The organism is Aurantimonas litoralis (assembly GCF_026153195.1).
Lineage (GTDB): Bacteria > Pseudomonadota > Alphaproteobacteria > Rhizobiales > Rhizobiaceae > Aurantimonas > Aurantimonas coralicida.
This window is the reverse complement of sequence record NZ_JAPFBM010000006.1, coordinates 106979-159153: the sequence shown is the minus strand read 5'-3', so window position 1 is coordinate 159153 and position 52175 is coordinate 106979. Positions and strand designations below refer to the sequence as shown.

The following is a 52175-nucleotide window of genomic DNA, read 5'->3' as shown; positions in this document are numbered from 1 at the left end:
GGCATCGCCATGAATGGCGAGACCTTCCTGTCCAGCCTCGACGGCGCGTTCGAGGAACGCCTGCGCGAGATCGACGAGCGCTCCAACGGCTTCGTCGGCCGCCTCTCCGACGTTGGCAACGACATCACCGCCCGCCTCTCCGCATCCGGCGACGCGGTCACCGGTCTCCTCAAGGCACGCGGCGAAGCGGTTGCCGGCGAGAGCGAGAAGTTCCTCGCCGACCTGACCGGCGTTCTCGACGATCGCGCCATCGGCATCGCCATGAATGGCGAGACCTTCCTGTCCAGCCTCGACGGCGCGTTCGAGGAACGCCTGCGCGAGATCGACGAACGCTCCAACGGCTTCGTCGGCCGCCTCTCCGACGTCGGTAACGACATCACCGCCCGCCTCTCCGCATCGGGCGATGCGGTCACCGGCCTCCTCAAGGCGCAGGGCGACGCGGTCGCCGGCGAGAGCGAGAAGTTCCTCGCAGACCTCACCGGCGTTCTCGACGACCGCGCCATCGGCATCGCCATGAACGGCGAGACCTTCCTGTCCAGCCTCGACGGCGCGTTCGAGGAACGCCTGCGCGAGATCGACGAGCGCTCGAACGGCTTCGTCGGCCGTCTGTCCGACGTCGGCAACGACATCACCGCCCGCCTGTCCGCATCGGGCGATGCGGTCACCGGCCTGCTCAAGGCGCGCGGCGAAGTGGTCGCCGGCGAGAGCGAGAAGTTCCTTGCCGACCTCACCAGCGTTCTCGACGACCGTTCGCTCGGTCTCGCGATGGACAGCCAGACCTTCCTGGCGAGCCTCGACGAGGCGTTCGAGACCCGCATGCGCGAGATCGGCGAGAAGAACGGTCTCTTCCTGTCCAGCCTGACCGAGGACATCGACAGCCGCCGCAACCGGCTCGAAGAGGAATCCGGCCGCTTCCTGCAGACGTTGGAATCGAGCCTCGGCGAGCGCACCGAACAGGCCGCGCGGATGCTGTCCGACACGTCCAGCCGCACCCTCGGCGATCTCGACAGCCGCCTGGCGGCGATCGATCACACGCTGACCGAGACCGGCGGTTCGCTGGTTGCCACCATCGAGGCGCGGGCCGAGGCCGTCGACCGGTCGACCGACCGCGTTTCGCAGGTGCTGGCCGAACGCTCGCAGGAGTTTGCCGGCGCCCTTGCCGAGCGCTCGCGGGAGATCATGGACGCCTTCGAGCGCGGCCATACCGAACTGACGATGCGCGCCGGCGATGCCGTGACGCTCAGCCAGTCGGCACTGGAGGAACGCACCGGCCAGCTCCGCACCCTCTTCGACGAGCGGATTGCGGGCCTCAACGCCATCATGGACGAACGCGCCGGCATGCTTGCGGGTACGCTCGACGATCGCCTTCTCGCCTTCGATCTCGCCAGCGACAGCCGCGTCGAGAACATCCAGGCGCGGGCCGGCGAAATGGATGCCGCGCTCGAGCGGACCGCCGCGCGCCTCGAGGAGCTGCTCGGGCAGCGCCGCGAGGAAATCGAGGCCATGGTCGAACGCAGCGCCGAAGGCCTGCGGGCCGCCCTCGACGGGCGCGTCGGCGCCATCGAGAAAAGCATTGCCGACCACAGCGAGGACATCGAAGCCGCCTTCGCCTTCTCCCAGCAGAGCCTCATCGGCAGCCTGGACGATCGCGGAGCCTCGCTCACCCAGGCCATCGAGGCGACCGTCGCCAAGATGGAAAGCCTCGTCGGCAGCGCCCAGGGCGCCATGGCCGAGGGCGTCGACGAGAAGACCCGCGAAATGGCCCGTCTTCTCGACGAGCGCCGCGAGGCCATCGAAAGCCTCGTCGCCGACAGCCGTGACGGCCTGGTCAACGGGCTTGACCAGCGGATCGACGCTATCGCCAGCCTTCTGGCCGACCGGGTCGGCCGCTTCCACCAGTCGCTGCAGTCGGAATCCGTCCGCTTCATCAGCGGGCTGGAGGAACAGGGCGGCCGCCTGATCGGCGACATCGACGCCCGGACCGGTAATTTGACCGCCGGCCTCGCCGATCGCATCGCCGCCAACCAGACCCAGATGGCAAGCGCGCAGGATGCACTGCTCGCCGGTCTCGACGACCGTCACGCCGCCATCCGCACCACGCTCGACGAGCGCACCAGCGTCCTGCGCTCACTGTCGGAAGAAACCCACGGCGCCCTTCTCTCGGCGCTCGACGAGCGCATCGCGGGTATCACCGGCGGGTTCGACGACGCCGTCCGCCAGGTGGCGGACGACCTGTCCGAGCGGGTTCAGGCCCTGCGCAACGTGGTCGAGGAATCGCGCACCGCGATCGTCGGCGACGTCGACAGCCAGACCGAGCGCCTGCGCCAGGAAATGGCCGATCGGACCCAGTCCTTCGGCGACGACATCGCCATCAATGCCGGCGCGCAGCTCGTCGCGATCGAGAATGCCCTGTCCATGGTCGTGGAAGGGCTCGAAGAGCGCACCAGCCATCTGCGCAGCGCGGCCGAATCCGTCGAGGCGTCGCTGGGCCAGAGCCTGGACGGCCGCTTCGACCGGATCCGCACCGTCATGGAGCAAGGCCGCGACAGCCTGATCGGCGAACTCGACGGCCGCACCTCCACGCTGAACGAGGAAGTCAACGAGCGCGTCATGCGCGTCACCGAGGGCCTCGATGCCCGCACCGCCGCCATGCGCGGATTGCTGGAGGAAGCCCGCACCGTCCTCATCGACGGGCTCGACGAGCGGATGGCCGCCATCCACGGCATGGTCGACGGCTCGCAGAACTCGATCCTCGACGGCCTCGACGAACGCACCGCGCGGATCAGCCAGGAATTCGAAGCCGGCCGCACGTCGATCGCCGCGGCGATCGAAGAGCGCGTCAACGGCATGACCGAAGCGCTGTTCGAAGCCGACATGCGGCTGTCGGCGGCCCTCGAAGAGCGGCGCGACAGCCTCGCCTCGATCGTCGAGGAGGCCGCACGCTCGGCTTCGGCGACCCTGGGCGACCGGGCCGACGACGTGCGCCGGGCCATCGAGCAGAGCGTCGGCGACGTCTCGACCTCGCTGGAAGCGCGCCGCGACGACCTGCTCAGCGCGCTCGAATCGGGTTCCAGCAACCTGACCGGCGCCATCGACCAGCGCTCCGACGCCATCTCGTCGGCACTGGAGCGCGGCCTCGGCAATGTCGAGCGCACCCTCAACACCTCGACGGCCAAGATCGCCGACTCGCTGCGTCACGCGATCGCCGAGGCGACAACGGCCATGAGTCTCGAAGCCAGGCAGGCCCGCGAAGGCCTCGAAGGCGAAACCGCGAAGATCGCCGAGAGCGTCTCCGGCATCGACCGTCTGTTCCAGGCCTCCGGCGAGGAAGCACGTCTGCGCATTGCCGGCGAGGCCGATCGTCTGGCCGAGCGGCTGGCATCCCTCGCCGACGATCTGGCGGGCCGCGCGGCCGAAGCCAGCACCACGCTGGTCGGCGAAGGTGGCCGGATCGCCGAGAACATCAGCGGCGCCGCCGAGGTCATCCGCTCCCTGTCGGAGCAGTCGCGTTCGCGCTTCGCCACCGAGGCCGAGGAACTGGCGCGCTCGATCACCGAGATCTCGGGCACCCTGCGCAGCGAGACCGAAGAGGTCCGCGAGAGCCTGGCCGGGCAGCGCGTTGCGCTGGCCGACAGCCTCTCCGGCATCACCACCACCATCGCCAGCGAGTTCGAGCGCAACACCCGCGACTTCGCCGCCCAGTTCGGCGAGGCCAGCGAGCAGATCCGCTCGGCCGGCGACGAAAGCCGCCAGCGCTTCGTCTCTGACGCCGGCGCGATCGCCGAGCAGGTCGAAGCGGCCACGGCACGCATGCGCGAAATGACCGAAGCGGCCGAAGTGGCGCTGCGCGAGAACACCGAAGGCTTCACCCGCCGCCTCTCGGGCGCCTCCTACCAGATCCGCGGCGAGACCGAACGGGTCGCCGCGACCCTGGAAGAGCGCGCCGAACGCTTCAGCGAGGAGCTTGGCGGCGTCACGACTCAGCTCTCGGAAATGCTGGCCAGCAACGCCCTGCGCGGCGAACTCGAAGAGGCGACCCGCCTCATCCGCGACGAGCTGGCCAATGCCTCGCAGTCGATGCGCGACGGCGTCTACGCCGTGGCCACGCAGCTGCGCGGCGATGTCGACAACGCCTCCCAGACCCTGAGCCGCGACGCCGAGAGCGCCCGCGAGCTGATGCTCGCCCAAGGCGGTGAACTGGCCAGCCAGTTCGCGTCGATCTCCGCCGCGATCCAGCTCGAGACCGAGCGGGCCCGCCAGGAGCTTCTCGACAGTGCCGGCTCGCTGGGTCAGGACCTGTCGACCCGCATGGGCGAAGCCGACCGCATCATCGCGGCACGGGCTCGTGTCATGGGCGAGGATATCGACGAGCGGACCCGCACCCTCGCGACGCTGCTCAGCTCGCGCAGCGCCGAGATCAGCCGCATCCTCGACGAGGAAGCCCGGCCGGTGTTCGAGCGCCTCGGCGAGAACGGCACCGAACTCGCCCGGATGATCGAGACGACGACGCGCGACGCGTCCGACAAGCTGCGCAGCGAAAATGCGGCGCTGGTCTCGGCCCTCGGCCGCCGTGCGAGCGAAGTGGTGGAAACCCTCAACCGCTCCTCCGGCGACATTATCGGCAGCTTCGAGGAGAAGACCGCCAGCGCCGTCGGCGCCGTGTCCGACATCCGCGACAGCCTGCAGCAGGAGATCGGTTCGCTGGTCGGCCGGCTGTCCCAGACCAGCGGCTCGCTGCGCGGCCTCGTCGACGAAGCTGTTGAAAACCTCGGCGCGATCGATCAGACGCTGCGCGAATCCGGCGCCCGCTTCAGCCAGGAGACGGAGGAAGCCTCCAACTCGATCTCGCTGTCCTCGCGCCTCCTGGAGAGCAATGTCGAACGTCTCGACAAGCTGTCCATGACGGCCTTCTCCAAGGTCTCTGCGATCGCCGACCGCTTCCAGGATCACGGAACGGTCCTCGGCGAGGCGGTCCGGCTCATCGAGACCGGCGAAGCCAACCTCCGCGCGACCCTCGAAGCCGGCCATGGCGGCATCGAGGAACTGTCGGCAGGTCTTGTCAAGCGCTCCGAGGAGATCGGCTCGCTGCTCCATTCCTTCGAGGAACTGATGGGCGGCCTGTTCGATCGCACCGAGCAGCGTTCGCGCCTCATCTCCTCGCGTCTGTCGACCGAGATGGGCGAGACGCTGGTCGAGGCGGACCGTCAGCTTCAGACGACGGAAGAGCGCTCCCGCGCCACCGCCGAGGCGATGCGTCAGGCGATCCAGTCGGTCATCGAGGACGCCAGCGCGCGCTTCGACGGCGCGACCGCGGAGATCCGTCGCACTGCCGAGGAAATCCGCCAGGAGCTGGAAACGGCGCGCGCCGACATCAAGCGCGGCGTGTTCGAGCTGCCGGACGAGGCGCGCGAGAGCACCGAGGCCATGCGCCGTGCCGTCGCCGACCAGATCCGCGCCCTGCGGGACCTGTCGGATGTCGTCTCGCATTCGGGACGCGCCTTCGACGTGTCGAGCCGTGGCCCCGAGCGGAGCCAGTCGCCCGCCGAGCCGCGGGCCCGGACCGCGGCGCCGAGCTACAGCCAGTCCGCACCGCGGCAGTCGGCAGCGGCCGCCGTGGCACGCCAGCCCGAGGCCCCGGTGTTCACCGCCGAGGAAGAGCAGGATGTGGAGGACCAGATCGCAGCGTCCTTCATGACCGACGGCAATCTGGCGCACGATCTGCGTGGCTCGAACTACGACACGCCGCCGCGTGCACAGGCCCCGGCCGCCGAGCCGCGGAGCGAAGCCCCGGCCCGTACCGCACCGGCACCGGCGCAGCAGCGCACGCCCGCGGCACCGCTGCGTGCTCCGGCCCGTCCCGTCGCATCGGCACCGAGCGCTGCGCGCAGCGAGCCGGCCGCCGATCGTGGAACCGGCGAGCCCGGCGGCTGGGTCTCCGACCTTCTGCGCCGCGCGTCGCAGGATGAGGATGACAACGCGCCCGTCCAGCCGGCAGCACCTGCCGCGGGCCAGGACCGCAACCCGACGGCGCCGGAAGGCCGTTCGCCGGACCATGTGGTGGAATCCCTGAACTCCCTGTCGGTGGATATCGCCCGGGCGATCGACCACAAGGCGTCGATCGAATTGTGGGAGCGTTATCGCAAGGGTGAGCGCAACGTCTTCACCCGGCGCCTCTACACGATGAAGGGGCAGCAGACCTTCGACGAGATCCGCCGCAAATATCAGCGGGACACCGAGTTCCGTGCCGCGGTCGATCGCTATATCGGCGACTTCGAGACGCTTCTGGCCGACATCGCTAAGAGCGACCCGGACAATGCCCGCAGCCGGACCTACCTCACCTCGGACACCGGCAAGGTCTATACGATGCTGGCCCACGCCTCGGGCCGCTTCGACGTCTGATCCAGGCGAACAGGCAGCCGCCATCCGGCGGCTGCTTCCAACACTTCCTCGGCCACGGACGATTTTTTCGTTCGTGGCCGAAGTTTTTTTGGCGGGTCGAAGGCGCCCAGCCGCGCTCCGTTAAGAGCTGAGGCCACTCCCGAAGGCGCCTGGGCGCCAGCGAACGGCCTGCTGCCGCCGCTACAGGGTCGTCGCCAACAGGCACACAACGGCGCGGTGCTCACGTCCGGCGGCCCTGCCGGCGTCCACAGCGCGGCGTCGGCGTTGCAGATAGCAACCAGTGCTGTCCCGCCCGCAATCCCCTCGGATTCCGGCTTTCCCGTGCAGATCCCACCATCGAAAGCCCCGGCGGACCCGGCGCCTGGCGACCCGTCCCGGGCGCAGCCACCCCGCTATCCGCCACCCTGACGCGTCTGCGCAAGTTGCCGGCCCCGCCGGCGTGGTTGCCGAAAGGCAAACGACGACGCTGCAATTTGGCCTGATAGCTTCAACATCGCGAAAGTATATCCGGTAACAAACCGCCTAAAATTCGATGCAAATGCAGTGACTACATTTCGCTTCAAAGTAAAATGGAACGCGCATTGTCTCCTCACGAACGAGGAGAAAGCACATGCAGAACGTCATCAAGCAGGTCGCGATCGCAGCAGGGTTCCTCCTCGCCATGGGCGCGGGGACGACGACCGCCGCAGCGGCCCCCGCCATGGCCACAACCAGCCAGACCTCCCAGCCGGTCGGCCATTACGAGTTCTGCAAGAGCTACCCCAGCACCTGTACCCGCAACGCCTCGGTCGCCGTGGTCAAGCTGACCCGCGAAGTCTGGGCGCAGATCGTCGAGATCAATACGGCGGTCAACACCAACATCTTCCCGCGCACCGACGCGGAAATGCACGGCGTGCCGGAGCTCTGGTCCTATCCGACCGTCCAGGGCGATTGCGAAGACTTCGTTCTGCTCAAGCAGTACATGCTGGAGCGGGCCGGCATTCCGACCTCGGCGGTGCTGATCACCGTGGTGCGCCAGCCCAACGGCGAAGGCCATGCGGTGCTGACCGTGCGCACCGACCAGGGCGACTACGTTCTCGACAATCTCGACGACCGCGTCCTGGCGTGGACCGACACCGACTACCAGTATCTCAAGCGCCAGTCCGAGCGGAACGCCGGCAAGTGGGTGGCCATCGCCGACGACCGCAACCTCTTGGTCGGCAGCGTTCGCTGAGGCGAGCCCGGCGCGGGGCCTGACAGGCATAACAAAGAAGAGCCGGCCGCTTTCACGGCCGGCTCTTTCGTTTGCCGGGTCGAATCGTCGGGTGCGTCTACTCGAGGTCGATGTCCAGGATCGTCATGGTGAGGTGGTAGGACAATTCGCCCTCCTCGGTATCCTTCGCGAGCAGTCCGACGAATTCGTCGTTGAGATAGACTTCCGCCGAGTCGGCACTCTTCGGCAGCGCGCGGACCTTGATGTCGGCGGTCTTGAAGCTGCTCCTGAGGTAGGCTTCGAGCTTGCGGATTTCGTCGGGCTTCACAGCATTCTCCTGGATCGTCTGGGACGCCTGTAGCTAGGCGCCGGTCACTCGTTTCAATCCTCGGACGCCGCTCAGTCGTTCCGTTCGAAGCACTGGTCCATCGCCCGGGCCGGCTCGTCGCAATCGCCGGCCGATCCGATGACCCGCGCGGGAATGCCGGCCACGGTGGTATGCGGCGGCACTTCCTTCAGCACCACCGAACCCGACGCGATCTTCGAGCATTCGCCGACGCGGATATTGCCGAGGATCTTTGCACCTGCCCCGATCAGGACGCCGCTGCCGATCTTCGGATGGCGGTCGCCGAATTCCTTGCCGGTGCCACCGAGCGTGACGTCCTGAAGAATCGAGACGTTGTCGCCTATCACGGCGGTGAAGCCGACGACCAGCCCCGTCGCGTGATCGAGGAAGATCCCGCGCCCCATGCGCGAGGCCGGATGGATATCGGTCTGGAACACCGCCGACGAACGCGCCTGCAGATAGAGCGCGAAGTCGCGCCGCCCGGCGTTCCACAGCCAGTGGGCCAGCCGGTGCGTCTGGATGGCGTGGAAGCCCTTGAAGTAGAGCAGCGGCTCCAGATAGCGCTCGCACGCCGGATCGCGGTCGTAGACCGCCTGGATGTCGGTACGCAGCGTCGCGCGGAAGCTGTCGTCGGCATCCAGCATGTCGGCGAAGGCCTGGGCGATGGTCACCGCCGGCAGATCCGGATGGTCCAGCCGCTGCGACACGCGATGAATCAGCGCCGCTTCGAGGCTGCGCTGGTTGATGATCGTCGGATAGACGAAGCCGGACAGAACCGGTTCACGCGCCGCGACGTCCTCTGCCTCCAGCCGGACCTGGGCCCAGATCGGATCGACGGCCTGAAGGGTCTCGTGGGAATGCGAGCTCATGCTGCTCATGGAAGTCTCCCGGTCGGGATGCGCCCAAACGGCGCCTGGTCAGTGTCAAAGATAGGCGCGCGAAGCCGTCAGGGGAAGCCGCGGAGGCGGAACGCTGCGTTGCGGCGGCGCGATCGGCCCGCGCGGGGGCCTCGGTGCGCGCCTCAGCCAGTCGGCGTTGCAAAGCCGTGCCGGGTGAGAAAATCGAGGATCGCATCGCCGAACACGTCGTTGCGGTCGCCCGCCACCATGTGCCCCGCACCGGCGATGTCGACGAACTCTGCCGCGGGGACGAGGGCGCGGAATTCGTCGATCTCGGCACTCGTGACCATGTCCGAGCGGCCGCCGCGCACCAGAAGGGTCGGAATGGTCAGCGCCTGCGCCGCGGCGATCATTGCGATGCGCGCGGCGTCCCGGCGCATGGCGACGCTGTTCGGCCCGTCGATGAATGCCGGGTCCCAGTGCCAGCGATAACGGCCGTCCGCCGAACGGCGCAGGTTCTTGGCCAGGCCCTTCGACGAACCCGAAGGCCGCCGGTTGGGCAGATAGGCGGCGACTGCCTCCGCCGCTTCCTCGAGGCTGGCGAAGCCGTCGGCCAGACGGTCGGTCATGAAGCGGTGCACACGGGCAACGCCATCCTCGTTGAGGCTCGGCGTCACGTCGACGAGGATCAGCGCGGCGAAGCGGTCAGCCTCCCCCTGCGCCAGCAGGCTGGCGATGCCGCCCAGCGAAGCACCGACCGCCACGGGCTTCGCGCCGGCCTGAACGGCGATCGCATCGGCCAGCGCGCCGGCATCCGCGCCGAAATCGAAGAAGCTGTAGCCGCCGCCGGCGATCCATTCGCTGTCGCCATGGCCGCGCTGGTCCACGGCAATCGGCGACAGGCCGCGCCCGGCCATCCGACCCGCGACATGCGACCAGGCCTGCCGGGTCTGCCCGCCGCCGTGCAGCAGCAGCACCGGATGGCCGTCCGCCGCCGGACGGTCGGCGACGAGACGATGGCCGCCGGCCCCCGCCCATTCCACACGGCGCGTGGTCACGCGGCTTCGCCCAGGAAGCGCAGGACCTCCGCCTTGAAGGTGCGGTCGCCGACCGAAAGCATGTGGTCCCGGCCCTCGATGGCAAAGACCCGGGCTTTCGGCATCAGGGCGGCGAGCGCGTCGGGCGAACCGGCGATGTCGTCGGTGGTGCCGACGCCGATCAATGTCGGCTGGTCGATCCGCCCGACCTCCGCGTCGGTCAGTTCCTGCCGCGAGGTGGAGATGCAGGCGGCCAGCGCATGCCGGTCGCTGCGGGTGCGGTCGGCAAAGGCTCGGAACATGCGGCCGCGCGGATCGGTCACGTCGTCGAGGGACGGCGCCAGCAGCGCTGCGGCGATCGGATCCCAGTCGCCGACGCCCTCGACGAGGCCGATGCCGAGACCTCCGAAGACGATCCTCGAGATGCGCTCAGGCGCTGCCAGCGCGGTGAAGGCCGACACGCGCGCCCCCATGGAATAGCCGAAGATCACGGTCTCGCCGATCTCGAGATGATCGAGCAGGTTGACCACGTCGCCGGCCATCTTCTGTGGCGTGTAGGCCGCCTCGTCCTGCGGCTTGGCGCTCTGGCCATGGCCGCGATGGTCGAAGGCGAGGACGCGGTAGCCGGCTTCGTTCAGGGTCTTCACCCAGCCCGTGTCGATCCAGTTCACCCGCATCGACGAAGCGAAGCCGTGGACGAGCAGCACGGCGGGCCGGTCGCGCTCGCCGGTATCGGTGAAGGCCAGTTGCAGACCGTCGCTGGTGAAGGTGTCCATGGCTGCCATTCTCATGTTTTTCCGATCGGACGTCACAGGCGCATTAGAGCCATGACGGAGGTTTCGCCACCCCCTGTTCATTCGCGACCGGCGCCATTATGGTCCGCGCCATAGCGCAACCGAGCCGAGGGCGAGCCGCAATGGCCGGGCACACGATCCCCCATTTCCAGAACGATGCCGGACATGATCTGATCGAGGTCGGCGTCAACGAATTCATGTGCTGCGGCGCCAACCCGCCGCACGACCATCCGCATGTCTATCTCGACATGGGCGACGAGGGTGAGATGGTCTGCAGCTATTGCTCGACCCTCTACCGCTACAATTCCTCGCTGAAGGGCTGGGACACGATTCCCCCCGGCTGCCAGTTCGAAGAGAAGGCCGCCTGACATAGGCGCCATCGACCGGACGCGGCCGGTCGTCATCATCGGCGCCGGCATGGCCGGCCTGACGATGGCGCTGGAACTGGCGCGCCGCGATCGTCCCTGCATCGTCGTCGAGCGTGCCCCCCGGCTGGAAGAGGTCGGGGCCGGCCTGCAATTGTCGCCCAACGCGCTGCGGGTTCTCGCCCGTCTCGGCGATCTGGACGATCTGAAGGCGCGCGGCACGGTCGCCGAAACGGTCACCCTGCATGCCGCCCGGACCGGGCGTGCGATCGCGTCGGTACCGGTGAGTTCGGCCAACGGAACGCCCTACCTTTCCATTCACCGCGCCGATCTCCAGGCTTGGCTCGCACGCGCCGCGGCAGCCTCGAGCCGGATCGATCTTCGGCTCGGGCGGGACATCGGCGCCATCGGACGGGACGGCGGCGATCTGCGCGTCGAGGCGATCAGCCCCGACGGCACCGAGATCCTGCAGACGCCGCTCGTCATCGCCGCGGACGGCGTGAACTCGCCCACGGCCCTGCGGCTCGGCATGGGCGGACCGGCGGCGACGGGCGCCCTCGCCTGGCGCGGCCGTGTTGCCGACGGCGCAACCATGCAGCCTGCCGGTATCGAAGCCTGGCTGGGGCCACGGCGTCATGCGGTGGCCTACCCCATCGCCGGCGGCAGGGAGACGAATCTCGTCCTCATCGAGCCTGCGGGCGGCTCGGCGGACCCGGCAGAGCTTCCGGCGCGCTTTTCGAGATGGGACCGCCGGCTCGGCACGATGATCGCGTCGGTCGACGGTTTCACCGCCTGGCCGCTGAAAGCGGTGCCCGGCGCTCGGCCCTGGCGCCATCTCGATGACCGCCTGGTCCTGATCGGCGATGCGGGGCACGCCATGCTGCCCTATGCGGCGCAGGGCGCGGCCATGGCCATCGAGGATGCGGCGGTGCTGGCCGCCCATCTCGACCGCGCCTCCGACCTGAGCGATGCATTACGAAGCTACGAGACAGAGCGGCGGCCCCGGATCGACAGGGTCCGGTCGCGGGTCGGCTTTCACCGCTTCGTCTATCACCTGCCATTTCCGCTCAGCCTCGGCCGCAATGCGGTGTTGGCATCGCGCTCGGCGGCCAGCCTCGCCGGCGATCTCGCCTGGCTCTACGACTGGCGCCCGCCCAAGGATTAATCAGCCGGACACCGCCCGTCGCGGAACAGCGGCACCGGTGGAACGTTCCTGCCTCGCCTCGACATGGGTGCACCGGCCAGCCGGTCGGCATCCATGGCGGGCGGGAGGACTGGCACTGGACCGCGAAACCGGCCGTGCGACCTCTCAATGCTGCAAGGGACGGTTTCGAAAAGGTCATTTACATGCCGAAAAGTAACAGGACCGGCAGGTTCGTCGGTGTCGCCGCGCTGGCGGCCTCGACAGCCCTCTCAGGGCCCATCGCCGCTTACGCCCAGGAGGCGGCAACCATCCGCGTCGCGCAGGCCGAGGAATTGCTGCCGCAGGATGCGGCCCCCGCGCCGGAAGCTCCGGCTGCGCAGGAACCCGCCCCGGTAGAGGAAGCCGCACCGGTCGAGGAGCCCGCCGCCGAGCCGCAGCCCGCTCCCGTCGAGGAGCCGCCGGCCGAGCCGGCACCGGAACCCGAGGCACCGCCGGCCGAAGCGCCCGCAGAACCCGTCGCACCTGAGCCGACAGCCGAAGCTCCCGCTGAAGTGCCTCAGGCGGAAGAGCCCCAGGCCGAAGCACCGGAGGCCGAGCCTGAGCCGGCTCCCGAGGAAGCGGCTCCGGTCGAGGCCGAAGTCCCGGCGGAACCTGCCGAGGAAACTCCCGCAGCCGAGCCGCAGGCCAGCGAACCGGCAGCCGAGACGCCGGTAGAGGAGCCTGCCGCCGAGGCCGAGGCCCCGTCCGACCCTGCGGCGGAAGCCGCGCCTGAGGACGTGGCACCCGAAGCGCCTGCGGCAGAGGATGCCGACGCCACGCCGGCGGAGCCGGCCGCCGAGACACAGCCGGACGCCCCTGCTGATGCAGCGGTGCCGGAGAGCACCGACGGCGACATCACTGCCCCGACCGACGACGCTGAGCCCGCGACCGACACCGGCGAACAGCCGGCGGAAACGTCGCCTGACCAGCCGGCCGATGCGGCAACCGGGGAGCAGCCTGCTGCCGGCGAGCAGCCCGCTGCCGAAGAGCAGCCCGCCGCCGAGACCGCCGCGCAGCCCGAGCCGACCGCGCCGGAATCGCAGCCGGAAGCGGTGGACGAATCCGTCCAGACCGAGGCCGTGCCGGAAGGCGGGGTCGCTGCGAGCGATGCCCGCGTCCAGCAGCTCGCCGAGCCGGTCGAGGTGACCCCGATCACCGCCGAGGAAGGCGAACGGATCGAGGCGCCGAACGCCGCCGCGGCGGACGGCAGTGCCGGCAGCACCACGACGAACAACACGGTGATCAACAACAGCACGACCACCAACAACACCGTCGTGAACAACACCACCGTCAACCAGCAGGCGCCGCTGCCGCCGGGCGTCGAGGTTGTCGACCGCGTCGGCAATCGCGACATCCTGTCGATCGTCGGTGCCGGTGCCGTCGGGGCGCTCGCCGGCGGGGCTGCGGCCTATTTCATCCGCGGCAATGACGACGACCGCATCGCGGTCGATGCGCAGGAGCGTTATTACGACCGCCTGCGCGGCGATCGCACCCGCGAGACGGTGGTCCGGCCGAACGGCGTCCAGGTGGTCACGATCACCAACCGCTACGGCGACGTGGTGCGCCGCTCGCGCATCATGCCGGACGGCAGCGAAGTCGTGCTGTTCTACGATCCGTATCAGGATGACGAGCGTCAGGACGACTATTACTACAGCGACGTGGGCGCCGACCTGCCGCCGCTCGACCTGCGCATCCCGCGCGAGGACTACATCGTCGACGTGACGGATCCCGACGAGGAGCTCTACTACCGGACCATCGTCGCCCCGCCCGTCGAGACCGTCGATCGCATCTACTCCCTCAACGAGGTCCGCCGGTCGGAGCGCGTGCGGGACAAGGTGCGCCGCATCGATCTCAGCACGATCAACTTCAACTTCGGGTCGGCCGAGATCACCCAGGAGGAAGTCGGCGACCTGCAGGCGCTGGCCGATGCCATCGCACGGGTCATTGCCGAGAACCCGGACGAGACCTTCCTGATCGAAGGCCATACCGACGCGGTGGGCAGCGAGCGGGCCAATCTCGCCCTCTCCGACCGGCGCGCCGACGGCGTCGCCACGGCACTGACCCAGTATTTCGACGTGCCGCCGGAGAACCTCGTCACCCAGGGCTATGGCGAGCAGGACCTGAAGGTCGATACCCAGGCGGAGAACCGCGAGAACCGGCGGGTCACCGTCCGGCGCATCACCCCGCTGGTCAAGCCGGTCAACACCGCCCAGCGCTAGGCTGGACGGTCACACCCGGACAAAGAAAGGGCGGCCCTCGGGCCGCCCTTTTTCGTATCCGCAATGATGGGATGGGGACGGACCGACCCGCCGCCAAACCCGTCAGTCGTCGTCGTCGTTCGTCGGCCGTTTGGAGCCGACCGACAAGAAATCGCCGAAGGGTCCGAGGGGCTCGACATAGCTTGCCAGCACCTTGAGGGCGACCATCACCGGCACGGCCAGGAACATGCCGACGACGCCCCAGATCCAGCCCCAGAACGCCACCGACAGGAAGACCGCGGCCGCGTTCATCTCCAGCCGGCGGCCGACGATCATCGGGGTCACGAGCTGGCCCTCCACCGTCGTGCAGGCGAGATAGACCAGCACCGGCGCCAGCGCGTTGGACAGGCTGCCGAACTCGGCCAGCGCGATGACGCCGACGAGGAACATGCCGATCAGCGCGCCGATATAGGGAATGAAGTTCAACAGCGTCGCCAGCGCGCCAAAGATGATCGGCGTCGGCATGCCGACCCACCAGAGCAGCGTGCCGATGGTGAGGCCAAGGGTGACGTTGATCAGCGTGATCGTGAACAGGTAGCGCGACAGCTCGCGCTCGATCTCGTGGGCGATGTTGAGCGCCCGCTTCTTGTCCGACAGGGTCGGCATGGCGCGGACGAGCTTCTGGTAGAAGAGGTCGCCCGACGCCAGCAGGAAGAACAGGAAGACCAACGAGAAGCCCACCGAGGCGACGATCTGCGGCGCGGCGGTGGTCACATTGTCCAGCAGCCCGGGGTTCTTGACGACGACCTCGTCGGGCTGGCCGTCATTGGGCGCATTCCGCCCCGCGGCCTGCTCGACATTCTGCTGTGCCGCCTCCAGCCGGGCGAACCGCTCCTGCACCGAGCGCAGTTCCTGGTCCACGGCGGCGGCGTAGCGCGGCGCGTCGTTGACGATGTTCGTGATCGGGTCGCTCAGCATGTAGAAGCCGAGCACCATCGTCACCAGTGCGCCGACGACGAGGAAGAAAGCCGAGATCGGCTCCCAGATCTTCAGCCGCCGCCGCATGAACCGCACCACCGGGCTCATCACCAGCGCGAAGAGCAGCGCGATGATCACCGGCAGGACGAAGCTCGCCGTCAGATACAGCGCCCCGAACAACAGGATGAAAAAGATGCCGATCACCGCCCAGCGCGGGCCGGCTTCGATATGCTGGTTGGTGACGAGGCCGATCGTCGGGGACAGGGTGGTGGAACGCTTGTCTTCACGCCCCTCGCTCGATCGTTCAGACAATGGCGCATCCCCTCGGGTCAGATATGCACCAACGGCCTGATCACAATCAGGTTCCGTGGCCGTGGCGGAGGAACGGCACCGGGCAGGCCGGCGCCGTCCGCCCTGCTCTATCGGCCTGCTGCGCGGCCGCTATTGGCCGCGCAGTGTCGTCAGCGTCCTAGTGCAGGATCTGCGACAGGAAGAGCTTGGTGCGCTCGTGCTCGGGATTGGTGAAGAACGCTTCCGGCTCGTTCTGCTCGACGATCTGGCCGGCATCCATGAAGATGACGCGATTGGCCACCTGCCGCGCGAAGCCCATTTCGTGGGTGACGCACAGCATCGTCATGCCCTCTTCCGCCAGCCCGACCATGACGTCGAGCACTTCCTTGATCATCTCGGGATCGAGCGCCGAGGTCGGCTCGTCGAACAGCATGATCTTCGGGCTCATGCACAGCGAGCGGGCGATGGCCACGCGCTGCTGCTGGCCGCCGGAGAGCTGGCCCGGATATTTGTGGGCCTGCTCGGGGATCTTCACGCGCGAGAGGTAGTGCATCGCCACCTCCTCGGCCTTCTTCTTGGGCATCTTGCGGACCCAGATCGGCGCCAGCGTGCAGTTTTCCAGGATCGTCAGATGCGGGAAGAGGTTGAAGTGCTGGAACACCATCCCGACCTCGCGGCGCACCTCGTCGATCTTCTTCAAATCGTTGGTCAGCTCGATCCCGTCGACGGTGATGGTGCCCTTCTGGTGTTCCTCCAGCCGGTTGATGCAGCGGATCATCGTCGACTTGCCGGAGCCCGACGGCCCGCAGATGACGATCCGTTCGCCGCGGCGCACGGTCAGGTTGATGTCACGCAGCACGTGGAATTCCCCGTACCACTTGTTGACGCCCAGAAGCTCGACCGCGATCTCGTCGGAGATAGCCATGCGGTCTGCATTGCCCGGCTTGGTGTCGATGTCGACGGCCATGGGAGATTCCTTCAGCTTTTGTGTCCGGTATCCAGTCGCCGCTCGGTGTAGATCGAGTAGCGCGACATGGAGAAGCAGAACAGCCAGTAGATGAACGCGGCGAAGACCAGGCCGGTCGCCGGTGTGGTGGGGGTGATCCAGTCGGGATCGTTGAAGCCGCGCCGGACCGTGCCCAGAAGGTCGGCCAGGCCGATGATGTAGACGAGGCTGGTGTCCTTGAAGAGGCCGATGAAGGTGTTGACGATCCCCGGGATCACCAGCGTCAGCGCCTGCGGCAGGATGATCATCCGCATCTTCTGCCAATAGGTGAGCGCCATGGCGTCGGCGCCCTCATACTGTCCCTTCGGGATGGCCTGCAGGCCCCCGCGGATGACCTCGGCCATGTAGGCCGCCGAGAACAGCGCCACGCCGACCAGCGCCCGCAGGAGCTGGTTGAACGTCACGCCCTCCGGCAGGAACAGCGGCAGCATGAAGTTCGCCATGAACAGCACGGTGATCAGCGGCACACCGCGCCAGAACTCGATGAACACGATGCAGAACAGCCGCACCGCCGGCATCGACGACCGCCGGCCGAGCGCCAGCAGGATACCCAGCGGCAGTGACGCGGCAATGCCGCTGACCGCCACGACCAGGGTCACCATCAGGCCGCCCCACAGATTGGTGGGGACCGGCCGGAGCCCGAAGTCGCCGGTCATCAGCACCATGAAGGCCAGCGCCGCGAGGGTCGGAACCAGAAGCTCGAAGACGCCCGCCCCCTCGGACCCGGCTCGGAAGCCGGCCCAGACCGCGAGCACGATCGCCGCGAGCGACGCGAAGAACGCGGCGACCGAGAGGATCGAGAAGCGGTAGCCGAGGAAGCGGAACAGATCCGGATCCACCGCCGCCGAGACCAGCAGCAACAGGAGCGCAAGGCCTGCGAGGCCGGCGGCGATCTTGACCGGCATCTGCGAGATGTCGACGTCGGGCTTGGCGAGGACGCTGCTCAGCGTGGCAACGGCCGCGACCAGGAAGACCAGCGCCACCGTGCCGCCGGCGAAGCGGAACTCGCCGCCGGTCAGCAGCACCAGCGCCACGAACGGGAACACCGCGAACAAGAGGATCGCGTTCAGCCGCTTGTGGGGCACCCGCGGGATCGCGAGCCCTGCCACCAGCAGCGCCAGCAGCACCACCGTGACGTCGATGCGCCAGCGTTCGCCGAACGGATAGACGCCGTACATGAACTGGCCGAACTTGGCGCTGACGAAGGCCCAGCAGGCGCCGCCATGGCCACCGCCCTCGACCAGGCACGCGGTGCGATCGCTGCCGGTGAAGACGGCGTCGAGCCAGGCCCAGTTGAAGATGTTCATCGCGGCCCAGACGATGAACGCACCGGCGATCACGCTGAGGACGCTGTCGAGCGGCGTCGCGAAGAGGTTGCGGCGGACATTGCCGATGAACCCGACCTCGCTCGGCGGGGGCGGCAGCGGCAGCTTTTCCTCGGTGGAGACGAAACGGGCGACTTGTTCTTCCATGATCTATTCGCCCCCGATCATCGCTCGACGAGCGCCATTTTGGCGTTGAACCAGTTCATGATGAGCGACACCGTGATGGAGAGGCCGAGATACACCGTCATCCAGATCACCACGACCTCGATGGACTGGCCGGACTGGTTGAGGACGGTCGAGCCGACGGCGACGAGTTCGGGATAGCCGATCGCCAGTCCGAGGGACGAGTTCTTGGTCAGGTTGAGATACTGGCTTGTCAGCGGCGGAATGATCACCCGGAACGCCTGGGGCACGACGACCAGCCGCAGCAGCTTGCCGCGCGTCAGTCCGAGCGCCGAGGCGGCCTCGGTCTGCCCCTTGGAGACGGACAGGATGCCGGCGCGCACGATCTCCGCCACGAAGGCCGCGGTGTAGATCGACAGGGCCAGCCACAGGGCAATGAATTCCGGCCGGATCTGGATGCCGCCAGCGAGGTTGAAGCGTGTCGCGGTGGGAAATTCCAGCGTCGCCGGAATTCCGGTGGCCACAAAGACCAGGAGTGGCAGGACGAGGATCATGCCGATGGCGGGCCACAGCACCGGCCGGCGCTCGCCCGTGGCCATCTGATGCTTCTTGCTGCGCTTGGCGTAGAAGATCGTGGCCGCGGTCCCGACGGCGAAAGCCGCAAGCGTGGCCCAGGCGACCGGTTCGAACAGGATGGCCGGGATCTGCAGGCCGCGATTGGTGAGATAGACGCCAACCGGGCTCTCGTCGATGCCGCGCGGCCCGCTCAGAACCGACAGCACGCCGAAGTACCAGAACAGGATGACCAGCAGCGGCGGGATGTTGCGGAAGGTCTCGACATAGACGGTCGAGATCGAGCGGACGAGGAAATTGCGCGACAGGCGCCCGATGCCGACGAGAAAGCCGACGATGGTCGCCAGGATGATGCCGCTGATCGCCACGACCAGCGTGTTCGCGATACCGATGAGGATCGCGTCCCCATAGGTGGCGTTGCTCGAATAGGTGAAGGGCGTGATGGCGATGTCGAAGCCCGACCGCTCGGCGAGGAAGCCGAAGCCGGACGCGATGTTGGCGGCTGCGAGGTTCCGCGCCGTGTTGTCGACGATCCACCACGTGAAGAGCGCGAGCCCGACCACCAGGGCGACCTGGATGACGATGCTGCGGACGGTTGGATTGTTCAGGAAACTGGCCCCGCCGCCCTGACGCGGCACGGAATGGGTTTCGACGGTCATCTACGCTCCCGGGCGTTGCGGAAGTTGACGATCCCCGGCGGCCGCAAGGGGCAAACGGGCCACGCCGGGCGGGCCGGACGCGAAAGAACGCGCCCGGCCCGGCTTGATCAGCTCAGCGGACCGGCATGCCGTACTGCAGGCCGCCCTTGGTCCACAGGGCGTTCTGGCCACGGGCGATTTCCAGCGGCGTATCGACACCGATGTTGCGCTCGAAGATCTCGCCGTAATTGCCGACGGCCTTGATGATGTTCACGGCCCAATCCTGCGACAGGCCGATGGACTCGCCGAAGTTCTTGTCTTCGCCGAGCAGACGCCGGATCTCGGGATTTTCCGAGGTCTTCATGTCCTCGACATTCTCCTGGGTGACGCCCAGCTCTTCGGCGTTCAGCAGCGCGTTGTGCGTCCACTTGACGACGTTGAACCATTCCGTGTCGCCCTGGCGCACGGCAGGTCCGAGCGGCTCCTTGGAGATGATCTCCGGCAGGATGGTGTGCTCGTCGGCATTGCCCATCTCGAGGCGCGACGCCGCCAGGCCCGACGCATCGGTGGTCAGCACGTCGCAGCGACCGCTGTCATAGGCCGAGTTCACGTCCGACTGGGACTCGATGACGACCGGGTTGTATTCCATGTTGTTGGTGCGGAAATAATCCGCCAGGTTCAGCTCGGTGGTCGTGCCGCTCTGCACGCAGACCGTCGCGCCGGACAGTTCGAGCGCGGAGTTTACGCCGAGGTCCTTCTTCACCATGAAGCCCTGGCCGTCATAGTAGTTCACGCCGGCGAAGGTCAGGCCCAGCGTGGTGTCGCGGTCCATCGTCCAGGTGGTGTTGCGGGCCAGAACGTCGACTTCGTTGTTCTGCAGCGCCGGGAAGCGCTGAACGGCCGACAGCGGCGAGTATTCGACCTTGGACGGGTCGCCGAACACGGCGGCGGCGATTGCCTTGCAGTAGTCGATGTCGAGACCCTGCCAGGCACCCTGATCGTTCTGCGAGGCGAAGCCCGGCAGACCGGTGTTGACGCCGCAGCGCAGAACGCCGCGATCCTTGACCGTCTGCAGCGTCTGGGCGGACGCACCGCTGACGGCCACTCCGGCGACGGTCAGACCCAGCACGGCAGTCAAAAGTCTCAATTTCATCAGGAAACCTTTCCAGGCATGGTTTTCAGTTCAATTCTTTTCTTTGTCGTTGAGAGACGCACCCATGCAGCCAAGGCCGCATCGCAAACGCATCTTCACGAGGCGGCTTGATCTCATGTCATAAATTTGTGCAGGTCAAGCATGTGACGCTTTTCTCCCGCCGATTTTGACGATTACGGCAATCCACGTCTCGCAAACAATCAGGAAGCCCAACAATTGAGCACTCGATCCGCGCAGCCCGGCAACACGCGTCTGGGGGTGAATACGCAGCTCGCGCACGGCCCGTTCGACCCGTCCACGCAGCATGGTTTCGTCAATCCGGCCGTCGTGCACGGCTCCACCGTGCTGTTTCCCACCGCCAAGGAGCTGAAGAACCGGGCCAAGGCACCGTTCAGCTACGCCCTGTCCGGAACCCCCACGACCAAGGTCCTTGAAGATGCGCTGAGCGAACTCGAGGGCGCCGCGGGCACGATCCTCGTGCCGTCGGGGCTCGCCGCCGTCACCGTGCCGCTGCTGGCGTTCCTGGCCGCCGGCGATCACTGCCTGGTGGTCGATTCGGTCTATTTCCCCACCCGCCGCTTCTGCGACGGCACGCTGCGGCGCATGGGCGTCGACGTCGAATATTACGATCCGCATATCGGCGCGGACATCGCCGGGCTGATGCGGCCGGAGACGAAGGTCGTCTTCCTCGAGGCGCCCGGCTCCAACACCTTCGAGATCATGGACGTCGCCGCGGTCTGCGAGGCGGCCCATGCCGGCGGCGCCGTGACGATGCTGGACAATACCTGGGCGACGCCGCTGTTCTTCCGGCCGCTGGAGCATGGCGTCGATCTGTCGATCCATGCGCTGACCAAATATCCGGGCGGCCATTCCGATTTGATGATGGGCAGCGTGTCGGCGAACGCGGCGACCCTTGCCCAGCTGCGCGACACGCAGATGCAGCTCGGCGTCAACGGCGCGCCCGACGACACCTATCTCGTCCTGCGCGGCCTGAAGACCATGGGCGTGCGGCTGGAGCGGCACCAGGCGTCCGCTTTGGCGCTGGCGCAATGGCTGCAGGGTCGCGACGACGTCCTCGACGTGCTGCACCCGGCCCTGCCCTCCTTCCCCGACCATGCCCTGTGGCAGCGTCAGTTCAGCGGCGCGAGCGGCCTGTTCGGCTTCGTCCTCGACGGGGATGCGGATGCGGCCGAGCGCTTTCTCGACGCGCTGCGCGTCTTCGGCCTTGGCTATTCCTGGGGCGGGCACGAGAGCCTCGCCGTGCCGGCGTCGCTCGGCGACCGGACCATCGCGAAGGGACCGGCCGCGGGCAGCCTGATCCGGTTGCAGATCGGGCTTGAGGATGTGGCCGATCTGCAGGCGGACATGGAAGCGGGCTTCGCCGCCGTTCACGGCCGCTGATCGTCAGGGCCCCGCGTCGCGATACCGATGCGGGGCCGGCCTTGCTGGATACCGGGCCTGCGGACTTTCCGCGGCGCCCCTCAGCCGATGGCGCGGACGTAGGACGGCAGTCCCCGCGGAACGTTCGTGCATCCATGGAAGACGCGGACGTCCACGCGCGGATCGTCCTGCGCGTATTCGTAGTCGATCCCCAGCATGTTCATCACACTGGCCGGATGGCGAAAGTCGCCCGCCATGGCCGCCTTGCAATGATCCACCAGGATCGTCGAGCGTGCCTGTAACATCGTCTGCCTCCAAGCGTGTCTGCCTGTCGATGATGCCCACACCCGCCTCACTAGCCGATGAAGATTGTTGGTGGCTGGAGTGTGAAGGGTGCGAAAACAATCATACGCCCGGATCCGCTTTGCGGCTGTGCCCTTCCCGCCGCAACCGGCGCGGAAACGGTCCCGAGGCGCGGGCAAACGCCGTTGTGCGGGCCACGGGCGTCCCGCATCTCCTTGACCGGAGAGCAACCATCCGGCACGCGGTGATGCCACGACGCCGCGTTTGAAACCGGCGTTGCCGGCGAACGGAAAGAACCGGGCTTGCAGACCGCACGCTCTGCATCGCCCTTCCAGCGGGTCACGGCCTGCCGACATTGATGGTGCCGACATGGCCGAAACCGAACGTTCCCATGCGCCCAATGTGCGATGGCAGACCTTCGATCTCGACAAGCAGCGCCGTGCGGCCGCCATGGGGCAGACGCCGGCGGTGATCTGGTTCACGGGGCTCTCCGGCGCCGGCAAGTCGACGATCGCCAATCTGGTGGAGAAGAGCCTCTTTGCGCGCGGCCGGCACACCTATCTTCTGGACGGCGACAATCTGCGCCACGGCCTCAACCGCGACCTGGGCTTCTCCGAAGCCGATCGTGTCGAGAACATTCGCCGCGTGGCGGAAGCGGCACGCCTGTTCGTCGATGCCGGCCTGATCGTCCTCGCCTCCTTCATCTCGCCCTATCGGTCGGACCGCAGGATGGCGCGCAGCCTGTTCGAGGATGGCGAATTCATTGAGGTCTTCGTCGACACCCCGCTGGAGATCGCCGAGCAGCGGGACCCGAAAGGCCTCTACAAGCGCGCCCGCGCCGGGCTGATCAAGGATTTCACCGGCATCGACAGCCCCTATGAGGCGCCCGAGCGGGCGGAGATCCGGCTGGAGGCCGGAACACGAGAACCGGACGTTTTGGCCGACCAGATCATGCGCTATCTCGAAACCCACGGATATCTCGCCTCCCGCTAACGAGGCGAGTGATGCGGAGGTCATTCAAGGACCGGACAATCCACGACCTGAAGGTTGAAGTCACCGCGAGGTGTCGGGCAAGGTCGAGGTTCGTGGACACGTCGACATACGGGCACATCTATTCGCGCCCGGTGAATACGTCACCCTGGCCTGCCACTGGTGGCCTCAGAGCGGATCGAAGAATCGCATGACGACAGAACCGGGAAACACTCCCAACTCCCCCGTTTGTTTCATGCATATCGGCAAAGTGGGTGGCCATTCCATATCGCAGGAGCTTCTGAGCCGGTTTGACCTGTCAGAGGCGGTCAATGCGTCCCCCGAACAGTTCGACAATTTCACGCCCGAGACTTTTGCCGGCAAACGTCTGGTGATCGGCCACTACGCATACAATCACACGCTGCTGCTTCCCCCGAGCCGGTTCCTGTTCTCGATTGTTCGCGAACCGGTCGACCGGGTATTGTCGAACTACTGGTTTCTGCGCGCCCACGCGGACGTGGAGGACACCCGCGCGCAACAGATGATCGACCTCGCACGCCGGTGGCCCATCGAGGAGTTCGTCCGGATCGATGACCCCGCCGTTCGGCAGGTCGCGGACAATCATCAAACCTGCTTCTTCGCGCATGACTGGCGCCATAGCGATCCTGTGACCGAACAGGATTTCAGTCTGGCGATGGCACATCTCGACGATTTCGACCTGATCGGCGTGCATGCCGCTTACGACGATTCGATGCAGATGCTCTGCACGATGCTGGACTGGCTTCCGTGGCCAAGTGACAACCGTTTCAACACGACAGCGAGCCGCGTGGCGACGGACGCCCTCAGTCCGACGGTCAGGAGGCAACTGGAGGAGCTCAACCGGTTCGACGTCGCTCTGTACCAGGAAGTCCATCGCCGCTTCTGCGCAAAACGCAGCGACTTGCTGCGTACGATGGCGAGGCATGCTTGGCGCAAACGCCGGGACGCTGTCGGGAAGGCTCCGGAGACGGCTTTGCCGACGGCTGTCGAACTCTACGCCAGCCAGACAGTCGAGGGGGACAACTGGCATGTCCGCCAGATCCAGAATGGCAGCTATGCCCGCTGGCTAGGCCCTGCCACAGAGACGCGGCTCTTCACCACGATCGCCGCATCGCCATGCTACGACGTCGAGATTCATCTCGTCGGCTGGATCGATAGGGAAACGCTCGACAGCCTCACCGTGGCGATGACCGGCTGGGATTGCGAAGAGACAAGCTATCACGTGTCGATGGAGGACATGCGTGCTGTCAAACGTTGGCGATTGCGGGCGACGGACATTGCCAAGGCCGGCCCCTTGCTGGAACTGGATATCAACGCGCTGCGCACCGGACGCCTCTCCGATCATGGCGTCGAGAGCACCCATGATCTGGTCGCATCGGTCGCCGTAAGCTGCGTCAAGATTTCCGCTGTTTCCGAAGCAGAAACAACGGCACTCGCCAGCGGTCAGGATCAGACGTCCGCGACCGTATCCGACGATATCATCGCCAAAGGTGTCTCGCTGCTGCACGGGGCCGCTGGCAAGGTTTCCAAGATCGTCGCTGCGGAACGGCTCTTCCGTTCCGCCGTCGAGGACGATCCGGAGTCCGTGACCGCTCACGTCTGGCTCGGTGAGGCATTGTGCTACCAGGGGCGCTCGCCAGAAGCAGTCGCGATCTTCGAGACGGCGTTGGCGCTCGAAAAGGCGTCGGCGACCGTTCAGCTCGACGAGCGGACACGGGCGCATCTGCTTGAGCGACTCGGTGAAGGGCTGATCCTCGCCGAGATGCGTCTGGACGATGCCCGCGCCTATCTGACCGAGTCAGTCAGGCTTGCGCCGGTGACGGAAGCCGAGAGCCACCGTCTGAACGGTGCCGCCTACATGCTCGACGGACTCACACGGCTGGACTCCTCGACGCCGAAGCGCAAAATCGCGCGGTGGCCCGTACAAAATGCCGCATTCCAGAACCTCGATGAGGTCGCACGGCAGTTTGCAGACAACACGAAGGCTGTGGGCACCCGCCCGATCGGCCGCGATACGAGAGTCGTGACCCTGGGTTCATGCTTTGCCGGCAACATTGCCATTGCATTGAAGGATCGAGGGGTCGAGACGACTGCACTCGGCCTCGGCGAACTGATCAACAGCACGTTTGCGAACCGCGCCTTGATCGAATGGGTGAACAATGATCCGCTCGATCGCTACAGCCCGGAAACGATAGAGACGCTGAAAGTCTATTTCGGCGCATCCCCGGACACGCTCCGCGCCACCCTGACGAGTGCGAACACCATCATCTACACACTGGGCGTGGCACCGGGTTTCTTCGACAAGCGCACCGGCCTTTTCCACCTCACCCAGGCTGGCAAGAACACGCTGCACCTGCTCAAAACTAACGATTTCAGAACCACGACCGTGGAAGAGAACGCCGACAACATCGAGGCGGTGATCGCAGGCTTGCGTCGGTGCAATCCCAACATCAACATCGTCTTCACCGTATCGCCGGTGCCGCTCTACTCGACCTTCGAGTACGATTCAGCGATTATTGCCGACTGCGTGTCCAAGTCTGTGCTGCGGGCTGCAATTGATGTCGTTTTGAAGCGGGCACATGCAGGCGTGAACTACTGGCCGGCTTTCGAGATGGTGCGATGGGTCGGCGCATACCACCCAAATCTCTTCGGGGAAGAGGACGGCACGACGCGGCACGTGTCCGAGCACGCGGTTTCAGCCATCGTCAACGGCTTCATCCACGCTTTTGGCGACGAAGCGTTGAAACAGTAAGGCGTAACGTCGGTGGTTCTGGCGACCCCGGCAGGATTCGAACCTGCGACCATCGGCTTAGAAGGCCGGTGCTCTATCCTCTGAGCTACGGGGCCGTAGGCGACCTGGCACCGGGACGGACGGTTCGACCGTCAGTGCGTCCAGGGCTGGCGCCGGTCATAGCGGAAATTGTCCGCATAGGCGATCTTCGGGCGCCGCGTTTCCTTCGGCTCCTCGACCCGGTACGGAATGTCGTTGCGCTCGGCGTATTCGACAGCCTGCTCGCGGGTCTCGAATGAGAGTCTGAGCTGGGAGAGCATGTCGCCGGACGAGGTATAGCCCATCAGGGGCTCGACGCGCTTGGGCTGCTCGGGTTCGTAGACCAGCATCCAATCGCGCGTCTTCGCCTTGCCCGACTGCATGGCGGTACGGGTCGGACGATAGATTCTCGCAACCATCTGGGCCTCGTCGGCGGCGGCGCGGCTTCGCCACGCCCGTGTCAAAAACCGGTGTCCGTCGACCATTGGTCGGAGCGGCAGGATTCGAACCTGCGACCCTCTGGTCCCAAACCAGATGCGCTACCAGGCTGCGCTACGCTCCGGACACTGGTGACGTGCCTGTCGATGCGGGGTTTGGCGGGCAATGGTCGGGAAGTCAAGGCTGCGGAATGATCGGGTGACGAAGTCGGTCGCCGGCGGCCACGCCGAAGCGGGCCGCCGCGCCGCCATTCAGCTCCAGAACGTATTTCACCGGCGCCCCGGACGGGATCGTCTCGAGCGACAGCGGCTGGGCGTTGGTTTTCACCCGCTTCACCACCCCGTCCGGATCGATGAACAGCATGTCGAGGGGAATCAGCGTGTTCTTCATCCACATGGCGACCGGACGGGTCTCGTCGAACTCGAACAGCATGCCCTGGTCCGCCGGCATCGATTCGCGGTTCATCAGGCCGGTGGCGCGCGTCTCCGGCGTCCGGGCCAGTTCGACCTTGATGGCGTGGCTGCCGGTCGCCGTTTCCAGCGTCGCCGTCGACAGGCCGTTGCCCGCCACCGCGTAGTAGGCCGCCCCGACGACGGCCGCCGCCGCAAAGCCGGCCGCCAGGATCGCGCGTCTCATTGCCATCGGATCTGCCTCAACTCAGTGGGACGGCGGCTGGACGGGACCCGTCCCCGGATGGATCTCCGCCGCCATGCGTCCCTTGTCGCCCTGCCCGAAACGCACCAGCACGTCCTGGCCGGGCCGCAGCTCGGTCATGCCGAACCGGCGCAGGGTTTCCATGTGGATGAAGATGTCCTCGGTCCCTTCGCCGGTCGTCAGGAAACCGTAGCCCTTGGTCCGGTTGAACCACTTCACCACGGCCGAGACGAGATCACTGCTGGCGGTGACGACCGAATGGGTGCGCGGGGCCGGAAGCTGCGAGGGATGAACCGCGGTGGACTGGTCCATCGACAGGACCCGGAACGCCTGCAGGCCGCGCTCGCCCTGCTGCACCTCGCAGACGACGCGGGCGCCCTCCAGCGCCGTCGCATGGCCGTCGCGCCGAAGGCAGGTGACATGAAGCAGAATATCCGCGCCCCCGTCGTCGGGCACGATGAAGCCGAAGCCCTTCGAGACGTCGAACCACTTGATATGGCCCGAGACGACGGACAGGCCGACATCCGCGGTGTCGGACCGACCGGCCCGGTCCTCGGCGTTTTCAGATATTCTGTCCGGCATTCGGGGTTCCGCCTGTACTTCCACCATCCGAATCGCAATGGTCGAACTTAGCATCAATGAGCCCGATCGGGGCAAGGCCACCGGCGGGCTTTTCCAAGGATATGCCGGTTGTCGCCCAGACATGGCGGCGTTCTATTGCCGCGACGACAGCAACGATGCCGCCAGCTACGGCCACCAACTGACGTCGTCTGCGATGCCGCTCCGACAGACGTGTCGCTGCCAGGGACGGCCGAGACCGCCCTGCCCGATCCGGGGCCGACCCCGTGTCCCCTCGTCGCTTTTTCTGCGCCGCAAGGGTTGGCTCACCGGTCAAACACGCTACCATCGGCGCCATCACCACAAGAGAGGCAAGACCGAATGCGCTATCTGCACACGATGGTTCGCGTCAGCGACGTGGACGCGTCGCTCGACTTCTACTGCAACAAGCTGGGAATGGTGGAAACCCGCCGTGTCGAGAGCGAAAAGGGTCGCTTCACCCTGATCTTCCTCGCCGGGCAGGAAGACATGCCGGGCGCCAAGGAGACCCGTGCGCCGCTTCTGGAACTCACCCACAACTGGGACCCGGAGGAATATTCCGGCGGGCGCAATTTCGGGCATCTCGCCTATGAGGTCGACGACATTTACGCCATCTGCCAGGACCTGATGGACAAGGGCGTCACCATCAACCGCCCGCCCCGCGACGGTTACATGGCCTTCATCAAGTCGCCCGACAACATCTCGATCGAGTTGCTGCAGAAGGGCGAGGCCAAGGAGCCCGCGGAGCCGTGGGCCTCGATGCAGAACACCGGAAGCTGGTAAGCTTCCACCGGGACATGCGGCGACCATCGTGCCGCCGCATTCCCACCATAGACGGCAGAGCGTTATTGAGAGACAATGCTTTCGCCGTGCACGACCTGACGCTTGGTAAGATCATCGAGACTGTCAGTGGCGACACATGGTGGGGACCATGGAGACGCGGCAGGATGGCCGGGTCGTTGCAGGACTGACGTGGCGGGTTCGCGAACACGCTGCCGAGAGGGGAAACGATTGAAAACTGACCGCCCGGGCCACCGCCGCCTTGCGATGACGCCGCATCTCCTGATGCTGGCGCTTCTGTCGACCGCGCCGATCCTGTCGGGATGCGTCTCCGCCATCGACGATACCTCGGCCTTCGGATTTGCCGGGACCGCTACGGCGCCCGAGACCGAAGACGCGGCTGCCGTCGATGTCGCGGCTGCATCCGAAGCCGATGCCGGAACGTCGGCGACCGGCGAAGCGCAGGGCACGGAGGCTGCGAGCGCAGCGGCCGAGACCAATGCGCCGGCGACCGAGACGGCCGAAGCACAGACGCCGCCGCCCGCCATCGCCGACATGCCGGCCACCACCCCGCTGATTCCGACCGGCAGCGAGAACAAGGCCATGGTCGCCTATGCGACCGAGGCCTCCACCAGTGGCGCGGCAGGCCGTTCCTCCGACCGTTCGCTGTTTTCCTCGCTCTTCGCCCGCTCGGAGGCCCGCACACCCATCGCCAATGTCGACAAGGGCAAGTCGCGGCGCGTCGTCCTGCAGCGCGAGGGCGCGGCGGCCGGCACCGACGCACTGCCCGGCGTGGACCCCTCCTCGCTGTTCGAGATCGGCCAGCGCGCCTCGGCCGACGAGGACATGATCGAGGACGTCGAGACCTCCTACCGGGTCGCCTCCCTGTCGACCGGCATGGCCCGGCTCGCGCCGAACGGCCTGATGGTTCAGCGGGAGAGCGTCGAGACCTCCTGCTTCCCCTCGAACCTCGTGCGCATCCTGCGCAGTGTCGAGCGGCGCTACGGCACCAAGGTGATCGTCACCTCCGGCTATCGCAGCCCGACCCACAACAAGCGGGTCAACGGCGCGCGCCGCTCCCAGCATATGGGCTGCAAGGCCGCCGACATCATTATCCCCGGCGCCGACAACATGGCCGTTGCCGCCTATGTGCGCTCGCTGCCGGGCCGCGGCGGCGTCGGCACCTATTGTCACACCAAGGCGATCCACGTGGATGTCGGGCACAAGCGCGACTGGAACTGGTCCTGCCGCGGTCGCAAATAGCCAACCCTCTGGTTCTACGGCGAGATCACCGCACCGGCTGAGGCCGGCGTGACCAGCTTTCCGGCCCTCCCGGCGGCCGAAGCGCAGAATTCCGGGCTGTCGCAAAAACTTCTCGCAACAGCGAAAAACCCCTTTTCCGGCTCTTGCGGTCGCCAGAGACTCACCGTATACACGCCGTCGCTGCGCCCATCGTCTATCGGTTAGGACGCCACCCTTTCACGGTGGAGAGAGGGGTTCGATTCCCCTTGGGCGTACCATTCCCCCTTTGAATCGCCTGCCGCTTGGCAGGACCCATCCAGCGCCTGCGGCGTGTCTACGCGACCGCTATGTCAGGGCGCTGACAGATGCCGTGCGCATCGCAACGAACGTGCCGCGTCCGGCCGTCACCCGGATGCCGTTAGCCTAGCGCAAGCGACGTGACGAGCGCATGGCGGCCAGCAACCGATCACTGCCCTCAACGCTCCCGTATCGCGCAGCGCGACCGACGCCCCGCTTTCCGAATCCCCACTCACACAATCATCTGCCCTTCGCGCGCGCCAACTGGTCCGCTGCGGCGGCACTGGCGAACGGATTGACGTAGAGCCTGTCATGGCTCTCGACGCCGACATCGAGGACGCAATCCTCCTTCGGTCGTGCCACGCAGAGCAGCACGTAGCCGGCCTCCGACTGGCGCCGGTTGAGCGCCGTGGCATTCGGCTGCCGGACCGAGCCGGAGATCAGCCGGGCGGCGCAGGTGATGCAGCCGCCATAACGGCAGCCGATCGGCAGGACATGGCCGGCCGCCTCGACGGCGTCGATGATCGGCTCGTCCTCGCCCACCGAAAAGGTCAGCCCGCCGCGATTGCGCAATGTGATGATATGCCTGCGCATGCCGACGCTCCCGCAAAACGCCGCATCCGGCCCAGCCAGACGCGGATGACCGCCGCCCGTCAGACCCAGATGTCCGACGAGCAGTCGCCGCCGGGATAGCGGGTTTCATGGGCGCGGGCCGGTCCATGCGGTTCGTCGTTGAAATCGATGATGAAATCGTCGCGGATCGTCATGCCGCCCTTCTCGGTGTCGCAGTCCACGATCAGCATGATCCCGCCCTTCTCCTTCATCGACGGGTAGAACTGGTTGTCCCAGGTCGAGAAGAGCGACGTCGTCACGTAGAGCCGCTTGCCGTCCAGCGACAGCTGGATCATCTGCGGCGCGCCGTCGACCGTGCGGCCGTTCACCTCCGGCGCCTTGCCCAGCATCCCGCCGATCCAGACCTGGCCGGTCAGTTTCGGGTTGGCCGGATCGGACACGTCGTACTGCCGGAGGTCGCCATGCAGCCAGTTCGAGAAATAGAGGAACCGGTCGTCCATCGACACCAGGATGTCGGTGATCAGGCTGGGCATGGGAACCGGGAAGCCTTCGACATCCACGGTGGGCACGTCGATGATTTTCTCGATCTCGATCGTGCCGTTGTCCTTGTGGTAGTGGAAGATGTTCGAGGCGAGCGCCGCGCCGACGAATCCATGGGTGCTGTCGGGGTTGTGGTGGAACCGGGCCTCCAGCGGGATCATGCCCTCCGCGCCCAGATCGATGCTCTGCTCGACCCGGCGATTCGCGAAATCCCAGAAATGGACATGCTGGCCGTATTTGCCGCGCGCCACGTCCTCCAGATCGAATCCCGGCATGAAGGTGTTGGGCGACGCCCATTCGGTCGAGATCATCATGTTGTGGCGCGGCTGGTACCAGAAGTCGTAATTGTACCGCATCGCGCCGAGATCCTCCTCCCAGCGCCCGATGATATTGAAATCCTTGTCCAGATGCAGGAAGCCGCCGGGCCCGTTGCCGTCGGCGTCGCCCAGCATCGACACGATGATGTCGGCGCCGAGGCAATGCACCGTGTGCGGCGCCGAGAGGTTCGTCTTCGCCTTGATCTCGCTTCCGTTGATCGTCTTGAACAGCGTCGGCCGGCGCGGATCGGTGGCGGTGTCGACGATGTAGAAATTCGTCGTGCGCACGCCCGGAATGATCAGGTACTTGCGCTCCATGCTGCCGTCGGTGTGGCAGGACGAGCAGGCGTTCCAGCCCATGTGGTGGAGTTCGTCCCCGACATTCGGCATCTCGGTCCGGTGGATCACCTCGCCATAGGTCGCACTGTCCGGATCGACGTCGATGGTGGCCAGATAGTCGGGCTTCTCGATCCCGGTCCCGGTGTAGATGCAGATCGTGTAGACGACCGTTTCGCGCGGTGCCTTTATCGCCTCCTGCGGCGATGCATAGCCCGGACCTGCACAGCAGCTCCCATTGGTCTTGGACATGAATTCCTCCCTTGGCTCTGGCGTGGTGATGCGTGTCCCTATGCTTGCGTCCGCTCTAAGAACGGGAGCTTCCGATCCCGCGAATGGATGAGGTCGCCGCCCCGAACTACGGACCTGTCCCTTGGGAAAAGCACGTTCGAGATGTCACCGAGGGATCTGCGGTGCGGCGAGACGTGGATGGGACGCGCGCCGGTCAGGCAATGCGCGTCTGGGGCGGGCGCCACGGTTCGCCGGCGATCCGCGGAAGTCTGCGTCAGCCGGAAGAGCGCGGCGCGTCGCGGATTGTTTGCTCCCTGAACCCGGACGGGCGCCCGGCCGCAGCCCGCCATGGCGGCGGCGTCCAGCGTGGTCACGAGGCGGTCCAGATACACCGGCATGTCTCACGATCCGAGTTCCTGCCGCCATCCTGAGCACTCTTGACCGGTTCGCACAACGACAGAATCGGCGGCCCGGCCCCGGAACCGGCTGCGAACGCGGGCGCCAGGTTGTCGCCGGGACGGCGAGCCCCTGCCCTGCGCGATCCCGAACACCTCGCCTCGCGGTGTCCGAACGGCAAAGGCCCCGCTGACCCGAGGGTCGCGAGGCAAATGCGCGGAGGTCTGTAGGACTGGGTCTAGAGGCGGTACAAAATCTGGTCGTTCCAGAAGCGGTCCAGCCGCTGCAGCGAACGGTTCATCTTCTGGAATTCCTGCTCGTCGAGGCCACCGACCTTGTCGATCGAGCCGATATGACGGTCATAGAGCTCGGCGACGATCGCGGCGACTTCGCGGCCCGTGTCGGTCAGCGACACCTTCACCGCGCGGCGGTCGACCCGCGACTTCTGGTGGTTGATGAAGCCGAGATCGACCAGCTTCTTCAGATTGTAGGAGACGTTGGAGCCGAGATAGAAGCCGCGGGTGCGCAGCTCGCCGGCGGTCAGCACCGAGTCGCCGATGTTGAAGAGCAGCAGCGCCTGGACAGCGTTGATGTCGGTGCGGCTGTTACGGTCGAACTCGTCCTTGATGACGTCCAGCAGGCGGCGGTGCAGCCGCTCGACCAGCTGCAGCGTCTCCAGGTAAAGCGACTTCAGTTCATCCTTCGGACCGACCTGCGGGGCGGCGTCTGCCTTCATCTGAGCGTTCATAGTAGTCTCCGCTGTTGAGCTGATGGATGTTCTCTATCGACCCCATCTTGAGACCCAACATAGGCAGCGCATCTAAAATTCGACTTAAACCGCAGGCTTAATGCGCCCTTACACTTGCGCATCCAAAGTCTTGATTAACAAGACCTATCCCCGATCTGAACAATTCCTTTCGGCCTCCCGGCGGGCCGCGGAGACGGGGTATGGAGGCCACCTCAATAGCCGCGCAGGCGCCGCCGTTCGTATAGCCCCACCGCGCGGATCACCGCCAGCATTCCGAGCCCCCACAGATGGAAGCCGAGCCACAGGAGGTTGGGGCCGAACAGTTCCGGAAAGCCGAGATGCATCACCGCTTCGATCAGGGCGATCAGCACCCAGACGACAGCGCCCCAGCCGACCGTGAGCCACAGGCCGATCCCGGCGACCGGATAGAGCACCGCCAGCGCCGGCGCGGCGATCTTCCACCACAAGGGCATCAGGTCGAAGCGGTTGAGCGGCCCCTCGTCGATGCCGACGAGACGGATCCAGTAGCCGACGCCGGCGACGAACATCACGATGGCCGCCAGCCGGTAGAGCCAGACCGCCAGCGCGCGATTGAACGCTTCGGCCTTGGCGCGCTGGGCAAATCCCTTGATCACGAGGCTCCACCTTCCGGACCGTTCGGCGCCCTTGCCGCCTTGCATGCGGTCGCGCGGGGAGACATGGCGTGCGGATGACCGCATGCGGGCCGGGCGAGCGCCCGACGCGCCGGAACCTACGGTGGACGCGAAGAGCGCGTCAATCTTGAAGTCGCGGCGCCGAGGGCATACGCAGAAGCCGACCGCGCGGCGATCGGCCCCGCGCATGATGGACGCCGTTCTCGCCTCTCCATGAAAGGCGCGGGACGGAGGCGCCCGACAGACAGATAGGATGCTGCCGCATGACACGGACCGGCGATTCTGGAGTTTCGATCACCACGCGGATCGATGCGGCGACGGCAGGCCTGCGGATGCGGCGGCTGCGCCAGTCCGACTGGTCGCGCCGGCTGGTGCGCGAGACCAACCTGACCGCCGACGATCTGATCTGGCCAATCTTCGTGCGCGAAGGCGGCGGCGCGCCGGAACCGGTGCCCTCCATGCCGGAGGTCTTCCGCCTCTCGGTCGAGGGCTGCGTGGAAGCCGCCAGGCGGGCGCGGGATCTGGGCATCCCGGTCGTCGCGCTGTTTCCCTATACCGATGCCGACAAGCGCGACGAACTTGGCAGCGAGGCCTTCAACGAGGGCAATCTCGTCTGCCGGGCAAGCCGGGCGATCAAGGCCGCCGTGCCCGAGGTCGGCATCCTCTGCGACGTCGCGCTCGATCCCTATACCTCCCACGGCCACGACGGCATCATGGAGGGCGACAGGATCCTCAACGACGAGACCGTCGAGGCGCTGTGCCGCCAGGCCGTCGTGCAGGCCGATGCCGGCTGCGACATCATCGGGCCGTCCGACATGATGGACGGGCGCGTCGCCTGCATCCGCCAGGCGCTCGACGATGTCGGGCATCGTGACACGCTGATCATGTCCTATGCGGCGAAATACGCATCGGCCTTCTACGGCCCGTTCCGCGACGCGGTCGGCTCCGGCGGCATGCTGAAGGGCGACAAGCGCACCTACCAGATGGACTACGGCAACAGCGACGAGGCCGTGCGCGAGGCCGCACAGGACATCGCCGAGGGCGCCGACATGATCATGGTCAAGCCCGGCATGCCCTATCTCGACATCGTCTCGCGGCTCTCGCGCGAATTCGGCGTTCCGACCTTCGCCTACCAGACCTCCGGCGAGTACGCGATGATCATGGCGGCGGCCGGCAATGGCTGGCTCGACGGCGAGCGGGCGATGATCGAGAGCCTGACCGCGTTCAAGCGGGCCGGTGCCTCCGGCATCCTCAGCTACTTCTCGCCGACCATCGCCGCGCGCATGCCCCGCCGCTGACCGGCAACGCCGCGCGCCTCGCACGGCAGCCAGCCCCTGCGGCACCGAAGTTGCACGCCGCCGTGATCGTCACCATCTGGAGGACGACAGGAAACCGCGACGAAGGACAGCCCGTGTACGACGACACCATGACCCGGACGGCCGAAACGCGCGCGACGGATCTCGACGCGCCGCGGCTCTATGATGGCGTGCGCACCCGGCGGATGATGTCCTTCGTGGTCGATTACGCGCTGGTGCTGCTTCTGTCGGTGCCGGCGGCCATCGTCGTCTTTATCCTCGGCATCGTCTCCTTCGGCCTCGCATGGGGCCTCTACGCGATCCTCCTGCCGGTGATCGCCATCGTCTACATCGCCTTCACCATGGGCGGCGCCAAGCAGGCCACGCCGGGCATGCGGGTGGCCGGCCTGCGTGTCGCGCGGCTCGACGGCGCAAGGGTCGACCCGACGCTGGCGGTCCTGCACGGCGTCCTGTTCTGGGCCTCCGTCTCGGTCCTGACGCCCTTCGTCCTGCTGGTTGCCCTGTTCACGCGCCGCAAGCAGCTGTTGCACGACCTGTTGCTGGGAACCGCGGTCGTCCGCGACCGCTGAACCCGGCGGCCTCCCAGCCGGACGCCCTCGCCGTTCGCCCTCTCTCCGCTGCTGATCGCGCCGAACTCCGCTTCGGCCGATCCTGTTCGATCGACCCCACGGGTTGCCATTCGCCGCCACGACACGGATAAGGTCAGGCGGACAACGGAACGCGGCGGTTTATGGATTCGCTACACGTCTGGGTCACTTACCTTTTCATCCTGGTGAGTGTGATCGGGTATTCGCTGGAACGCTGGCCGATCGAGGCCGTGGCCGCGGCATCTCTCAGTGCATTCCTGCTGTTCTTCGCCCTGTTCCCCTACCGGGACGCGGCCGGCTTTGCCGTCACCAGCGGCGACCTGCTCGCCGGCTTCGCCAATCCGGCACTGATCACCGTCCTGGCGCTGCTGATCGTCGGCCAGGGCCTTTTCGCCACCGATGCCATGGCGCAGCCGACGCAATTGCTGTCGCGGATCGGCGGCACGGCCGGCGCCGGCGCGATCGCCGTGGTCCTCCTTACGGCCGCTGTCCTGTCGGCCTTCCTCAACAACACGCCGGTGGTGGTGATCTTCATCCCCATCCTCACCATGCTGGCGACCCAGCGCGGCATCTCGCCCTCGCGGGTGTTCATGCCGCTGTCCTTCCTGTCGATCCTCGGCGGCGTCACGACGCTGATCGGCTCGTCCACCAACCTCCTCGTGGCGGGCGTCGCGGCCCGCTCGGGCATCACCCTCGACTTCTTCGACTTCACCATACCGGGCCTCGCCATCGCGGTGGTCGGCGGCATCTACGTGATCAAGGTGATGCCGCGCATCCTCACCCCGCGCGAAGGCCCGCAGGGCCGTGTCGTCGATGCCGGCGGCAAACAGTTCCTCGGCGAGATCGACATCACCGAGGAGCACGCCTTCGTCGGCAGCACGGCGCGGGCCGGCCTGTTCACCGATCTCGGCGACCTGATGCCGCGAATGATCCTGCGCGACGACGAGACCTTTCTGCCGCCATTCGACGGGGTCTCGCTGCAGCCCGGCGACCGGCTGATCGTCACCGCGACGCGCCGGGCCTTCTCCAAGGCCTTGGCGGCCGGCAATCTGACCATCAAGACGCTCGACCCGTCCGGCTACTCGGCCGAACAGCGCAAGATCGGGCCGGACATGGTGATGGCCGAGGCGGTGGTGGCGCCGGGCTCGCGCTATGCCGGGCGCACGATGCAGTTCTCCGGCCTGCGCACCCAGTTCGGGATCACCCTCTTCGGCCTGCAGCGCAAGAGCCGCATGGCCCGCTCGGCCCTGTCGGAAATTCGGCTCGAGCCCGGCGACACGCTGCTCCTGTGCGGCCGCGAGGCGGCGATCTCCTCGCTCAAGGGCAACCACGATCTGCTGCTGCTGGAATACAGCGCTCAGGCGATCCCGCAGAGCACCAAGGCCAAGCTCGCCGTCGCGATCTTCCTCGGCATCATCGCCGGCTCGGCCACCGGCCTGTTGCCCATCGACGTCCTCGCGGTGACCGGCGCGGTGCTGATGGTCGCAACGGGGTGTCTCACCGTCGGCGAGGCAGCGCGTTCGGTCGACCGCTCGATCTTCATGCTGGTGGGCGCGGCGATCGCCGCGGCGACGGCGCTGGAGCGCACCGGCGGTGCAGCCATGATCGCCGAAGGCACGGTCGCCGCGCTCGACGGCCAGTCGCCGACGGTCATCCTCTCGGCCCTGTTCCTCGTCATCGCGATCATGACGAACTTCCTGTCGAATAACGCCACCGCCGTGCTGTTCACGCCCATCGCGCTCGACATCGCCAACCGGCTGGGCGCGCCGCCGCAGGCCTTCCTCGCCTGCGTCATCTTCGCCGCCAACGCATCCTTCGCCACACCGATCGGCTACCAGACGAATCTCATGGTCATGGGCCCGGGACGCTATCGTTTCATCGACTTCGCCAAGGCCGGTGTTCCCCTCGTGATTCTGGTGTGGTTAACATTTTCGATCGTGGGCCCATGGTATTATTCGTTGTGAGACGGGAGGCTCGGCCTTGACGGTTCATCATCCGCAGACGCCGCAATTCTTCCTCACGTCGCCCTCGCCCTGCCCCTATTTGCCGGGGCAGTCCGAGCGGAAGGTGTTCACCCATCTGACCGGCGAGCGCGCGCCCTCGCTGCTCGACCTCCTCAGCCAGGGCGGTTTCCGCCGCAGCCAGAACATCGCCTACCGGCCCGCCTGCGAGCGCTGCCGCGCCTGCGTCTCCGTGCGCATCCTGGTGGACGAGTTCCAGCCGACGCGCTCCATGCGGCGTGTCGCGACGCGCAACCGCGACCTGATCGGCCGGATGGACCAGGCCGAACCATCGAGCGAGCAATATTCGCTGTTCCGGCGCTATCTCGACCATCGCCATGCCGAGGGCGGCATGGCGGAGATGAGCGTTCTCGACTACGCCATGATGGTCGAGGACAGCCAGGTCGATACGCGGCTCGTGCAATACCGCCGGCGCGGTGCGGATTCGGCCTTCAGCCCGCATTCCGACGGCGAACTCGTCGCGGTCGCGCTCAGCGACGTCATGGCCGACGGCGTGTCGATGGTCTATTCGTTCTTCGAGCCCGACGAGAGCGATCGCAGCCTCGGCACCTTCATGATCCTCGACCATATCGAGCGCGCCCGGAAGCTCGGCCTGCCCTATCTCTATCTCGGCTACTGGGTGAACGGCTCGCGCAAGATGGACTACAAGATCCGCTTCCGCCCGCAGGAACACCTGCTGCCCAAGGGCTGGGAACGCTACGAGGGCTGACGCCGGACGTCGCGCCAGTTGCCATGCCGCGCCCGGCACGATAGCCGGTCAGGGTAACTTACCATTCGCAGGTTCCCATGTCCGCCGTCTCGTCCCAGACCGAAGCCGCCGCTTCGGCCCAGTCCTATGGCCAGGGCCTTGCCATTGTCGGCATCGGCGGGCTGGTCCTGTCCTTCGACATTCCACTGATCCGCATGTCGGAAAGCGCCTTCTGGACCGTGCTGGCGGTCCGCGGCCTGCTGACGGGGCTCGCCGTGCTCCTGATCTGGCAGGTCGACCGGATCCGCAATCCGCGCGGCCAGAAGCTGATCGCCGGCTGGACCGGCCTTTTGATCGTTGCCGTCTTCTCGGTAGCGGCCACCACCTTCGTCTTCGCCGTCTTCAACACCAGCGCGGCGAATGTCGTTTTCATCCTCGCCTTCAACCCGATGTTCGCGGCGATCCTGTCCTGGTGGCTGATCGGCGAGCGTCCGCCGCTTGCCACGGTACTGGCGATCCCGGCGACGCTCTTTGGCGTCCTCCTGATCATCGGCGCGGGCTTTGAGACCGGCAACTGGACGGGCGACCTTTCGGCGCTGGCGACGGCCTTCCTGATCGCCCTCGCCCTGACCCTGTCGCGGCGCTCGCGCACCGACATGCGCTACACCGCGGCGCTTGGCGGTCTGCTGCCGGCCATCATCGCTCTGCCCTTCGTCGCCGGCGAAGGGCTCCATTCCGAGGCGATTATCTGGCTGATCCTGAATGGCGGCGTGCTGATCCCCGTCGCCATGATCTGCCTGGCGATCGGACCGATGTTCGTGCCTGCCCCGGTCGTCTCCATGGCCTTCCTGATCGAGACCGTGCTGGCGCCGGTCTGGGTCTGGCTGATCTTCGGCGAGCGACCGGTCGATCTGGCGATGGCGGGCGGCGGAGTGGTGATCGCGACGCTGGTCGCCCATTCGGTCGCCGAGCTGCGGCGCGTGCGCGGTCAGCGGCGGCGCCTTGCCGGGCAGAACCGCGCCAACTGAGGCGCTGCAAGCCCCGGCCTTCGCGCGTTGCCTCGCCCGCTTGCCGGGCAAGGCCGATGGCTAGCCGTCGAAGCGGTTGGTCTTGGGGAAGCCCTTCGGCACCAGCCGCCCGGCCTGAGCGCGGTCGCCGCGCCATTCCAGGAGTTCGGTCTCGGAACGGGTGAAGCTGCGGCCGGCGGAATCCGTCCATGTCAGCCCGTCCGCCATGGCGAAGACGCGGGCATCCGACAAGCCGCCATCCTTGTAGCGCTGCAGCCGCACGCCCTTGCCGCGGGTCATCTGCGGCACCTGCACCAGCGGGAAGACCAGCAGCTTGCGGTTTTCGCCGACGATGGCCACGTGGTCGCCGATCCCCACCGGCGCGGCCAGTGCGAGCTTGGTCTTGCCGGCGACGTTCATCAGTTGCTTGCCCTTGCGGGTATTGGCCAGCATGTCGGCCTCGCTGGCGACGAAACCATTCCCGTCGGAGGAGACCAGCAGGCGGCGGCGCTCGGGATCGGCGACGAAGGCCAGCGCGATGTCCTGATCGTCCTCGAGCTCGAAGGCGAGGCGAATCGGCTCGCCCTGCCCGCGCCCGCCCGGCAGCTTGTCGGCGCCATGGGTGAAAGCGCGACCGCCGGTCGACAGGAACAGCAGCTTGTCGGTGGTCATGGCGTGGAAGGCGAGCTGCAGCCCGTCACCCTCGCGGAAGGCCAGCGAGGAGAAGTCGGCCAGATGGCCCTTCATGCCGCGCAGGAAGCCCTTCTTCGACAGGACGACCGTGATCGGCTCCTTCTCGATCAGCGCCACCGTGATGTCGTCGAGCGCCCGGTTCGGCGCGTCGGCGAACAGGGTGCGGCGACGACCGATCTTGGTCTTCTTCGAATAGGTCTCGCGAACCTCGCGCACTTCGGCGGCAATGCCCGCCCACTGGCGTTCGTCCGAAGCCAGCAGCGCTTCCTTCTCGGCCTTTTCCTCGGTCAGCGTGTCGAACTCGCGCTTGAGCTCGAATTCCTCCAGCTTACGCAGGGAGCGCAGCCGCATGTTGAGGATCGCCTCGGCCTGGGTGTCGGTCAGCTCGAAGGTCCGCATCAGGACGGCCTTGGGCTCGTCCTCCTCGCGGATGATCCGGATCACCTCGTCGAGGTTCAGGAAGGCGATCAGATAGCCGGAGAGGATTTCCAGCCGCCGCTCGATCTGCGCCAGCCGAAAGCGCGAGCGCCGCACCAGCACCTCGCGCTGATGCGCCAGCCACTCGGCCAGAACGTCCTTCAGCGACATGACCCGGGGCACCTTGCCGCCGGACAGGACGTTCATGTTGAGCGGGATACGCGATTCCAGATCGGTCAGCCGGAACAGCGATTCCATCAGCAGTTCGGGATCGACCGTGCGGCTCTTCGGCTCGATGACGATGCGGACGTCCTCGGCCGATTCGTCGCGGATGTCGCCGAGCAGCGGCAGCTTGCGCGCCAGAAGCAGCTCGGCGATCTTCTCGATCAGCCGCGACTTCTGGACCTGATACGGAATCTCGGTGACGACGACCACGTAGCCGCCGCGGCCCTGGTCCTCGGTCTCCCAGCGCGCCCGCACCCGGAACGAGCCGCGCCCGGTGTCGTAGGCCTCGCGGATTTGTGCCTGGTTGTCGACGATGACTCCGCCGGTCGGCAGATCCGGCCCCTGCACGAAGCGCAGCAGCGCGTCGGTGGTGGCGTCCGGATTCTCGATCAGCTTAAGCGCCGCGTCGCAGAGCTCGGCCGCGTTGTGCGGCGGGATGGACGTGGCCATGCCGACGGCAATGCCCGACGAGCCGTTGGCGAGAAGGTTCGGGAACGCGCCCGGCAGGACGATCGGTTCCTCTTCCTCCTCGTTGTAGGTCTTCTTGAAGTCGACCGCGTCCTCGTCGATGCCGCGCAGAAGCAGCGTCGCGACATCCGTCATCCGCGCTTCGGTGTAGCGCATCGCCGCCGGGCTATCGCCGTCGATATTGCCGAAATTGCCCTGCCCGTCGATCAGCGGGTAGCGGATGGCGAAATCCTGCGAGAGCCGGACCAGGGCATCGTAGATCGACGCGTCGCCATGCGGATGGAACTTGCCCATCACGTCGCCCACGATGCGGGCGCATTTCTTGTAGCCCTGGCCGGGGTCGAGCCGCAGGATGCGCATGGCATGGACGATGCGCCGATGCACCGGCTTCAGGCCGTCGCGCACATCCGGCAGCGCCCGGCCCATGATGGTCGACAGCGCATAGGCAAGGTAGCGCTCTTCCAGCGCTGCCTTCAGATCGATCGGTTCGATGTCGCCGCCACCAGCCGGCGGTTCGGTAGCCTTGCCCATGCGGTTTCCTCTAGGCCATGCACCGGATGGGAACAACACCGGAACGGGCTTATCCCGAACTTTGTCGGCGCCGGCCAGACGGGCAAATGCCGCATGCCGCCGCGCCCCCCTTTAACGGCGAAGCGACTTGGCCATATGTGTCGCGCAGGGCACGACGACCGGGCACCGGACGGATCGGCTCACCGGCTTCCAGCGAAAGGTTTTCCCATGCGCGCCACGACAGGCATATCCGCAGCCGCGACAGCCGTGCTGCTTCTCTCCTCGACCTCGGCCTTCGCGGTCGATGCGCAGGCCTTCGGCGAGCGCCTGAAGACGCTCGTGCAGAACGGCGAGCATTCGATGTCCTATTCGAGCGCCGAAGCCAACGGCGAGAACGTCATCCTGAAGGACGTCTCCTTCGGCGAGGATTCCGATGTCGGCGACCTGACCTTCGAGAACGTCGCCGGGTCGACGCCCGAGGGCTGGACGGTCGAGCGCCTCGCCTTCCCGGAACTCGACCAGACGGAAGACGGCAAGCGCGCCCGGATCAGCGACGTCAGCATCGAGGGCCTGATGCTCGCCGGGACCGATGCGGCCAACGCCCCGGCCGCCATGAAGCTCTCCAGCTTCTTTTTCGACAAGGCGACGATCGGCAGCATCAACCTCGCGAGGGACGGCAAGACCGTCTTCGAACTGTCCGACGCGTCGATGGAAAACGAGGTCGGCGACAGCGGCAGCCTGGCCACCGAGGTCAAGGTCGGCGCCTTCACCGCCGACCTGACGACGGGCGACTCGCCCGAGGCGACCCAGGCCATCCGCGACGTCGGCTACGAGACCATCAGCGGCTCGCTGAACGGCTCAGCGAACTGGGAGCCCGAGAGCGGTCTGCTGGAGCTCGATCCCTTCCTGCTGTCGGTCGAGGACGCGGGCGAGCTGTCCTTCACCTACGCGATCTCAGGCTACACGACGGCCTTCGCGGATTCGCTGTCGCAGCTGCAGGAGCAGATGGCGAGCAATCCCGACAACCAGCAGGCCACCGGCATGGCGGTGATGGGGCTGATCTCGCAGCTGTCGCTGAACTCGGCCGACATCACCTTCACCGACGAATCCCTGACCGGCAAGCTGCTCGACTACTACGCCAAGGAGAACGGCCAGAGCCGCGAGGAACTGGTGCAGAACCTAACGGCGATGCTGCCGGCGGTGCTCGGCTATCTGCAGAACCCGGAGTTCCAGGAAGAGGTCACCGGCGCCGTGACGACGTTCCTCAACGATCCGCAGGCCCTGTCGATCACCATCGCGCCGGAGAACCCGATCGCCGCCACCCAGATCATGGGCGCCGCGATGGGCGCGCCGCAGACCCTGCCCAAGGTCCTGTCGCTCACCGTCGATGCCAACGCCGACGCGAAATAACCTGCCGATCCCGGCGGTTCGAACGACAAAGGCCCCGTGCTGGACGCACGGGGCCTTTTTTCATGGCCGTTCGAAGAGGCGCCGGACGGAGTGCCCGCCCGGCGGCTTCCTCAGCTCTTCGCCTGCGGCGCGATGCGCAAGCCGAGGTCGCGCAGCTGCGCCGGCGAGGCCTCGTTCGGCGCGCCCATCAGCAGGTCGTGCGCCTGCTGGTTCATCGGGAACATGGCGATCTCGCGCAGGTTCTTCGCGCCGCAGAGCAGCATGACGATGCGATCGACGCCGGCGGCCATGCCGCCATGCGGCGGCGCGCCGTACTGGAAGGCGCGGTAGAGCCCGCCGAAGCGCTCCTCGACCGTCTCCTTCGAATAGCCGGCGATCTCGAACGCCTTCACCATCGTCTCGGGAAGATGGTTGCGAATGCCGCCCGAGGCGATCTCGAAGCCGTTGCAGACGATGTCGTACTGGAACGCCTTGAGCTTCAGCGGCTCTTCGTTCTGCAGCGCCCCCATGCCGCCCTGCGGCATCGAGAACGGATTGTGGGCGAAGTCGATCTTCTTTTCCTCTTCCTGCCATTCGTAGAAGGGGAAATCGATGATCCAGGCGAGCTCGAACCGATCGCGATCGACAAGGTTCAGCTCTTCGCCGACTCGGGTGCGGGCCGCACCGGCAAAGGCGGTGAAGGCCTCCGGACGCCCGGCGACGAAGAAGCAGGCATCGCCCGCCTCGAGGCCGAGCTGGGTGCGGACCGCCTCGGTGCGCTCCTCGCCGATGTTCTTGGCCAGCGGCCCGGCGCCGGAGACGGCACCCGCTTCCTCGCGCCAGAAGATGTAGCCGAGGCCCGGCTGGCCCTCGCCCTGCGCCCAGGAATTCATCCGGTCGCAGAAGGCGCGGCTGCCGCCGGTCTTGGCCGGGATCGCCCAGACCTCGACCGCCGGATCGCCGGCGATCATGTTGGCGAAGACCTTGAAGCCCGAACCGGCGAAATGCTCGGTCACGGCCTGCATCTCGATCGGATTGCGCAGGTCGGGCTTGTCGGAGCCGTATTTGCGCATGGATTCGGCGTAGGGAATGCGGCGGAAGGTCTGGCTCACCGGCTTGCCGTCGGCAAACGCCTCGAACACGTCGCGGATCACCGGCTCCATGGTCGACAGGATGTCCTCCTGCTCGACGAAGCTCATCTCCACGTCGAGCTGGTAGAACTCGCCATAGAAGCGGTCGGCGCGCGGGTCCTCGTCGCGGAAGCACGGCGCGATCTGGAAGTACCGGTCGAAGCCGGACATCATGATCAGCTGCTTGTACTGCTGCGGGGCCTGCGGCAGCGCGTAGAACATGCCGTTGTGCAGCCGCGACGGCACCAGGAAGTCGCGGGCGCCCTCGGGCGACGACGCTGTCAGGATCGGCGTCTGGAACTCGAAGAAGCCGGCATCGCCCATCAGCGTGCGCATCTTCGAGACGATCTGCGTGCGCCGCATCATGTTCTTGTGCAGCGTCTCGCGGCGCAGATCCAGGAAGCGGTACTTCAGGCGGATGTCCTCCGGATAGTCCGGCTCGCCGAAGACCGGCAGCGGCAGCTCCTTGGCGGCCGACAGCACCTCGATCTCCTTGGCGAAGACCTCGATCGCGCCAGTCGGCAGCTTCGGGTTGACCGTTTCGGCCGAGCGCGCCTTCACCTCGCCGTCGACCCGGATCACCCACTCGCCGCGCACCGTCTCGGCAATGGCGAAGGCCGGGGAATCGGGATCCACGACGACCTGGGTCAGGCCGTAATGGTCGCGCAGATCGATGAACAGCAGGCCGCCGTGGTCACGAATGCGATGGGCCCAGCCCGACAGGCGAACCGTGTTGCCGACATCCTCCTTGCGAAGGGCGGCGCAGCTGTGACTGCGATAGCGATGCATGGCGTTCTTCCTAATGGCTGGTCCGCGCCGACGCTGCGTCGATGCGCGCGCAGGCGGGTCGTTCTCGATCGGCGGAATCGCCGCGGACAAGCGCATGCGTCATGCCCCATGTCAAGATTCCGTCCGCGCGCGACGCTTCCGGGTTTCGCCCGCGCCGCGGATCGGTCTAAAGGATGGCCATGCATACGATCACCACCACCGCCGAATTGTCCGAAGCCTGTTCGCGGCTCGCCGCCGCCGAATTCGTCACCGTGGACACCGAATTCATCCGCGAGACCACCTTCTGGCCCGAGCTCTGCCTCATCCAGATGGCGTCGGACGATCTGGCCGTGCTGGTCGACCCGCTGGCGGACGGCCTCGATCTGGCGCCCTTCTTCGATCTGATGCGCGACGAGCGCATCGTGAAGGTCTTCCACGCCGCCCGGCAGGACGTCGAGATCATTCACAAGCTCGGCAACATCATCCCGGTGCCGCTGTTCGACACCCAGGTCGCCGCCATGGTCTGCGGCTTCGGCGAGTCGATCGCCTACGACCAGCTCGTGGCGCGCACCACCGACGGCCGCATCGACAAGACCTCGCGCTTCACCGACTGGCGCCGGCGTCCGCTGAGCGACCAGCAGCTCGCCTACGCGCTGGCCGACGTGACCTATCTGCGCGACGTCTACCGCTTCCTCTCCGCGCAGCTCGCCGAAAAGGGCCGCACGCGCTGGGTGGACGAGGAGATGGCCGTCCTCACCGATCCGGCGACCTACGACCTGCATCCCGACGACGCCTGGCGCCGCCTGAAGCTGCGGGTGCGCAAGCCGATCGAACTGCAGATCCTCAAGGAAGTCGCCGCCTGGCGCGAGCGCGAGGCGCGCGAGGCCGACAAGCCGCGCGGCCGCATCCTCAAGGACGACGCGATCTACGAGATCGCCCAGCAGGCGCCGACCGACGAACAGTCGCTGTCGCGGCTGCGGACCATCCCGCGGGGCTTCGAGCGCAGCAATGCCGGCCGCGAGATCGTCGCCGCCGTGCAGCGCGCGCAGGCCGTGCCGCGCGCCGACCTGCCGTCGATCCCGCGCCCGCCGCAGCTTCCCGAAGGCACGGCGGCGGCCGTCGAGTTCCTCAAGGTGCTCCTGAAGATCGTCGTCGAGGAGAACGGCGTCGCCGCCAAGATGATCGCCTCGGGCGACGATCTGGAGAAGCTCGCCTGGAAAGGCGACGAGGCCCCCATCGCCGCGATGGACGGCTGGCGCCGCGAGATCTTCGGCGACCGTGCGCTGAACCTCCTGAAGGGCGAAACCGCACTCGTCTATCGTAACCGCAAGGTGGAGATCGTCGCGCTCTGACGCGGCGATCGGCCCCTCAGCGCACTTCCATGCGCAGGGTCTTCTCCACGACCTTGGCAAATTGCTGCAGGCGCCCTTCCGGGCGCTCGCCGACGAGATCGGCCAGATGCTGCGGGATCACCAGCGTGAAGCCGCCGCGCGGGTCCTGCGCCCATTTGATCTGGTCGAGGACGCCGGGCATCGAAGCGGTCAGCAGATAGGCCACCCGGAACAGCGAGCCGAGAATGCGCGCCCGGCGCATCAGCCGGTCGTCGACGAGACGTTCGATCTCCGGCAGGTGCACCTGCTCGAAGCTGCCTTCGTGACGATAGTAATTGGTCAGTCCGAGATAGACGCGCCCGCGATGATCGACCGCCGGGAACGCGGCATGGGCGATGATCGACAGCGACTGCTTGCCGCGATAGTCGGGATGCGCCCGCCAGCCGATGTCGGCGAGGAGGCAGGCGGCCTGCCGCAACCGTTCCTCCGCCGGCGTCTCGTCGATGCCGAAGGCCTCGAAGGTGCGCCGGCTCCACTCCACCAGCTCCCGGGCATGATCGGGCGAGCGTGAGCGCAGGATCGACAGTTCGCGGGCCGATTCCAGCAGCGGGTCTTTTGCCCGTTCCTCCGGCGACAGCAGCGAATGCAGATAGCCCTCGCGCACCCCGAGCGCCGACAGGACGATCTTCGACGGCTTCAGGTGCCGTATGATGCTCTTCAGCGTCACCGCGCCGTAGGCCAGCAGCGACCGGCGCGACTTGGAGACCGCGCCGATGCCCGGCAGCTTGTCGGCCGGCGTGCGCACGACCATGTCGAGGAAACCGTCGATGCCGGCCGCGTCGATCTCGTAGCCATGCATCACATGCAGGGGATATTTCTCCTGCTCCATGTGCAGCTTGGCGAGATTGCGCCAGGTCCCGCCGACGGCGAAGAACGGCCGCCCTTCGCCCTTTCCGGCCAGAGCGCAGGCCGACAGATGGCTCTCGGCCACCGCCTGAGCCCGCGTCAGATCGCCTTCCGACAGGTCGCGGAGACGCAGCCCTCCCAGCGGTAGGGTCAGCCCGCCCTGGAAGCCGCCTGCGTCGATGTCGACCAGTTCCAGGCTGCCGCCGCCGAGATCGCCGCCGATCCCGCTCGGATTGTGGAACCCCGACAAGACGCCCTCGGCCGCGTAGCGGGCCTCGTCCTCGCCCGACAGGATGACGATCTCGCAGCCGATCGCGGCTTCCGCCGCCGCGATGAAGTCCGGCCCGTTCTGAGCCTCGCGGGCGGCGGCCGTCGCGATGGGATGGATCTCGCGCACATTGGCCTGCGCGGCGAGCCGGCGAAAGCGCGACAGCGCGGCGAGCGCACTGTCGACAGCCTTCGGGTCGAGCCGGTTGGTGCGCGCCAGCCCCTTGCCGAGACCGCTGAGGACCTTCTCGTTGAAGAGCACCGTCAGCGAGCGGCAATTGCCTTCGTAGATGACCAGGCGAACCGAGTTCGACCCGATATCGACGACCGCGACCGGCTGACGATCCTGCAGCCGTCCCTGCGCGATCGGCTCAGTCGAACCGGGAATGTTCTGCCCGTTGTCTTGCAATGAGTTTTGGAGCATCCGTCTTCAGTGCTTTACCGCGCCCCGACAGACTCGGATTTGTCATGAAATAGCGTTGGGCATTGAACGGCTGTTCGCCCGGCGAGGGTACGATATGGCGCGATGTACCGTCCGCGGCTACCGACCAGCTCTGCTGATTGTCCAGAATATTGCCCAGCATGATCTGGGACAGGATCTGACTGTGGACCGTCGGCGTGGAAATCGGCACCAGCGTCTCGACCCGCCGGTCGAGATTGCGCGGCATCATGTCGGCCGAGCCCAGATACACGATCGCCCCCTCCGAGGGCAGCCCCTGGCCGTTGCCGAAGCAGAAAATGCGGCTGTGCTCGAGGAAACGGCCGACGATGGATTTCACCCGGATGTTGTCGGACAGGCCGGTGACGCGCGGGCGCAGGCAGCAGATGCCGCGCACGATGAGGTCGATCTCCACGCCCACCTGGCTGGCGCGGTACAGGGCATCGATGATCGCCGGATCGACCAGCGAGTTCATCTTCATCCAGATCTGGCCGGGCCGCCCCGCCTTCGCATGCTCGGCCTCGGCGCGGATCAGGTCGACGATCCGGTTGCGCATCGTCAGCGGCGAGATCGCCAGCTTCTTGACCTCGGTCGGCTCGGCATAGCCGGTGATGTAATTGAACACGAGCTGCACGTCGTGGGCGATCGCCGGGTCGGCCGTGAAGTAGGACAGGTCGGTGTAGATGCGCGCGGTGATCGGGTGGTAGTTGCCCGTGCCGATATGGACGAAGTTGACGAGCTTGCCCTCTTCACGTCGCACCACCAGCGACAGTTTGGCGTGGGTCTTCTTCTCGATGAAGCCGAACACCACCTGCACGCCGGCCCGTTCCAGGTCGCGCGCCCAGCGGATGTTGGCTTCCTCGTCGAAGCGGGCCTTCAGCTCGACCAGCGCCGTCACCGACTTGCCGGATTCGGCCGCGTCGATGAGCGCCCGCACGATCGGTGAATCGTTCGAGGTCCGGTAGAGCGTCTGCTTGATGGCGATGACATTGGGATCCTGCGCCGCCTGGCGCAGGAACTGCACCACCACGTCGAAGGATTCATACGGGTGGTGGACGATGATGTCCTTCTCGCGGATCGCCGCGAAGCAGTCGCCATTGTGCTCGCGAATGCGCTCGGGAAAGCGCGGGATGTAAGGCGTGAACTTCAGGTCGTCGCGCGGCAGCTTGCAGAGCTGCGACACCGAATCGAGCGCCAGCATGCCGTCGAGCACCGAGACCCGGGAATCGGGCACCTCGAGTTCATTGGCAACGAAATTGCGCAGCGATTCCGGCATCACCGAATCGAACTCGATGCGGATCACCGAGCCGCGCCGGCGCCGCTTCAGCGCGCTCTCGAACAGCCGCACCAGATCCTCGGCCTCTTCCTCGACCTCGATATCGGAGTCGCGGATGATCCGGAACGTGCCGGCGCCGCTCACCCTGTAGCCGGGGAAGAGCTTGCCGATGAACAGGGCGACGACGCTTTCCAGCGGCACGAAGCGCGTCATGCCCGCCGCGTTCGGCTCCATCTGGATGAAGCGCTGCAGCGCCACGGGCAGCCGCAGCAGGGCGTTCATCTTCTGCGAATCGCGCTCGCGCACCAGCGCCAGCGCGATCGAGAAGCCCAGATTGGGGATGAACGGGAACGGATGCGCCGGATCGACCGACAGCGGCGTCAGAACCGGGAAGATCGTCTCGTTGAAATGGTTCTCCAGCCAGGCGCGGTCCTCGCGCTTGAGATCGCCGGCGCCGACGATCTGGATGCGCTCCTCGCGCAGCGTCTTCACCAGCTCGGCGAGCGAGGCCTGCTGCTCTTCCTGGAGATTGTGAACGTCGACCAGGATCTGGTTGAGCTGTTCCTGTGGGGTCAGCCCGTCGATGCTGCGCACCGAGATCTTCTCGCGCACCTGGCCGGCGAGGCCGGCGACCCGGACCATGAAGAACTCGTCGAGATTGTCGGCCGAGATCGACAGGAAGCGCACGCGCTCCAGGAGCGGATGCGCCGGATTGAGCGATTCCTCCAGCACCCGGCGATTGAACTGCAGCCAGGAGATCTCGCGATTGACGAAGCGGTCGGCCGGCAGCTCGGTCTCGGCCGCCAGGTTCTGCGCCGCCGTGCGGGCCTCGACCTCGGCCGTCGGAGCCTCGAGGATGACCGAGGCTTCGCTGACCCGCGTGTCGGACGACGCGGCGGCCGGGGCGCCCTCCTCCGGCTTGTGCGTGCCGGAGCCGGCATCCGCCGACTCCACGCTGTCGGCGGCCCGCTGGTCTGTCGGCGCGGACTTTGCCGCGGCCTTCGCAGGCCTGCGGCGGATCGGCGTGCGCGCCAGATCCTTCGCCTCACCGTTGCCGGACGCGGTGTTTTCAGCGGGCGCCGCCGCGGCGGATGCCCTGGTTGTGCTGCGCGGGGTCGCCGTACGGCGCCGCGGTGCGCGCGGCTTGCGTTCCGGTCGGGGCGGTGTGGTGTCGTCCATGCAAACTCCTCCGTCGCCGCCGGTTAGCGGCCGGATGCGACAGTCGCATGACGCATCGCGGCGGTGCCGCGGTCAAGCACCCGTTTGATCAATCGCGTGCCGATCCGCTCGCGCGTCGACAGCGCCTCCCGGTCGATCTCCGCCACCAGCAAACCCGCCGCATCCAGCGAGCGCTCCATGCGCTGCACGAGATAATTCACCGCCCGCGGCGACACGGCGATCTGGCGATCGGCGAAGAGCTTGATCAACACGCCGGTCAGCAGCGCATCGTCGGGTGCGCCGAGCTCGGCGATGGTCGCCGCAGCGAGACGCGAGCGCAGATCGGCGGTCGCGACATTCATGGCCTGCGGCATTACCCGTGACGTCAAGAGAAGGCTGCCGCCGCCCAGCCGGGCCGCATTGACGAGGCCGAACAGCTCGCCCTCCGACAGGGCCGTCCGATCGGCATCGTCCACCACCACGCGAAAATCGTCGGCCGCAAGGCTCGCCTCGGTCGCGCCCGGCCGCGCCACCGTCGCCCCGGCCCGTTCGCTCCACGCATTGGCGAGATGGGTCTTGCCCGATCCCGGCGGTCCGACGATCAGGAGCACCGAATGCCGCCATTGCGGCCAGGAATCGATCGCCTCCACGGCGAGCCGGTTCGATGGCGACATGATCAGGTCCTCGCGGGCAAGCGAGGCCGCATGCGGCAGTTCGAGCGGGATCTGGGTCGGCATCGCGATCGCGTCCTACTCGCCCGCCTCGCCGCGCGGCACGGTGCCGACGGCGGGCGGCGCCGATTGCGTCTCGATCTGCACGGTGGGCTGCTGCGGCTGCGTACGGCCGTAATACATTTCGCTCTGCAGATATTGCGACAGGGCAAAGCGCACCAGCACCCCGACCGCCGCGGCGGCCGGCACGGCAATCAGCAGGCCGACGAAGCCGAACAGGGCACCGAAGGCAAACAGGGCGAACATCAGCCACACCGGATGCAGGCCAACCGAGGCTCCGACGAGCTTGGGCTGCAGGATGTTGCCCTCGAAGAACTGGCCGACGAAGAACACCACCGCGACCATCAGGATCGAGACCCAGTCGGGCCAGAACTGCACCAGAGCCACGCCCAGCGCCAGGATCAGGCCGATCGCCGAGCCGACATAGGGAATGAACGAGATCAACCCGGCGAACAGGCCGATCAACAGCCCGAAATTCAATCCAGTGAGCGTCAGGCCGACGCCATAGATCGTGCCGAGGATCAGGCAGACGCTGCCCTGCCCGCGCACGAAGCCGGCCACCGACCGGTCGATCTCCCGCGCCAGCCGCCGGACCGTGTCGACATGCTGGCGCGGCGTCCAGGCATCGATCTTGTCGACCATCCGGTCCCAGTCGAGCAGCAAATAGAAGGCGACCACCGGCGCGACGATGAACAGCGAAACGAAATTGACGACGGCGAGCGACGACGACCACAGCCCGCCGAGGAAGGTCGTGACGATGCCGGTGCCTTCGCTGGCGAACTGGGCGAAGTCCTGCTTGAAGTTCATCTCCTCCCCGGTGAACAGGAAGGCCAGCGGCCCGCTGCGGGCCGAGACCGCGATCGCCTGCAGGCGATCGAGATAATCGGGGATGCGCTCGACGAAGCTGGCGATCTGCGAACCGACCACCGGCACGACGACGAGGATCGCCGCGGCGAAGAACAGAACGAACAGGATCAGGATGACGATGGTCGCCATCAGCCGCGAGAAGCCGCGCCGCTCGAACCAGTCGGCGACTGGATCGAGAAAATAGGCGATCACCATGCCGACCAGGAACGGCAGGAGGATTCCGGAGAACACCCACAGCAGGAGAATGGAGACCAGCGCCGCTACGCTCCAGAACAGGA

At 66.6% G+C, this 52175-nt stretch carries 40 protein-coding genes and 3 tRNA genes (1 of these 43 cut by a window edge); 18 read left to right on the top strand and 25 right to left on the bottom strand.

Annotated elements, in window-relative coordinates; all coding sequences use genetic code 11:
* Positions 1-9: 9 nt before the first annotated feature.
* Complete coding sequence (locus N7I30_RS14575) at positions 10-6399, top strand: apolipoprotein A-IV repeat region-like domain-containing protein (protein ID WP_498639797.1); 6390 nt, start codon at positions 10-12, stop codon at positions 6397-6399.
* Positions 6400-7009: 610 nt separating this feature from the next.
* Complete coding sequence (locus N7I30_RS14570; RefSeq protein ID WP_230787491.1) at positions 7010-7612, top strand: transglutaminase-like cysteine peptidase; 603 nt, start codon at positions 7010-7012, stop codon at positions 7610-7612.
* A 97-nt stretch (positions 7613-7709) separates the two neighbouring features.
* Here N7I30_RS14570 and N7I30_RS14565 read toward each other — a convergent pair whose 3' ends face one another.
* The 4 genes from N7I30_RS14565 to N7I30_RS14550 form a co-directional block, all read right to left on the bottom strand.
* Positions 7710-7919 carry a DUF3126 family protein gene (locus N7I30_RS14565; protein ID WP_024350566.1) on the bottom strand — a complete coding sequence of 70 codons (210 nt, stop codon included), beginning with the start codon at positions 7917-7919 and terminating at the stop codon, positions 7710-7712.
* Positions 7920-7990: 71 nt separating this feature from the next.
* Positions 7991-8815, bottom strand: coding sequence for a serine O-acetyltransferase (gene cysE / locus N7I30_RS14560; protein WP_024350565.1), 825 nt, complete (start codon positions 8813-8815; stop codon positions 7991-7993).
* A gap of 143 nt (positions 8816-8958) precedes the next feature.
* Complete coding sequence (locus N7I30_RS14555; protein ID WP_498639795.1) at positions 8959-9834, bottom strand: alpha/beta fold hydrolase; 876 nt, start codon at positions 9832-9834, stop codon at positions 8959-8961.
* Positions 9831-10589 (bottom strand): alpha/beta fold hydrolase, encoded by a 759-nt coding sequence (locus N7I30_RS14550; RefSeq protein ID WP_498639811.1) that lies wholly within the window; start codon positions 10587-10589, stop codon positions 9831-9833. Before N7I30_RS14550 ends, N7I30_RS14555 begins: the two co-directional genes overlap by 4 nt.
* A gap of 140 nt (positions 10590-10729) precedes the next feature.
* On the opposite strand from N7I30_RS14550, the gene N7I30_RS14545 reads away from it, so the two are divergent.
* From N7I30_RS14545 to N7I30_RS14535, 3 genes are all read left to right on the top strand, one after another.
* Positions 10730-10975 (top strand): zinc-finger domain-containing protein, encoded by a 246-nt coding sequence (locus tag N7I30_RS14545; RefSeq protein WP_024350562.1) that lies wholly within the window; start codon positions 10730-10732, stop codon positions 10973-10975.
* Position 10976: 1 nt separating this feature from the next.
* The gene (locus N7I30_RS14540; protein ID WP_498639809.1) at positions 10977-12137 is read left to right on the top strand and encodes an FAD-dependent monooxygenase; all 1161 of its coding nucleotides are present in this window, start codon (positions 10977-10979) and stop codon (positions 12135-12137) included.
* Positions 12138-12319: 182 nt separating this feature from the next.
* A complete protein-coding gene (locus N7I30_RS14535) occupies positions 12320-14374 on the top strand; it encodes an OmpA family protein (protein WP_498639793.1) in 2055 nt (684 codons plus the stop codon).
* A 102-nt stretch (positions 14375-14476) separates the two neighbouring features.
* On the opposite strand, the gene N7I30_RS14530 is transcribed toward N7I30_RS14535, so the two are convergent.
* From N7I30_RS14530 to N7I30_RS14510, 5 genes are all read right to left on the bottom strand, one after another.
* Positions 14477-15643 (bottom strand): AI-2E family transporter, encoded by a 1167-nt coding sequence (locus N7I30_RS14530; RefSeq protein WP_024350559.1) that lies wholly within the window; start codon positions 15641-15643, stop codon positions 14477-14479.
* A gap of 157 nt (positions 15644-15800) precedes the next feature.
* The gene (locus N7I30_RS14525; protein WP_187391889.1) at positions 15801-16547 is read right to left on the bottom strand and encodes an amino acid ABC transporter ATP-binding protein; all 747 of its coding nucleotides are present in this window, start codon (positions 16545-16547) and stop codon (positions 15801-15803) included.
* 53 nt (positions 16548-16600) lie between these two features.
* Positions 16601-18100 carry an amino acid ABC transporter permease gene (locus tag N7I30_RS14520; protein ID WP_498639790.1) on the bottom strand — a complete coding sequence of 500 codons (1500 nt, stop codon included), beginning with the start codon at positions 18098-18100 and terminating at the stop codon, positions 16601-16603.
* Between the two features lie 17 nt (positions 18101-18117).
* Positions 18118-19308 (bottom strand): amino acid ABC transporter permease, encoded by a 1191-nt coding sequence (locus tag N7I30_RS14515; protein ID WP_498639788.1) that lies wholly within the window; start codon positions 19306-19308, stop codon positions 18118-18120.
* Positions 19309-19420: 112 nt separating this feature from the next.
* Positions 19421-20440: an amino acid ABC transporter substrate-binding protein gene (locus N7I30_RS14510; protein WP_498639785.1), complete on the bottom strand. Its 1020-nt coding sequence runs from the start codon at positions 20438-20440 to the stop codon at positions 19421-19423.
* A gap of 216 nt (positions 20441-20656) precedes the next feature.
* Here N7I30_RS14510 and metC point away from each other — a divergent pair, with 216 nt between their 5' ends.
* The gene (gene metC / locus N7I30_RS14505) at positions 20657-21841 is read left to right on the top strand and encodes a cystathionine beta-lyase (RefSeq protein ID WP_498639783.1); all 1185 of its coding nucleotides are present in this window, start codon (positions 20657-20659) and stop codon (positions 21839-21841) included.
* 80 nt (positions 21842-21921) lie between these two features.
* Here the strand turns inward: metC and N7I30_RS14500 are convergent, their stop codons facing one another.
* Positions 21922-22125: a hypothetical protein gene (locus N7I30_RS14500; protein WP_024350553.1), complete on the bottom strand. Its 204-nt coding sequence runs from the start codon at positions 22123-22125 to the stop codon at positions 21922-21924.
* Positions 22126-22492: 367 nt separating this feature from the next.
* Here N7I30_RS14500 and cysC point away from each other — a divergent pair, with 367 nt between their 5' ends.
* Positions 22493-23116: an adenylyl-sulfate kinase gene (cysC, locus tag N7I30_RS14495; RefSeq protein ID WP_498639781.1), complete on the top strand. Its 624-nt coding sequence runs from the start codon at positions 22493-22495 to the stop codon at positions 23114-23116.
* Between the two features lie 187 nt (positions 23117-23303).
* Entirely contained in the window at positions 23304-25883 is a 2580-nt protein-coding gene (locus tag N7I30_RS14490) for a GSCFA domain-containing protein (protein ID WP_498639779.1), read from the top strand.
* Positions 25884-25902: 19 nt separating this feature from the next.
* Here the strand turns inward: N7I30_RS14490 and N7I30_RS14485 are convergent.
* The 5 genes from N7I30_RS14485 to N7I30_RS14465 all read right to left on the bottom strand — a co-directional run bounded on the left by N7I30_RS14485 (position 25903) and on the right by N7I30_RS14465 (position 27575).
* Positions 25903-25978 (bottom strand) — tRNA-Arg (locus tag N7I30_RS14485).
* Between the two features lie 36 nt (positions 25979-26014).
* Positions 26015-26320 carry an ETC complex I subunit gene (locus tag N7I30_RS14480; RefSeq protein ID WP_024350550.1) on the bottom strand — a complete coding sequence of 102 codons (306 nt, stop codon included), beginning with the start codon at positions 26318-26320 and terminating at the stop codon, positions 26015-26017.
* 66 nt (positions 26321-26386) lie between these two features.
* A tRNA-Pro gene (locus N7I30_RS14475) sits at positions 26387-26463 on the bottom strand.
* A 53-nt stretch (positions 26464-26516) separates the two neighbouring features.
* Positions 26517-26981 carry a DUF192 domain-containing protein gene (locus N7I30_RS14470; RefSeq protein ID WP_230787473.1) on the bottom strand — a complete coding sequence of 155 codons (465 nt, stop codon included), beginning with the start codon at positions 26979-26981 and terminating at the stop codon, positions 26517-26519.
* 15 nt (positions 26982-26996) lie between these two features.
* Complete coding sequence (locus N7I30_RS14465) at positions 26997-27575, bottom strand: cold-shock protein (RefSeq protein WP_230787470.1); 579 nt, start codon at positions 27573-27575, stop codon at positions 26997-26999.
* A gap of 357 nt (positions 27576-27932) precedes the next feature.
* On the opposite strand from N7I30_RS14465, the gene N7I30_RS14460 reads away from it, so the two are divergent.
* From N7I30_RS14460 to N7I30_RS14450, 3 genes are all read left to right on the top strand, one after another.
* A complete protein-coding gene (locus tag N7I30_RS14460; protein ID WP_498639776.1) occupies positions 27933-28373 on the top strand; it encodes a VOC family protein in 441 nt (146 codons plus the stop codon).
* 228 nt (positions 28374-28601) lie between these two features.
* On the top strand, positions 28602-29633 hold the full coding sequence (locus N7I30_RS14455; protein WP_475363863.1) for a YcbK family protein: 1032 nt from the start codon (positions 28602-28604) through the stop codon (positions 29631-29633).
* Between the two features lie 182 nt (positions 29634-29815).
* A tRNA-Glu gene (locus N7I30_RS14450) sits at positions 29816-29890 on the top strand.
* A 259-nt stretch (positions 29891-30149) separates the two neighbouring features.
* Here N7I30_RS14450 and N7I30_RS14445 read toward each other — a convergent pair.
* From N7I30_RS14445 to N7I30_RS14430, 4 genes are all read right to left on the bottom strand, one after another.
* Complete coding sequence (locus tag N7I30_RS14445) at positions 30150-30503, bottom strand: 2Fe-2S iron-sulfur cluster-binding protein (protein ID WP_498639774.1); 354 nt, start codon at positions 30501-30503, stop codon at positions 30150-30152.
* A 59-nt stretch (positions 30504-30562) separates the two neighbouring features.
* Positions 30563-31927 (bottom strand): selenium-binding family protein, encoded by a 1365-nt coding sequence (locus N7I30_RS14440; RefSeq protein ID WP_498639772.1) that lies wholly within the window; start codon positions 31925-31927, stop codon positions 30563-30565.
* A 613-nt stretch (positions 31928-32540) separates the two neighbouring features.
* A complete protein-coding gene (ldtR, locus tag N7I30_RS14435; RefSeq protein ID WP_370195042.1) occupies positions 32541-33038 on the bottom strand; it encodes a transcriptional regulator LdtR in 498 nt (165 codons plus the stop codon).
* Between the two features lie 224 nt (positions 33039-33262).
* Positions 33263-33685, bottom strand: a complete 423-nt coding sequence (locus N7I30_RS14430; RefSeq protein ID WP_024350543.1) for a DUF6163 family protein — start codon at positions 33683-33685, stop codon at positions 33263-33265.
* Positions 33686-33966: 281 nt separating this feature from the next.
* Here N7I30_RS14430 and hemB point away from each other — a divergent pair, with 281 nt between their 5' ends.
* The 5 genes from hemB to N7I30_RS14405 all read left to right on the top strand — a co-directional run bounded on the left by hemB (position 33967) and on the right by N7I30_RS14405 (position 39343).
* Positions 33967-35001 carry a porphobilinogen synthase gene (gene hemB, locus N7I30_RS14425; RefSeq protein ID WP_498639769.1) on the top strand — a complete coding sequence of 345 codons (1035 nt, stop codon included), beginning with the start codon at positions 33967-33969 and terminating at the stop codon, positions 34999-35001.
* 113 nt (positions 35002-35114) lie between these two features.
* Positions 35115-35588: an RDD family protein gene (locus tag N7I30_RS14420; RefSeq protein WP_348646314.1), complete on the top strand. Its 474-nt coding sequence runs from the start codon at positions 35115-35117 to the stop codon at positions 35586-35588.
* A 161-nt stretch (positions 35589-35749) separates the two neighbouring features.
* Entirely contained in the window at positions 35750-37570 is a 1821-nt protein-coding gene (locus N7I30_RS14415; RefSeq protein WP_498639767.1) for an SLC13 family permease, read from the top strand.
* Between the two features lie 16 nt (positions 37571-37586).
* On the top strand, positions 37587-38336 hold the full coding sequence (locus N7I30_RS14410) for an arginyltransferase (protein ID WP_498639765.1): 750 nt from the start codon (positions 37587-37589) through the stop codon (positions 38334-38336).
* 77 nt (positions 38337-38413) lie between these two features.
* Positions 38414-39343 (top strand): DMT family transporter, encoded by a 930-nt coding sequence (locus N7I30_RS14405; protein ID WP_498639763.1) that lies wholly within the window; start codon positions 38414-38416, stop codon positions 39341-39343.
* Positions 39344-39403: 60 nt separating this feature from the next.
* Here the strand turns inward: N7I30_RS14405 and parC are convergent, their stop codons facing one another.
* Entirely contained in the window at positions 39404-41656 is a 2253-nt protein-coding gene (parC, locus tag N7I30_RS14400; RefSeq protein WP_498639761.1) for a DNA topoisomerase IV subunit A, read from the bottom strand.
* 207 nt (positions 41657-41863) lie between these two features.
* Here parC and N7I30_RS14395 point away from each other — a divergent pair, with 207 nt between their 5' ends.
* A complete protein-coding gene (locus tag N7I30_RS14395; RefSeq protein ID WP_498639759.1) occupies positions 41864-43045 on the top strand; it encodes an aq_1923 C-terminal domain in 1182 nt (393 codons plus the stop codon).
* A gap of 110 nt (positions 43046-43155) precedes the next feature.
* Here the strand turns inward: N7I30_RS14395 and aspS are convergent, their stop codons facing one another.
* On the bottom strand, positions 43156-44943 hold the full coding sequence (aspS, locus tag N7I30_RS14390) for an aspartate--tRNA ligase (protein WP_498639757.1): 1788 nt from the start codon (positions 44941-44943) through the stop codon (positions 43156-43158).
* Positions 44944-45122: 179 nt separating this feature from the next.
* Between aspS and rnd the strand changes: the two genes are divergently transcribed.
* Positions 45123-46274 (top strand): ribonuclease D, encoded by a 1152-nt coding sequence (gene rnd, locus N7I30_RS14385; RefSeq protein ID WP_024350534.1) that lies wholly within the window; start codon positions 45123-45125, stop codon positions 46272-46274.
* 16 nt (positions 46275-46290) lie between these two features.
* On the opposite strand, the gene N7I30_RS14380 is transcribed toward rnd, so the two are convergent.
* The 4 genes in view from N7I30_RS14380 to N7I30_RS14365 are tightly spaced (at most 23 nt apart) and all read right to left on the bottom strand, a layout consistent with a single transcriptional unit that may run on beyond the window.
* The gene (locus N7I30_RS14380; RefSeq protein ID WP_498639755.1) at positions 46291-47835 is read right to left on the bottom strand and encodes a Ppx/GppA family phosphatase; all 1545 of its coding nucleotides are present in this window, start codon (positions 47833-47835) and stop codon (positions 46291-46293) included.
* The gene (locus N7I30_RS14375) at positions 47798-50320 is read right to left on the bottom strand and encodes an RNA degradosome polyphosphate kinase (RefSeq protein ID WP_498639753.1); all 2523 of its coding nucleotides are present in this window, start codon (positions 50318-50320) and stop codon (positions 47798-47800) included. The genes N7I30_RS14380 and N7I30_RS14375 overlap by 38 nt, the downstream gene beginning before the upstream one ends.
* A 23-nt stretch (positions 50321-50343) precedes the next feature.
* A complete protein-coding gene (locus N7I30_RS14370; RefSeq protein WP_498639751.1) occupies positions 50344-51036 on the bottom strand; it encodes a P-loop NTPase family protein in 693 nt (230 codons plus the stop codon).
* Between the two features lie 12 nt (positions 51037-51048).
* Positions 51049-52175: the 3' portion of an AI-2E family transporter gene (locus N7I30_RS14365; RefSeq protein ID WP_498639749.1), read on the bottom strand. Its footprint extends 34 nt past the window's final position; the window shows 1127 of its 1161 coding nt (coding positions 35-1161); its start codon lies beyond the right edge, outside the window — the gene reads right to left on this strand; the stop codon is at positions 51049-51051.

What these genes read in the sequence shown, in the direction of transcription:
- N7I30_RS14575 (WP_498639797.1), top strand. Translation starts at nt 10, where the DNA reads ATGAATGGCGAGACCTTCCTGTCCAGCCTCGACGGCGCGTTCGAGGAA.
- N7I30_RS14570 (WP_230787491.1), top strand. Translation starts at nt 7,010, where the DNA reads ATGCAGAACGTCATCAAGCAGGTCGCGATCGCAGCAGGGTTCCTCCTC.
- cysE (WP_024350565.1), bottom strand. Translation starts at nt 8,815, where the DNA reads ATGAGCAGCATGAGCTCGCATTCCCACGAGACCCTTCAGGCCGTCGAT.
- N7I30_RS14550 (WP_498639811.1), bottom strand. Translation starts at nt 10,589, where the DNA reads ATGGACACCTTCACCAGCGACGGTCTGCAACTGGCCTTCACCGATACC.
- N7I30_RS14545 (WP_024350562.1), top strand. Translation starts at nt 10,730, where the DNA reads ATGGCCGGGCACACGATCCCCCATTTCCAGAACGATGCCGGACATGAT.
- N7I30_RS14535 (WP_498639793.1), top strand. Translation starts at nt 12,320, where the DNA reads ATGCCGAAAAGTAACAGGACCGGCAGGTTCGTCGGTGTCGCCGCGCTG.
- N7I30_RS14525 (WP_187391889.1), bottom strand. Translation starts at nt 16,547, where the DNA reads ATGGCTATCTCCGACGAGATCGCGGTCGAGCTTCTGGGCGTCAACAAG.
- N7I30_RS14520 (WP_498639790.1), bottom strand. Translation starts at nt 18,100, where the DNA reads ATGGAAGAACAAGTCGCCCGTTTCGTCTCCACCGAGGAAAAGCTGCCG.
- N7I30_RS14515 (WP_498639788.1), bottom strand. Translation starts at nt 19,308, where the DNA reads ATGACCGTCGAAACCCATTCCGTGCCGCGTCAGGGCGGCGGGGCCAGT.
- N7I30_RS14510 (WP_498639785.1), bottom strand. Translation starts at nt 20,440, where the DNA reads ATGAAATTGAGACTTTTGACTGCCGTGCTGGGTCTGACCGTCGCCGGA.
- N7I30_RS14500 (WP_024350553.1), bottom strand. Translation starts at nt 22,125, where the DNA reads ATGTTACAGGCACGCTCGACGATCCTGGTGGATCATTGCAAGGCGGCC.
- cysC (WP_498639781.1), top strand. Translation starts at nt 22,493, where the DNA reads ATGGCCGAAACCGAACGTTCCCATGCGCCCAATGTGCGATGGCAGACC.
- N7I30_RS14490 (WP_498639779.1), top strand. Translation starts at nt 23,304, where the DNA reads ATGACGACAGAACCGGGAAACACTCCCAACTCCCCCGTTTGTTTCATG.
- N7I30_RS14480 (WP_024350550.1), bottom strand. Translation starts at nt 26,320, where the DNA reads ATGGTTGCGAGAATCTATCGTCCGACCCGTACCGCCATGCAGTCGGGC.
- N7I30_RS14470 (WP_230787473.1), bottom strand. Translation starts at nt 26,981, where the DNA reads ATGGCAATGAGACGCGCGATCCTGGCGGCCGGCTTTGCGGCGGCGGCC.
- N7I30_RS14465 (WP_230787470.1), bottom strand. Translation starts at nt 27,575, where the DNA reads ATGCCGGACAGAATATCTGAAAACGCCGAGGACCGGGCCGGTCGGTCC.
- N7I30_RS14460 (WP_498639776.1), top strand. Translation starts at nt 27,933, where the DNA reads ATGCGCTATCTGCACACGATGGTTCGCGTCAGCGACGTGGACGCGTCG.
- N7I30_RS14445 (WP_498639774.1), bottom strand. Translation starts at nt 30,503, where the DNA reads ATGCGCAGGCATATCATCACATTGCGCAATCGCGGCGGGCTGACCTTT.
- N7I30_RS14440 (WP_498639772.1), bottom strand. Translation starts at nt 31,927, where the DNA reads ATGTCCAAGACCAATGGGAGCTGCTGTGCAGGTCCGGGCTATGCATCG.
- ldtR (WP_370195042.1), bottom strand. Translation starts at nt 33,038, where the DNA reads ATGAAGGCAGACGCCGCCCCGCAGGTCGGTCCGAAGGATGAACTGAAG.
- hemB (WP_498639769.1), top strand. Translation starts at nt 33,967, where the DNA reads ATGACACGGACCGGCGATTCTGGAGTTTCGATCACCACGCGGATCGAT.
- N7I30_RS14415 (WP_498639767.1), top strand. Translation starts at nt 35,750, where the DNA reads ATGGATTCGCTACACGTCTGGGTCACTTACCTTTTCATCCTGGTGAGT.
- N7I30_RS14405 (WP_498639763.1), top strand. Translation starts at nt 38,414, where the DNA reads ATGTCCGCCGTCTCGTCCCAGACCGAAGCCGCCGCTTCGGCCCAGTCC.
- parC (WP_498639761.1), bottom strand. Translation starts at nt 41,656, where the DNA reads ATGGGCAAGGCTACCGAACCGCCGGCTGGTGGCGGCGACATCGAACCG.
- N7I30_RS14395 (WP_498639759.1), top strand. Translation starts at nt 41,864, where the DNA reads ATGCGCGCCACGACAGGCATATCCGCAGCCGCGACAGCCGTGCTGCTT.
- aspS (WP_498639757.1), bottom strand. Translation starts at nt 44,943, where the DNA reads ATGCATCGCTATCGCAGTCACAGCTGCGCCGCCCTTCGCAAGGAGGAT.
- rnd (WP_024350534.1), top strand. Translation starts at nt 45,123, where the DNA reads ATGCATACGATCACCACCACCGCCGAATTGTCCGAAGCCTGTTCGCGG.
- N7I30_RS14375 (WP_498639753.1), bottom strand. Translation starts at nt 50,320, where the DNA reads ATGGACGACACCACACCGCCCCGACCGGAACGCAAGCCGCGCGCACCG.
- N7I30_RS14370 (WP_498639751.1), bottom strand. Translation starts at nt 51,036, where the DNA reads ATGCCGACCCAGATCCCGCTCGAACTGCCGCATGCGGCCTCGCTTGCC.